This window comes from Microbacterium meiriae (assembly GCF_032364335.1).
Taxonomy (GTDB): domain Bacteria; phylum Actinomycetota; class Actinomycetes; order Actinomycetales; family Microbacteriaceae; genus Microbacterium; species Microbacterium meiriae.
Genome location: NZ_CP133984.1, coordinates 1 through 56288 on the forward strand (window position 1 = coordinate 1; position 56288 = coordinate 56288).

The 56288-nt window shown below is 69.5% G+C and carries 54 protein-coding genes and 3 tRNA genes; 30 read left to right on the forward strand and 27 right to left on the reverse strand.

Translation table 11 applies throughout. The annotated features are described in order from the left end of the window. From dnaA to RI211_RS00060, 12 genes are all read left to right on the forward strand, one after another. Positions 1-1392, forward strand: coding sequence for a chromosomal replication initiator protein DnaA (gene dnaA, locus RI211_RS00005; RefSeq protein WP_187662787.1), 1392 nt, complete (start codon positions 1-3; stop codon positions 1390-1392). Between the two features lie 485 nt (positions 1393-1877). Further along, positions 1878-3020, forward strand: coding sequence for a DNA polymerase III subunit beta (gene dnaN / locus RI211_RS00010; RefSeq protein ID WP_259954814.1), 1143 nt, complete (start codon positions 1878-1880; stop codon positions 3018-3020). Between the two features lie 49 nt (positions 3021-3069). Further along, positions 3070-4284 carry a DNA replication/repair protein RecF gene (gene recF, locus RI211_RS00015; protein WP_315636778.1) on the forward strand — a complete coding sequence of 405 codons (1215 nt, stop codon included), beginning with the start codon at positions 3070-3072 and terminating at the stop codon, positions 4282-4284. Continuing rightward, entirely contained in the window at positions 4277-4786 is a 510-nt protein-coding gene (locus RI211_RS00020) for a DciA family protein (RefSeq protein ID WP_187662790.1), read from the forward strand. The genes recF and RI211_RS00020 overlap by 8 nt, the downstream gene beginning before the upstream one ends. 118 nt (positions 4787-4904) lie before the next feature. Next, positions 4905-6986: a DNA topoisomerase (ATP-hydrolyzing) subunit B gene (gyrB, locus tag RI211_RS00025; RefSeq protein WP_187662791.1), complete on the forward strand. Its 2082-nt coding sequence runs from the start codon at positions 4905-4907 to the stop codon at positions 6984-6986. Positions 6987-7058: 72 nt separating this feature from the next. Next, the gene (gene gyrA, locus RI211_RS00030; protein ID WP_315636779.1) at positions 7059-9614 is read left to right on the forward strand and encodes a DNA gyrase subunit A; all 2556 of its coding nucleotides are present in this window, start codon (positions 7059-7061) and stop codon (positions 9612-9614) included. After that, positions 9611-10015: a DUF3566 domain-containing protein gene (locus RI211_RS00035; protein WP_025102877.1), complete on the forward strand. Its 405-nt coding sequence runs from the start codon at positions 9611-9613 to the stop codon at positions 10013-10015. Before gyrA ends, RI211_RS00035 begins: the two co-directional genes overlap by 4 nt. Before the next feature lie 163 nt (positions 10016-10178). Further along, a complete protein-coding gene (locus tag RI211_RS00040) occupies positions 10179-11552 on the forward strand; it encodes a sensor histidine kinase (protein ID WP_315636780.1) in 1374 nt (457 codons plus the stop codon). Continuing rightward, the gene (locus RI211_RS00045) at positions 11540-12229 is read left to right on the forward strand and encodes a LuxR C-terminal-related transcriptional regulator (RefSeq protein WP_187662794.1); all 690 of its coding nucleotides are present in this window, start codon (positions 11540-11542) and stop codon (positions 12227-12229) included. Before RI211_RS00040 ends, RI211_RS00045 begins: the two co-directional genes overlap by 13 nt. Beyond that, positions 12226-13131, forward strand: coding sequence for a DUF4097 family beta strand repeat-containing protein (locus tag RI211_RS00050; protein ID WP_315636781.1), 906 nt, complete (start codon positions 12226-12228; stop codon positions 13129-13131). Before RI211_RS00045 ends, RI211_RS00050 begins: the two co-directional genes overlap by 4 nt. An 86-nt stretch (positions 13132-13217) precedes the next feature. Continuing rightward, positions 13218-13291, forward strand: a tRNA-Ile gene (locus RI211_RS00055). A 26-nt stretch (positions 13292-13317) separates the two neighbouring features. Continuing rightward, a tRNA-Ala gene (locus tag RI211_RS00060) sits at positions 13318-13393 on the forward strand. A gap of 18 nt (positions 13394-13411) precedes the next feature. On the opposite strand, the gene RI211_RS00065 is transcribed toward RI211_RS00060, so the two are convergent. Both RI211_RS00065 and RI211_RS00070 read right to left on the reverse strand, forming a co-directional pair. Then, a complete protein-coding gene (locus tag RI211_RS00065; protein ID WP_315636782.1) occupies positions 13412-14533 on the reverse strand; it encodes a M24 family metallopeptidase in 1122 nt (373 codons plus the stop codon). A gap of 51 nt (positions 14534-14584) precedes the next feature. Continuing rightward, positions 14585-15031, reverse strand: a complete 447-nt coding sequence (locus tag RI211_RS00070; RefSeq protein WP_315636783.1) for a hypothetical protein — start codon at positions 15029-15031, stop codon at positions 14585-14587. 136 nt (positions 15032-15167) lie between these two features. Here RI211_RS00070 and RI211_RS00075 point away from each other — a divergent pair, with 136 nt between their 5' ends. Continuing rightward, positions 15168-15590: an NUDIX hydrolase gene (locus RI211_RS00075; protein ID WP_187662798.1), complete on the forward strand. Its 423-nt coding sequence runs from the start codon at positions 15168-15170 to the stop codon at positions 15588-15590. 11 nt (positions 15591-15601) lie between these two features. Here the strand turns inward: RI211_RS00075 and RI211_RS00080 are convergent, their stop codons facing one another. Both RI211_RS00080 and RI211_RS00085 read right to left on the reverse strand, forming a co-directional pair. Further along, positions 15602-16084, reverse strand: a complete 483-nt coding sequence (locus tag RI211_RS00080) for an aminoacyl-tRNA deacylase (protein ID WP_315636784.1) — start codon at positions 16082-16084, stop codon at positions 15602-15604. Continuing rightward, complete coding sequence (locus RI211_RS00085) at positions 16081-16578, reverse strand: hypothetical protein (protein WP_025102885.1); 498 nt, start codon at positions 16576-16578, stop codon at positions 16081-16083. Before RI211_RS00085 ends, RI211_RS00080 begins: the two co-directional genes overlap by 4 nt. 146 nt (positions 16579-16724) lie before the next feature. Between RI211_RS00085 and RI211_RS00090 the strand changes: the two genes are divergently transcribed. After that, on the forward strand, positions 16725-17282 hold the full coding sequence (locus RI211_RS00090) for a peptidylprolyl isomerase (protein ID WP_187662799.1): 558 nt from the start codon (positions 16725-16727) through the stop codon (positions 17280-17282). A 21-nt stretch (positions 17283-17303) separates the two neighbouring features. After that, entirely contained in the window at positions 17304-18197 is an 894-nt protein-coding gene (locus RI211_RS00095; RefSeq protein WP_315636785.1) for a rhomboid family intramembrane serine protease, read from the forward strand. 151 nt (positions 18198-18348) lie between these two features. Here RI211_RS00095 and RI211_RS00100 read toward each other — a convergent pair whose 3' ends face one another. Beyond that, complete coding sequence (locus RI211_RS00100) at positions 18349-18588, reverse strand: cell division protein CrgA (protein WP_025102888.1); 240 nt, start codon at positions 18586-18588, stop codon at positions 18349-18351. Positions 18589-18692: 104 nt separating this feature from the next. Here RI211_RS00100 and RI211_RS00105 point away from each other — a divergent pair, with 104 nt between their 5' ends. Genes RI211_RS00105 through RI211_RS00115 form a run of 3 tightly spaced genes read left to right on the forward strand, consistent with a single transcriptional unit; the run spans position 18693 to position 20297 of the window. Then, positions 18693-19487 carry a class E sortase gene (locus RI211_RS00105; RefSeq protein ID WP_187662801.1) on the forward strand — a complete coding sequence of 265 codons (795 nt, stop codon included), beginning with the start codon at positions 18693-18695 and terminating at the stop codon, positions 19485-19487. Positions 19488-19512: 25 nt separating this feature from the next. After that, complete coding sequence (locus RI211_RS00110) at positions 19513-19668, forward strand: DUF4175 domain-containing protein (RefSeq protein ID WP_136051341.1); 156 nt, start codon at positions 19513-19515, stop codon at positions 19666-19668. Continuing rightward, the gene (locus RI211_RS00115; RefSeq protein ID WP_259954805.1) at positions 19665-20297 is read left to right on the forward strand and encodes an anthranilate synthase component II; all 633 of its coding nucleotides are present in this window, start codon (positions 19665-19667) and stop codon (positions 20295-20297) included. Before RI211_RS00110 ends, RI211_RS00115 begins: the two co-directional genes overlap by 4 nt. 19 nt (positions 20298-20316) lie before the next feature. Here RI211_RS00115 and pknB read toward each other — a convergent pair whose 3' ends face one another. Genes pknB through RI211_RS00150 form a run of 7 tightly spaced genes read right to left on the reverse strand, consistent with a single transcriptional unit; the run spans position 20317 to position 29192 of the window. After that, positions 20317-22008, reverse strand: a complete 1692-nt coding sequence (gene pknB / locus RI211_RS00120; RefSeq protein WP_315636786.1) for a Stk1 family PASTA domain-containing Ser/Thr kinase — start codon at positions 22006-22008, stop codon at positions 20317-20319. Positions 22009-22053: 45 nt separating this feature from the next. Further along, positions 22054-23805 (reverse strand): serine/threonine-protein kinase, encoded by a 1752-nt coding sequence (locus RI211_RS00125; protein WP_259954803.1) that lies wholly within the window; start codon positions 23803-23805, stop codon positions 22054-22056. Continuing rightward, complete coding sequence (locus RI211_RS00130) at positions 23802-25256, reverse strand: peptidoglycan D,D-transpeptidase FtsI family protein (protein ID WP_268777826.1); 1455 nt, start codon at positions 25254-25256, stop codon at positions 23802-23804. The genes RI211_RS00125 and RI211_RS00130 overlap by 4 nt, the downstream gene beginning before the upstream one ends. Position 25257: 1 nt before the next feature. Next, positions 25258-26643, reverse strand: a complete 1386-nt coding sequence (locus tag RI211_RS00135; protein ID WP_187662805.1) for an FtsW/RodA/SpoVE family cell cycle protein — start codon at positions 26641-26643, stop codon at positions 25258-25260. After that, positions 26640-27944 carry a PP2C family protein-serine/threonine phosphatase gene (locus RI211_RS00140; RefSeq protein ID WP_060922719.1) on the reverse strand — a complete coding sequence of 435 codons (1305 nt, stop codon included), beginning with the start codon at positions 27942-27944 and terminating at the stop codon, positions 26640-26642. Before RI211_RS00140 ends, RI211_RS00135 begins: the two co-directional genes overlap by 4 nt. Positions 27945-27951: 7 nt before the next feature. Next, positions 27952-28470, reverse strand: a complete 519-nt coding sequence (locus RI211_RS00145) for an FHA domain-containing protein FhaB/FipA (protein WP_315636787.1) — start codon at positions 28468-28470, stop codon at positions 27952-27954. Further along, positions 28467-29192 carry an FHA domain-containing protein gene (locus tag RI211_RS00150; protein ID WP_315636788.1) on the reverse strand — a complete coding sequence of 242 codons (726 nt, stop codon included), beginning with the start codon at positions 29190-29192 and terminating at the stop codon, positions 28467-28469. Before RI211_RS00150 ends, RI211_RS00145 begins: the two co-directional genes overlap by 4 nt. Before the next feature lie 145 nt (positions 29193-29337). On the opposite strand from RI211_RS00150, the gene RI211_RS00155 reads away from it, so the two are divergent. The 4 genes from RI211_RS00155 to RI211_RS00170 all read left to right on the forward strand — a co-directional run bounded on the left by RI211_RS00155 (position 29338) and on the right by RI211_RS00170 (position 37363). Next, positions 29338-29420, forward strand: a tRNA-Leu gene (locus RI211_RS00155). Between the two features lie 87 nt (positions 29421-29507). Next, positions 29508-29975, forward strand: coding sequence for a hypothetical protein (locus RI211_RS00160; RefSeq protein WP_315636789.1), 468 nt, complete (start codon positions 29508-29510; stop codon positions 29973-29975). Positions 29976-30200: 225 nt separating this feature from the next. After that, positions 30201-36830 carry a CLIPPER-2 domain-containing protein gene (locus tag RI211_RS00165; RefSeq protein ID WP_315636842.1) on the forward strand — a complete coding sequence of 2210 codons (6630 nt, stop codon included), beginning with the start codon at positions 30201-30203 and terminating at the stop codon, positions 36828-36830. A gap of 65 nt (positions 36831-36895) precedes the next feature. Beyond that, positions 36896-37363, forward strand: coding sequence for a hypothetical protein (locus tag RI211_RS00170; protein WP_315636790.1), 468 nt, complete (start codon positions 36896-36898; stop codon positions 37361-37363). A gap of 130 nt (positions 37364-37493) precedes the next feature. Here RI211_RS00170 and RI211_RS00175 read toward each other — a convergent pair whose 3' ends face one another. From RI211_RS00175 to RI211_RS00195, 5 genes are all read right to left on the reverse strand, one after another. After that, entirely contained in the window at positions 37494-38630 is a 1137-nt protein-coding gene (locus tag RI211_RS00175; protein WP_315636791.1) for a calcium:cation antiporter, read from the reverse strand. A 121-nt stretch (positions 38631-38751) separates the two neighbouring features. After that, positions 38752-39555 (reverse strand): SDR family NAD(P)-dependent oxidoreductase, encoded by an 804-nt coding sequence (locus RI211_RS00180; RefSeq protein ID WP_315636792.1) that lies wholly within the window; start codon positions 39553-39555, stop codon positions 38752-38754. After that, positions 39552-40025, reverse strand: coding sequence for a MarR family winged helix-turn-helix transcriptional regulator (locus RI211_RS00185; RefSeq protein ID WP_315636793.1), 474 nt, complete (start codon positions 40023-40025; stop codon positions 39552-39554). The genes RI211_RS00180 and RI211_RS00185 overlap by 4 nt, the downstream gene beginning before the upstream one ends. Before the next feature lie 27 nt (positions 40026-40052). After that, on the reverse strand, positions 40053-40367 hold the full coding sequence (locus RI211_RS00190; RefSeq protein ID WP_187662818.1) for a hypothetical protein: 315 nt from the start codon (positions 40365-40367) through the stop codon (positions 40053-40055). Then, a complete protein-coding gene (locus RI211_RS00195) occupies positions 40364-40630 on the reverse strand; it encodes a hypothetical protein (protein WP_315636794.1) in 267 nt (88 codons plus the stop codon). Before RI211_RS00195 ends, RI211_RS00190 begins: the two co-directional genes overlap by 4 nt. A 360-nt stretch (positions 40631-40990) precedes the next feature. Between RI211_RS00195 and RI211_RS00200 the strand changes: the two genes are divergently transcribed. Both RI211_RS00200 and RI211_RS00205 read left to right on the forward strand, forming a co-directional pair. After that, positions 40991-41125: a hypothetical protein gene (locus tag RI211_RS00200; RefSeq protein ID WP_255218720.1), complete on the forward strand. Its 135-nt coding sequence runs from the start codon at positions 40991-40993 to the stop codon at positions 41123-41125. Between the two features lie 149 nt (positions 41126-41274). Then, positions 41275-41586 carry a hypothetical protein gene (locus RI211_RS00205; RefSeq protein WP_187662820.1) on the forward strand — a complete coding sequence of 104 codons (312 nt, stop codon included), beginning with the start codon at positions 41275-41277 and terminating at the stop codon, positions 41584-41586. 8 nt (positions 41587-41594) lie between these two features. Here RI211_RS00205 and RI211_RS00210 read toward each other — a convergent pair whose 3' ends face one another. The 4 genes from RI211_RS00210 to RI211_RS00225 form a co-directional block, all read right to left on the reverse strand. Continuing rightward, positions 41595-42572: an SRPBCC family protein gene (locus RI211_RS00210; protein ID WP_315636795.1), complete on the reverse strand. Its 978-nt coding sequence runs from the start codon at positions 42570-42572 to the stop codon at positions 41595-41597. Beyond that, on the reverse strand, positions 42569-42814 hold the full coding sequence (locus RI211_RS00215) for a hypothetical protein (RefSeq protein WP_187662822.1): 246 nt from the start codon (positions 42812-42814) through the stop codon (positions 42569-42571). Before RI211_RS00215 ends, RI211_RS00210 begins: the two co-directional genes overlap by 4 nt. A gap of 69 nt (positions 42815-42883) precedes the next feature. Continuing rightward, entirely contained in the window at positions 42884-44068 is a 1185-nt protein-coding gene (locus RI211_RS00220) for a zinc-dependent alcohol dehydrogenase (protein ID WP_315636843.1), read from the reverse strand. Between the two features lie 103 nt (positions 44069-44171). After that, positions 44172-45500 carry a cytochrome P450 gene (locus tag RI211_RS00225; RefSeq protein ID WP_315636796.1) on the reverse strand — a complete coding sequence of 443 codons (1329 nt, stop codon included), beginning with the start codon at positions 45498-45500 and terminating at the stop codon, positions 44172-44174. A gap of 149 nt (positions 45501-45649) precedes the next feature. On the opposite strand from RI211_RS00225, the gene RI211_RS00230 reads away from it, so the two are divergent. Further along, entirely contained in the window at positions 45650-46087 is a 438-nt protein-coding gene (locus RI211_RS00230; protein WP_259954156.1) for an SRPBCC family protein, read from the forward strand. Positions 46088-46102: 15 nt separating this feature from the next. Here the strand turns inward: RI211_RS00230 and RI211_RS00235 are convergent, their stop codons facing one another. Continuing rightward, positions 46103-46924 carry a shikimate 5-dehydrogenase gene (locus RI211_RS00235; protein ID WP_315636797.1) on the reverse strand — a complete coding sequence of 274 codons (822 nt, stop codon included), beginning with the start codon at positions 46922-46924 and terminating at the stop codon, positions 46103-46105. A 481-nt stretch (positions 46925-47405) separates the two neighbouring features. Between RI211_RS00235 and RI211_RS00240 the strand changes: the two genes are divergently transcribed. Next, on the forward strand, positions 47406-47612 hold the full coding sequence (locus RI211_RS00240) for a cold-shock protein (RefSeq protein ID WP_017203899.1): 207 nt from the start codon (positions 47406-47408) through the stop codon (positions 47610-47612). A 91-nt stretch (positions 47613-47703) separates the two neighbouring features. Here the strand turns inward: RI211_RS00240 and RI211_RS00245 are convergent, their stop codons facing one another. Beyond that, a complete protein-coding gene (locus tag RI211_RS00245) occupies positions 47704-48369 on the reverse strand; it encodes an HAD hydrolase-like protein (protein WP_187662826.1) in 666 nt (221 codons plus the stop codon). Between the two features lie 144 nt (positions 48370-48513). On the opposite strand from RI211_RS00245, the gene RI211_RS00250 reads away from it, so the two are divergent. Further along, positions 48514-48762 carry a response regulator gene (locus tag RI211_RS00250; RefSeq protein ID WP_315636798.1) on the forward strand — a complete coding sequence of 83 codons (249 nt, stop codon included), beginning with the start codon at positions 48514-48516 and terminating at the stop codon, positions 48760-48762. Positions 48763-48765: 3 nt separating this feature from the next. On the opposite strand, the gene nucS is transcribed toward RI211_RS00250, so the two are convergent. Beyond that, positions 48766-49461 (reverse strand): endonuclease NucS, encoded by a 696-nt coding sequence (nucS, locus tag RI211_RS00255; protein WP_060923428.1) that lies wholly within the window; start codon positions 49459-49461, stop codon positions 48766-48768. A gap of 35 nt (positions 49462-49496) precedes the next feature. Then, entirely contained in the window at positions 49497-50348 is an 852-nt protein-coding gene (locus RI211_RS00260) for a GAP family protein (RefSeq protein ID WP_315636799.1), read from the reverse strand. Between the two features lie 117 nt (positions 50349-50465). Between RI211_RS00260 and RI211_RS00265 the strand changes: the two genes are divergently transcribed. After that, a complete protein-coding gene (locus RI211_RS00265) occupies positions 50466-51662 on the forward strand; it encodes a sensor histidine kinase (protein WP_315636800.1) in 1197 nt (398 codons plus the stop codon). Beyond that, positions 51659-52303, forward strand: coding sequence for a response regulator (locus RI211_RS00270; protein WP_187662830.1), 645 nt, complete (start codon positions 51659-51661; stop codon positions 52301-52303). Before RI211_RS00265 ends, RI211_RS00270 begins: the two co-directional genes overlap by 4 nt. Positions 52304-52305: 2 nt before the next feature. On the opposite strand, the gene RI211_RS00275 is transcribed toward RI211_RS00270, so the two are convergent. Further along, a complete protein-coding gene (locus RI211_RS00275; RefSeq protein WP_259954142.1) occupies positions 52306-53544 on the reverse strand; it encodes an MFS transporter in 1239 nt (412 codons plus the stop codon). Between the two features lie 60 nt (positions 53545-53604). On the opposite strand from RI211_RS00275, the gene RI211_RS00280 reads away from it, so the two are divergent. Then, complete coding sequence (locus tag RI211_RS00280; RefSeq protein ID WP_315636801.1) at positions 53605-54666, forward strand: LacI family DNA-binding transcriptional regulator; 1062 nt, start codon at positions 53605-53607, stop codon at positions 54664-54666. A gap of 13 nt (positions 54667-54679) precedes the next feature. On the opposite strand, the gene RI211_RS00285 is transcribed toward RI211_RS00280, so the two are convergent. Then, a complete protein-coding gene (locus RI211_RS00285; protein WP_315636802.1) occupies positions 54680-56182 on the reverse strand; it encodes a hypothetical protein in 1503 nt (500 codons plus the stop codon). Positions 56183-56288 lie beyond the last annotated feature (106 nt).

Below are 56288 nucleotides of genomic sequence, written 5' to 3' on the forward strand. Positions count from 1 at the left end.
ATGTCCTCACCAGCCCAGCCCGAAGTCCCGATCTGGACCACGGTGCAGGAGCTGCTGGAAGCCGACGATCGGGTCACGCCGCAGCTCCAGGGCTTCCTGAGCCTCGCGGTGCCGGCCGGGGTGATGTCGGCGACCCTGTACCTCGAGGTGCCGAACGACCTCACCGCCGCGCAGATCAACAAGCGTCTCCGCCTGCCCATCATGGAGGCCCTCGCTCACGTCGGCGAAGAGGTCACGTCCTATCGGGTGGTCGTGAACCACGAACTCGCGGACCAGCCGACGGCCCCCATCGCGGTTGCCGACTTCGGTCGCCAGGAGCCGGTGCGCGCCGAGTCGCCGATGGAGCAGCCGACGGCGCTGCGCCACGAGTCCCGCCTCAACCCGAAGTACACCTTCGACAACTTCGTGATCGGCCAGTCCAACCGGTTCGCACACGCGGCCGCCGTGGCCGTGGCCGAGGCTCCGGCCAAGGCCTACAACCCGCTCTTCATCTACGGCGACTCCGGACTGGGCAAGACACACCTCCTCCACGCCATCGGTGACTACGCGCAGTCCCTCTACGCCGGGGTGAAGGTGCGGTACGTGTCGAGCGAGGAGTTCACGAACGACTTCATCAACTCCATCGCCAACAACCGCGGCGCCGCGTTCCAAGCGCGGTACCGCGACGTGGACATCCTCCTCATCGACGACATCCAGTTCCTCCAGGGACGGGCGGAGACGCAGGAGGCGTTCTTCCACACGTTCAACACGCTGCACGACCACAACAAGCAGGTCGTCATCACCAGCGATGTCGCACCGAAGCACCTGACCGGCTTCGAGGACCGCATGCGCAGCCGGTTCGAGTGGGGCCTCATCACCGACGTGCAGGCGCCCGACCTCGAGACCCGTATCGCCATCCTGCGGAAGAAGGCGCAGAGCGAGGCCCTCCACATCCCGGACGAGGTGCTGGAGTACATCGCCACGGTCGTGTCCTCGAATATCCGCGAGCTGGAGGGTGCACTCATCCGCGTCTCCGCGTTCGCGAGCCTGAACCGCTCTGCCCTCGACATCTCCCTGGCTCAGACCGTGCTGCGGGACATCATCGACACGGCCGAGGACAACATCATCTCGCCGACCGACATCATCACCGCGACCGCGCAGTACTTCAAGCTCACCGTCGACGACCTCTATGGCTCCAGCCGTTCGCAGCAGATCGCCACCGCACGGCAGATCGCCATGTACCTCTGCCGTGAGCGCACCAGCCTCTCCCTCCCGAAGATCGGTCAGCTCTTCGGCAACCGGGACCACACGACGGTCATGTACGCCTACAAGAAGATCAGCGAACTCATGAAGGAGCGTCGCTCGATCTACAACCAGGTGACCGAGATCACCACGCAGCTCGGTCGTCGCTGACGACCTGCACCCACGAGAGGGACGCCGCATCCGACACCGGACGGCGTCCCTCTCGGCGTTTCGGCGACATGCACCCGCCGGATAGATGCGTCTATGCACATGTGGATAACTTGTGGATGAACGTGGAACGCGCCGTCTCGAATGTGGGGCGATCGGGGAAACCTGTGGATAACCCCGGGACGGCGAAACGACGACCGACCCCTGTCCACCCGCGGATTCCTCAGGGTCTCCACAAGTGACACGTGTGTAGTTCCCTACTCGCGCCTGCTTTCCACCGACTTATCCACAGTATCCACAGGTGTTAACACCGTTAAGGAGTTAAGTCATTCAGGGTGCGATCCGATCACCAGACGGTGGGGAGAACCGGCGGCGGCATGACAAGTCCTCCGGCGTAGGGAACCGCAGGACTGTGGGGCTAGCATGGGATTCCCTGCAGTGGCAGGACCCGACGACGACCCGTCATGTTCGACGACAAGGGAGCACCCGTGAGGTTTCAGGTCAACCGCGATGTCTTCAGCGAGGCTGTGTCCTTCGTCGTCAAGCTGCTGCCCCAGCGCAATCCACAGCCGATCCTCGCCGGTGTCCTGATCGAGGCGGACGGCTCCGGACTCACCCTCTCGGCCTTCGACTACGAAGCATCCGCACGGACGACCATCGAGGCGACGGTCGAGACACCGGGCACGATCCTCGTCCACGGGCGGCTGCTCTCCGACATCGCGAGCCGCCTCCCGAACGCTCCCATCGAGATCGCCGTCGAGGATGACGGCGGAATCGCCGTGACCTGTGGCTCGGCTCGCTTCACCCTCGCGGCCATGCCGGTCGAGGAATACCCGTCCATTCCCGAGGTGTCCGGATCCTCCGGCGTCGTCCCGGCCGACGATTTCGGCACGGCGATCGCGCAGGTCGGCTTCGCCGCGTCCCGTGACGACGTGACTCCCGTGCTGACGGGTGTCCAGCTCGAGGTCACCGGACAGACGCTCAGCCTCGTCGCCACCGACCGCTATCGGGTCTCGCTCCGCGACGTGCCGTGGGACGGCGAGGCCGTCGAGGCCACCGCACTCGTTCCCGCCCGCACCCTCGTCGAGGTCGGCAAGACGTTCGGACACGCCGGCACGATCCAGATCGCCTTCTCGGGTGCCGGGGATCGCGAGATCATCGCGTTCACCGCCGGCAACAAGACCGTGACGTCGCTGCTCATCAAGGGCAACTTCCCCCCGGTCCGCCGCCTCTTCCCCGAGCAGACCGACCACTACGCTGTCGTCAACACCGCCGATCTCATCGAGGCCGTCCGCCGTGTCTCCCTCGTGCTCGACCGCGCGGCGCCACTGCGTTTCACGTTCTCGACCGACAGCGTCACGATGGACGCATCGGGCAGCGAGCACGCCCGCGCGTCCGAGTCGGTCGACGCGATCCTCTCCGGCGGCGACGAGGTGACGCTGGGTCTCAACCCGCAGTACCTCATCGAAGCCCTCGGTGCGGTCAAGAGCGAGTTCGTGCGGGTGACCTTCACCTCCAGCGACAACGCCAACAAGCTGAGCCCGGTCCTCATCACCAGTCAGACGTCGGTCGACCAGGCCGGTCTGGACTCGTTCAAGTACCTCCTCCAGCCCAACCTCCTGCTGCGCTGAGCACCCCCGGCCCCGAGGGAGTGTCCGACCCGGAAGGTAGGCTGGCTCCGTGATTGTGGAGCATCTCAGCCTGGTCGATTTCCGCAATTACGCGACCGCGGAACTCGCCTTGCACCGCGGGCCGAACGTCCTCGTCGGGCGGAACGGCCAGGGCAAGACGAACCTCGCGGAGGCGGTGGTGTTCCTCGCGACGCTGGGATCGCATCGGGTGTCCTCGGACGCGCCGATGGTGCGGGACGGGCAGGAGTTCGCCGTCATCCGGGCCCGGCTCGCGCACGGTGAGCGACGCGTGCTCGTCGAGGTGCAGCTCAATCGCCAGGGTTCGAACAAGGCGCGGATCAACGGCTCCCCGTCGAAGACGAACGAGCTCCCCCGCTACGCACATGTCGTGCTTTTCGCGCCGGAGGATCTCCAGATCGTGCGGGGCGACCCCTCGGCCCGCCGCCGGTTCGCCGACCAGCTCCTCATCCAGCGCACCCCGCGACTCGCCGCCGTGCTGGGTGACTACGACCGCGTGCTCAAGCAGCGCAACGCCCTGCTCAAGTCGGCGCGGGCGCGGGGCATCCGCGGTGAAGCGCTGAGCACCCTCGACGTCTGGGACGACAAGCTCGTCTCCCTCGGATCCGAGATCATCACGGCACGGCAGCGGCTGGCGTCCGATCTGCAGCAGCCCGTCGCCGATGCATACGCGGCGATCGCCGGCGCGGACCACCGTCCCCGGCTCGACTGGGCGCTGTCGGTCGCCGGCAGCGATCCCGAGGATGACGACGACCGCGATGACGCGGACGGTGCCGCTCCCGTCGACGACGTGCGCGGGGACGCCCGTCGCATCGCCGAGATGTTCCGCGCCTCCCTCGCGGCGAAACGCTCGAACGAACTCGACCGCGGCCTCACCCTCACCGGACCCCATCGGGACGACCTGGTGCTGCGGGTCCGGGACCTGCCGGTGAAGGGGTACGCCTCCCACGGCGAGTCCTGGTCGGTCGCACTCGCCCTGCGACTAGCGTCCGCCGAGCTGCTCCGCAGCGAGTCCCCGGCCGGCGACCCGGTACTGATCCTCGACGACGTCTTCGCGGAGCTGGACGCCGATCGGCGGCAGCGGCTCGCCGCGCTCACCGCGGGCTACGAGCAGGTGGTGGTCACGGCCGCGGTGGAGGAGGATATCCCCGACGTGCTCCATGCTCACGTCGTCCGCATCACGGCGGGGACCATCACCGATGAACGGGACCGGCTGCAGGGAGAGGACGGTGCGCCGAATGACTGACGTGGTCACCGACAGCGCGGCCTCGGCGGAGGCTCCCGAGACCGTCGCCACCTACCTGCGACTGCGGGGACTCAAGCCGAGCGCCAAGAACTGGAAGCGCAAAAGGCGGATCTCCGTCGACGACGACAACGCGCCGTTCACCCCCGGCCGCGATCCGGGAAGCCTCGGCGCCGTCCTCGACACGCTCAGCCGCGAATCCGGCTGGGAGACGACGCTCGCCCGGGAGGACCTCGTCCGCCAGTGGGCTGACCTCGCGGGGGCGGACACCGCGAAGCACTCGGAGCCGGTGTCTCTCGAGCGCGGACTGCTCACCGTCAAGTGCGATTCCACCGCGTGGGCGAAGAACCTCCAGTTCATGCGCGCGACGATCCTCACGGAGATCGGACGACGGTACCCGGAGGCGGGAGTGGAGAACCTCCGCTTCATCGGACCGGACGTCCCCTCGTGGAAATGGGGTCCCAGAGCCGTTCCAGGGCGGGGCCCGCGCGATACCTACGGGTAGGGCACCATGCAAGGGGTCCGAAACGCTCAGAGGGCCACACGCGGCCGTTGAGCGGCATTTCGACTCGAAACCCGGCTAGAATGGGAGTTCGAGATATCGATCTGGAGAATGCCCTCTGATGACGCCTGAATCCCCTGCTGACGAGACGGAACCGAACAACGACGCTTCGTCGGGCTCACAGGCCGGAGGATCGGCGGCACCCGCACCGAAGAAGCAGCAGCCCGGTGAGTACGGCGCCGACTCGATCCAGATCCTCGAAGGACTCGAAGCGGTCCGCAAGCGACCCGGCATGTACATCGGCTCGACCGGTCCCCGCGGACTGCACCACCTCGTCTACGAGATCGTCGACAACTCGGTGGATGAAGCGCTGGCCGGGTATGCCGACACGATCTTCGTCACCCTCCTCGCCGACGGCGGCGTACGCGTGGTCGACAACGGTCGCGGTATCCCAGTCGACCCGCACTCGTCGGACCCCTCGAAGTCGACCGTCGAGGTCGTGCTCACGATCCTGCACGCGGGCGGCAAGTTCGGTGGCGGCGCCTACGCCGTCTCCGGCGGTCTGCACGGCGTCGGATCCTCGGTGGTGAACGCCCTGTCGACCCGCTTCGACGTGGAGGTCAAGCAGAAGGGCTTCGTCTGGCGGCACAGCTTCGCCGACGGCGGCGTCCCGCAGCAGAAGCTCGAGAAGGGCGAGGCCACCGAGGAGACCGGGACCAGCATCACGTTCTGGCCGGACGCGGAGATCTTCCAGGAGACCGTCGAGTTCGACTACGACACGCTCCGCACCCGGTTCCAGCAGATGGCGTTCCTCAACAAGGGACTGCGCATCGAGCTCTCCGACGAGCGGCCGGAGTCGGCGTACGAGACCGAGGAAGACGGCCAGGCGGTCACGAAGCAGCCGGGCGACGTCTTCTTCTACGAGCGCGGTCTCGTCGACTACGTCGAGTACCTGAACAAGGTGCGCCACGCCGAGGTCGTCAACGAGGAGATCATCGCCTTCGAGTCCGAGGACACGGCGCGCAAGATCTCGCTCGAGGTCGCGATGCAGTGGACGACGTCGTACACGGAGAACGTGTTCACCTACGCCAACACCATCAACACGCACGAGGGTGGCACGCACGAGGAGGGCTTCCGGGCGGCGCTCACCACGCTCGTCAACCGCTATGCCCGTGCGAACAACCTCCTCAAGGAGAAGGACGACAACCTCTCCGGAGACGACGTGCGCGAGGGGCTGACCGCCGTCATCTCGATCAAGCTCGGCGAGCCCCAGTTCGAGGGTCAGACCAAGACGAAGCTCGGCAACACCGAGGCGAAGGCCTTCGTGCAGAAGGTCGTCGGCGATCAGCTCGGCGACTGGTTCGAGCGCAACCCGAACCAGGCGAAGAACGTCATCCGCAAGGCCATCGACGCGGCGACGGCACGCCTCGCCGCGCGCAAGGCACGCGAGACCGCGCGTCGCAAGAGCGTGTTCGAATCCGCAGCGATGCCCGACAAGCTCAAGGACTGCACGAGCAAGGACCCGTCGATCAGCGAGATCTTCCTCGTGGAGGGCGACTCGGCCGGCGGTTCGGCGGTGCAGGGTCGGGACCCGCACACGCAGGCGATCCTGGCGCTGCGCGGCAAGATCCTCAACGTCGAGCGCGCGCGTCTCGACAAGGCGCTCGGCAACAAGGAAGTCCAGGCGATGATCCAGGCCTTCGGCACGGGCATCGGCGAGGAGTTCGACATCGAGAAGGCGCGGTATCACAAGATCGTGCTGATGGCCGATGCCGACGTCGACGGTCAGCACATCACCACCCTGCTGCTCACCCTGCTGTTCCGCTACATGCGCGGACTCATCGAGGCCGGCTTCGTGTACCTCGCGATGCCGCCGCTCTACCGCCTCAAGTGGTCGAACGCAGCACACGAGTACGTGTTCAGCGACGCCGAGCGCGATGCGCTGCTGGCCTACGGCCTGGAGAACGGCAAGCGCATCCCCAAGGATGCGGGCATCCAGCGCTACAAGGGTCTCGGCGAGATGAACGCCAAGGAACTGTGGGAGACCACGATGGACCACACCACCCGGACGCTTCGTCAGGTGACCATCGAGGACGCCGCCGCCGCGGACGAGATCTTCAGCGTGCTGATGGGCGAGGACGTGGAATCGCGTCGGAGCTTCATCCAGCGCAACGCCAAGGACGTCCGGTTCCTCGACATCTGATCACCGCGGGGTCCCTGAGTCCGTCGAACGGGACCCGCTGCTCCGACCAGCTCAGCCCACCAGGAAAGACACATGACTGACGAAGAACGCCCCGACATCACCGAGGGTCACGAGCACGGCAAGATCGACCAGGTCGATCTGCAGTCGGAGATGCAGCGCAGCTATCTCGACTACGCCATGGCGGTCATCGTCGGCCGCGCCCTCCCCGACGTCCGCGATGGCCTCAAGCCGGTGCACCGCCGTGTCATCTACGGCATGTACGACGGTGGGTTCCGCCCTGACAAGTCGTTCTCCAAGTGCGCCCGCGTCGTCGGCGAGGTCATGGGTCAGTACCACCCGCACGGCGACTCGGCGATCTACGACGCCCTCGTCCGTCTGGTGCAGCCCTGGTCGCTCCGGTACCCGCTCGCCCTCGGCCAGGGGAACTTCGGCTCCCCGGGCAACATGGGTGCCGCAGCCCCGCGATACACCGAGACGAAGATGGCTCCGCTCGCGCTCGAGATGGTGCGCGACATCGAGGAAGACACCGTCGACTTCACCGACAACTACGACGGTCAGACGCAGGAACCCACGGTCCTGCCCGCCCGCTTCCCGAACCTGCTCGTCAACGGCTCGGTCGGCATCGCGGTCGGGATGGCGACCAACATCCCGCCGCACAATCTGCGCGAGGTGTCCGACGCGGCGCTCTGGGCTCTCGACAACCCCGGGGTCTCGCGCGATGAACTGCTCGAGGGTCTGATCCAGCGCATTCCGGGCCCGGACTTCCCGACCGGCGCGCAGATCCTCGGCACCAAGGGCATCCATGAGGCGTACCGCACGGGTCGCGGCTCGATCACGATGCGCGCAGTCGTCAACGTGGAGGAGATCCAGGGTCGCACCTGCCTCGTCATCACCGAGCTGCCCTACCAGGTCAACCCCGACAACGTGGCGGTGAAGATCGGCGACCTCGCCCGTGACGGCAAGATCACCGGCATCGCCGACATCCGTGACGAGTCGTCGGACCGCACCGGTCAGCGCCTGGTCGTGGTGCTCAAGCGCGATGCGGTCGCGAAGGTCGTGCTGAACAACCTGTACAAGCACACGCAGCTGCAGGAGAACTTCGGCGCGAACATGCTCGCGATCGTCGACGGTGTCCCCCGGACGCTCGCGATCGACGGCTTCATCTCGCACTGGATCGCTCACCAGATCGATGTGATCGTCCGGCGCACGGAGTTCCGCCTCCGCGAAGCCGAGAAGCGCATGCACATCCTGCGCGGCTACCTGAAGGCGCTCGACGCGCTCGACGAGGTCATCGCCCTGATCCGCCGTTCGCAGACCACCGCGGATGCGAACGAGGGACTGCAGAAGCTCCTCGACATCGACGAGATCCAGGCCGACGCGATCCTGCAGATGCAGCTGCGTCGACTCGCCGCTCTCGAGCGTCAGAAGATCATCGATCAGGCCAACGAGCTCGAGGCTCAGATCACCGACTACAAGGCGATCCTGGCCGACGAGGGCCGCCAGCGCTCGATCATCCGCGAGGAGTTGACGGGCATCGTCGAGCGGTTCGGCGACGAGCGGCGGACGCACATCCTGCACGGCTTCGACGGGGACGTGTCGATGGAAGACCTCATCGCCGAGGAGGAGATGGTCGTCACCGTCACGCGCGAGGGCTACATCAAGCGCACGCGCAGCGACAACTACCGCTCGCAGCACCGCGGCGGCAAGGGTGTCAAGGGCGCCCAGCTGCGCGCGGACGACATCGTCGAGCACTTCTTCGTGACGACGACGCATCACTGGCTGCTGTTCTTCACCGACAAGGGCCGGGTCTACCGCGCGAAGACGTACGAGGTGCCGGAAGCAGGGCGCGACGCGAAGGGCACCCATGTCGCGAACCTCCTCGCGCTGCAGCCGGACGAGAGCATCGCGCAGGTCCTCGACATCCGCGACTACGCGGTCGCGGACTACCTCGTCCTCGCCACGCGCGAGGGCCTGGTCAAGAAGACCCGTCTGGACAACTACGACACGAACCGCCAGGGCGGCGTGATCGCGATCCGTCTGAACGACGAGGACGAGCTGGTCAGCGCCCTCCTCGTCAACGCCGAGGACGACATCCTCCTCATCAGCCGCAAGGGCATGTCGGTGCGATTCCAGGCGACCGACGAGGCGTTGCGCCCCATGGGCCGTGCCACCGCCGGGGTGAAGGGCATGAAGTTCCGTGAGGGTGACAGCCTGCTGTCCGCCTCCGTCGCCGCACCCGGGAAGTACGTCTTCGTGGTCACCGATGGGGGCTACGCGAAGCGCACCGCCGTCGAGGAATACCGCGTCCAGGGGCGTGGCGGATACGGCATCAAGGTCGCCAAGTTGAACGACGATCGGGGCACTCTCGCGGGTGGTCTGATCGTGTCCGAGGACGACGAGGTCTTGGTGGTTCTGTCCAGCGGCAAGGTGGTACGCTCTGCCGTGGCCGAGGTCCCCGCCAAGGGTCGCGACACCATGGGAGTGGTGTTCGCCCGCACGACGGAGGCCGACCGCATCCTCGCCATCGCCCGGAACGGCGAGCGTGGTCTCACCGAAGAGGAGACCGAGCCGGATGCCGACGCCGAGGCCCCCCAGACGACTGAGACACCCGAGGATACAGACGCATGAGCACAGTGGCTGACAAGCTGGCGAAGAAGTCGACACGCAAGACCGGTGGCAAGCAGGTCCGGCTGCGGCTCGTCTACGTCGACTTCTGGTCCGCGGTGAAGCTCTCGTTCCTGGGCGCGGTCGCTCTGGCCGTCGTCACGATGGTGTCGTTCTTCCTGATCTTCCTCGTGCTGCAGGCGACCGGCATCATGTCCACCGCCGACGAGTTCGTGCGCAGCTTCACCGACGGCGCGATCCCGCTGTCCGAGCTCGTGGGGCTGCCGCAGGTCATGGCGTTCGCGGCCGTCGTCGCCATCCTCAACCTCATCGTGTTCACGGTGCTCGGCGCCGTCGTCGCGGGCATCTACAACCTGGCCGTGAAGGTCACGGGCGGGTTGCTCGTCGGCTTCATGTCGAACTGACCCGAAACCCCGTCTTTCCGCCGAAACCCCGGCTTGCGCACCGATGCAGGCCGGGGTTTCGGCGATAGGGCGGGGTCTCGGCGGGTGGGGGTAGGGAAAACCCGAACGGGAGTGTCCGGTTGACTCGGTGGGCGAGGTCCGGCGGCGGCCCTACCGTGGAAGCATGACCACACAGACTGCGACCCCGGGCACCGCGCCGGCGGTGAAGCCGCCGTTGCGCATCCCGCTCACGATCCTGCATCTCGCCGGTGTCGGGGTGATCGGGGGCGCCATCTTCGGCATGCTCGGCGGGCTCCTCGGCACCGGACTCGGCCTCCTCTTCGTCTTCGGCGTCGGCATCGTGGTGCTCGTGGGCCTCGTATATGCGCTCTTCGGCGTCGGCTGGTTCGAGATCGCCCGCGTCGCCGGCCTGTACCGGGTACCCAACGCCCCGCTGCGACTCCAGCCGCGGGACCGTCCCGGCTTTGGCGGCTGGCTCCGCGCGCTCGGGAGGCAGGCGATCGATGGGCGGATGTGGCGTGCGGTGGCGAACTTCGCCATCACCGCGGTCCTCGGCTTCGTGGTGCTCCGACTGTTCTGGGCACTCCTCTGGTCGATGATCATCGCCTTCGCACCGCTGACCTCGGCCGAGACCATCGTCGGCCCCTTCGGTGGCGGGCAGATCCCGGTGTCCTGGGCGCCCGTGATCGGCATCCTCGGCGCACTCGCCTCCGCCGCCGGGATCATCGGCCTCGCGCTCCTGGCCCGGACACTCGCGCTGGCGATCGTCGCCCGGGCTCGTGAGGTCGAGCTCACCGAGCGTGTCCGCGCATCCACCGCCCAGCGTGAGGGTGCCGTCCGTGCGGCCGATGTGGAACGGACGCGGATCGAGCGCGATCTGCACGACGGCGTCCAGCCGCGGCTCGTCTCCGTCGGGATGACGCTCGGGCTCGCCCAGCAGAAGATCGACACCGACCCCGACGCCGCGAAAGAGCTCATCTCCGAGGCCCACACGTCGACGAAGGCCGCCATCACCGAACTGCGGCAGCTCGCCCGCGGGATCCACGCCTCCGTGCTCGACGACCGCGGACTCGACGCCGCGTTGTCCGCGCTGGCCAGCCGCTCCCCCATCCCCGTGCAGTTGGACGTGCGGATGGACCCTTCGACAGGCTCAGGGACCCAGGGCGGTGGCTCAGGGACCCAGGGGTACGGCTCAGGGGCCCAGGGGTACGGCTCAGGGACCCAGGGTGGCGGCGCAGGGGCAAGCCGGCCCGGACGTGATGCGGAGGCGGCGGTGTACTTCTCCATCGCCGAATCGCTGACCAACGCGGCGAAGCACTCCCGAGCGAGCGAAGCGCGGGTCACCGTCCGGCTCCGCGAGGGAAACGTCCTCTGGGCGCGGGTCGAGGACAACGGCATGGGCGGCGCCCAGGTCATCCCGGGCGGGGGCCTCGACGGCATCGCGAACCGGATCCTCGCCGCGGGCGGGACCTTCCGTCTCGACAGTCCGCAGGGCGGCCCGACCAGCCTGGAGGTGAACGTGCCATGCGCATCCTGATCTGCGAGGATTCCGTCCTCCTGCGCGAGGGGCTCGTGCGTCTGCTCGAGGACGCCGGCCACGAGGTGGTCGCGGCCCTCACCGACACGACCGGTCTCCGCGAGGCCGTGACGTCGACGACGCCGGACCTCTGCATCCTCGATGTGCGGCTGCCGCCGACCTTCACGGACGAGGGCATCCGCGCGGCGCTCGATCTGCGGGCGGTGCATCCGTCGCTCGCCATCCTCGTGCTGTCCCAGTATGTGGAGGAGCGCTACGCGTCCGATCTCATCGCCGCGCAGGGCGGTCCGCTCGGCTACCTCCTGAAGGACCGGGTGGCGGATGTCGCGGAGTTCATCGATTCGGTGCAGCGGATCGCCGACGGCGCCACGGTGCTGGACCCGGAGGTCGTGGCCCAGCTCCTGACCCGCCGGAACCGCGACGATCGCATGATGCGGCTCACCGAGCGGGAGCGCACCGTGCTGGCGCTGCTCGCCGAGGGCAAGTCGAACCAGGCGATCGCTGCCCTCCTCTTCCTCTCGGGAGCGAGCGTCGAGAAGCACATCACCTCCATCTTCCAGAAGCTGGGCTTCGAACAGGACGAGGCGGGCAACCGCCGCGTGCTCGCCGCGCTGGCCCACCTCGAGAACACGGGCGGCACGACGCCGTCGAACGGCCAGACAGGAGTCTCACGATGACCACCGAGAACACCGGAGCACAGGGCGGGCACACCCCGATCACTCCCCCGCCGCCGTCCGCGGCTTCCCCCACGCCGTCGCCGAGCGCGCCCGGACCGCGGCGTTCATCCGGAGCGACCGCCGTCATGATCGTCACCGCCGTGGTCGGTGGGATCGCCCTGCTCGGAGCCGGAGGCACGGCGGCCGTCGCGGCGACCGGCACCCTTCTGTCCTCCAGCCGACCGGATTCGGTGCAGACGGTGGACGTCGACGGCGTCACCGCGATCGATCTCGACGCCGATGCGAGCATGGTCCGCATCGACTTCGGAGATGTGGACGCGGCGGAGCTCTCCGTGACCAACGGTCGAGGTTCGTGGACGTTCGAGCGCGAAGCGGACGAGCTCGTCGTCCGGAGCCCTCGGCCCGCCTTCGGCTGGTGGTTCGGCAACTGGTTCGGTGACGACGAGCGCGCCGTGCTCACCCTTCCGAAGGAGCTCAGCAGCTCGGACCTCGACGCGAGCCTCACGCTCGATGCCGGCGCTCTCGACGTCTCCGGCGAGTTCGGCGCCCTCGAGGTGCAGATCAACGCCGGATCCCTCGATGTCTCCGGAGCGGCCTCGGCCGTCGATGTGCAGATGAACGCGGGGCGGGCGGACGTCCTCCTCGACGGCGTCGACGAGGCGGATCTCGGCATCGCCGCGGGTGATCTGACGGTGGATCTGACCGGCGACGCGCCGACGACGACCACCATCGACGTGAGCGCCGGATCCCTGAACCTGACCCTTCCGGATGTGGAGTACCGGATCAGTCAGGACGTCAATGCGGGGTCGTTCGATGCCCGTGTCGACGAGTCGCCCAGCGCCCGTCGCACGATCGACGTGTCCGTGTCGGCCGGCAGTGTGAACGTCGACCCCGGACGATGAACCGGGCGAGGGTGGGGCTCCGGTGCGGGGTCCCCGCCCTCGATTCGGATTTTCGCCGAAACTCCGGTAAAGTTCTGGAGGTTGACGGGGCTATAGCTCAGGCGGTTAGAGCGCTTCACTGATAATGAAGAGGTCCCAGGTTCAAGTCCTGGTAGCCCCACCCTTTCAATTCAAGAATTCCCTCACGGGGCCTTAGCTCAGTTGGTAGAGCGCCTGCTTTGCAAGCAGGATGTCAGGAGTTCGAATCTCCTAGGCTCCACCATCCTCCCCCCGCCTCACCTCACCCGTCGGTTGCCGTGAGTCCGTGCGGTGCCGTGTTCAGGCGTTCGACTCCGTCCGCCGTCACGACCACGATGTCCTCGATGCGGGCGCCCCACTCTCCCGGGAAGTAGATGCCGGGCTCGATGCTGAAGGCCATGCCCTCTCGGATCACGAGGTCGTTGCCGGGGGCGATGTAGGGCTCCTCGTGCACCGAGACGCCGATCCCGTGACCCGTGCGGTGCAGGAACGCCTCCCCCAGCCCGGCCTCCGCGAGCACCGAACGGGCGGCCGCGTCGACCTCCGCCGCCGTGACTCCAGGGCGCACCGCATCCACCGCCGCCTGCTGCGCGCGGACGAGGGTGGCGATGCGGTCCGCAGCATCCGGATCAGGCGTTCCGACGACATAGGTCCTCGTGCTGTCCGAGTTGTAGCCGCTCGGCACGGCGCCGCCGATGTCGACGACCACCACGTCGCCCTCCTCGATGACCCGGTCGGAGACCTCGTGGTGCGGATCCGCGCCGTTGAGCCCAGAGCCGACGATGACGAACTCGACCGTCCGATGGCCTTCCTCGATGATCGCCGCGGCGATGTCGGCGGCGACCTCTCGCTCGGTGCGCCCCGCGCGCAACCAGGCGGGTACGCGGCGGTGCACGGCATCGATCGCCGCGCCGGCGCGACGCAGCTCGGCGATCTCCTCGTCATCCTTGATCATCCGGCCCTCCCGGAGGACGGGCGTGGCGAGTTCGAGCCGCGCCTGCAGCCGCTCCCCGATCGGCACGACGTGCAGCGCGGGAAGCGCATCCGAGACGCCGACGCGCGAGACGGAGCCCGTCGCCGCGGCCACGAGGGCGTACGGGTCCTCGCCGTCCACCCAGTCGGCGACCGTCAGTCCCAGCTCGCCGATGGCCGTACTGCGCACCTTGGCGAGCTCCATGCGTGGGACGACCACCGTAGCCGCGCCCCGGGGAGGAAGGACCAGCGCGGTCAGCCGCTCGATGGTGTCGCCCTCGACGCCGAGGAGGTACTGGAGGTCGGGGCCGGGGCCGACGACGATCGCGTCGAAACCGGCAGCATGCGCGAGGTCCTGCGCGCGCTCCAGGCGGCGGGCGTAGACGGCGGCGGAGAAGGGGAGGGTGCTCACAGCCACCACGCTAACGCGAGCGACACCGCTGCGTCAGGCCTTCACCGCGAATCAGCTGATCGCCTGGCGGATGCGAGCGGCGAGGAAGTCGAGATCCTTCTCCGTGAGCGCGGTCACCGCGTACGCGGTCGGCCACACGGTGCCGTCGTCGAGGTGGGAGATCGGCTCGAAACCGAATGTTCCGTAGCGGACCTTGAACTTGCTCGCCGGCTGGAAGAAGCACAGCACCTTGCCGTCACGGCCCCACGCCGGCATACCGTAGTACGTCCGGGGCACGAGCTCCGGCGCCACCTCGGACACCAGCGCGTGCAGCTTCTCGGCGAGCTGCCTGTCCTCGTCGGTGAGCTTCGCGACGGCTTCCTTGAGATCGGCCTCGCCGGCGGCGCGCAGTTCCTCGGGCGACTTCTTGGCTCGGGAGCGTCGGGTGCGCGCCTCCTTCGCGGCGGCCTGCATGGCCTCGCGCTCCTCGGTGGTGAAGTTCTTCTCGGTGTCGGCCATGATGGTCCTCTCGTGCGGCCTCGATGATGGTCCCAGCGTAGGGACGCCGACCGCTCCCGTGCTTCTCGATTCGTGATCGATCCGCCGGTCCCGTCACGCGGCGGGCGATGGCTCGATACCCGGATAGGGTGTCTCCATGGACCTGCGCGTCGCCGCATACGGGGTCGTCACCGATGAGGGTGGGCGCCTCCTCCTGGCGCGATGGACCGAGGGCCGGCGAGTGGCCTGGACCCTCCCCGGCGGTGGGCTGGAGCCGGGCGAGGCGCCCGAGGATGCCGTGCGCCGGGAGATCCGCGAGGAGACGGGCTACACGGTGAGGGTCGGGTCGCTGCTCGGTATCCATTCCCGTGTCATCCCCGCCGGGCGGCGCGTGCAGAAGTCGTCGGATCCGCTGCACACCCTGCGCATCGTCTACCGGGCGGAGGTATCCGGCGGGAAACTCCGCTGGGAGACGGAGGGATCCACCGATCGCGCGGAATGGTTCCCGCTCCCCGCGGTCGCGGGTTTGCAGCGTGTTCGCCTGGTCGACATCGCGTTGCGGATGGCCGGCATCCTCTAGGAGTCGAGCCGTCAGCGTTCGTCGGGAACCGAGATGTCGGCGACGGTGGCGTCGTACGCGGCGATGAGGTCGTCGGCGTCGACGAAGAGGCTGTAGCCGTGCGTGCCGGCGCCCATCGCCACCCGCTGACCGACGATCGATGCGTCGGCGTAGACCGGCCAGTCGGTGGTGCTGCCGATCGGCACGATGGTCCCGCGCTCGTAGCCGGTCGCCGCGAGGGCCAGCTCGGGCTCCGGGAGGCGCAGCTTGTTGACGCCCACGAGGGCGCGCAGCTTGGGCCAGGAGATGGATCGTCCGCCGGGGACGAGAGCGAACAGATACGTGTCGTCCGAGCGTTTCACCACGAGGGTCTTCACGATGCCCGACGGCGGGATGCCGAGGATCTCGGCGGCCTCGACGAGGCTAGGCGCCTGCGGCCGCTCGCGGATCTCGATGTCGAGTCCACGGGCGGCCGCCGCATCCCGCACCCGCGCGTGCGGGTCGGGAGTGGTCACGCGTCGGGAGCCGACAGCGGGTCGTCGGCCACCCACAGCTCATCGTCGGCCCGCAGCGCCTGCCAGGCGGCGTAGAGCACGCCGACCGCGGCTGCGGCACCCAGGACGATGGCGATGACGGATCCGAGACCAGGACCCTTCTTCTGCGAGACGGCCTTGCGCGCCTTGTACTCGACGCCGTGACGCTTGGCGTTCGCGACGTCCCAGGCGGTCAGTGCCGTACCCACGACACCGCCGACGATCGGGACGACCTTGTCGTCCACGACGTGCTTGCCGGCCTTCACCGAACGGTCGACGACCGGGGCGACGCGGCGGTTGTAGGTGTCCTGGACGACCGGGACGATCTGCTCGCGATTGAAGTTGCCGAGCTGGCGACCTGCCTCACGAGCGACGTCGGCAGCGTGGCCGACGAGCACCTGCTGGTCTTCCCACAGCTGGTTCGCGTCCTTCTGAAGACGACGAAGCTGCTTCTTCCGCTTGCGGCTGAGGCTCACGATGCTCTCCTGTCCATTGGAGTACGGGTTCCCCATCTTGCCACGAGAGGCTGGATGCGGCGAGGGAATCGCCCGCCCCTTGCATCATCGGCCCCTGCGTTGTACACGCCCGGCCCGCTCACCGGAAGCTCTGCGAGAATGAACGCATGGTTCACGCTTCCCACGTCGCAACTCTGCACACCAACCACGGTGACATCGTCATCAACCTCTTCGGCGACCACGCTCCGAAGACGGTCAAGAACTTCGTCGGCCTCGCCGACGGCTCCCAGGAGTGGACGCACCCCGCCACCGGCAAGCCCGGCGAGGGTCCTCTCTACAAGGACGTCGTCTTCCACCGCATCATCCCGAACTTCATGATCCAGGGCGGCGACCCGCTCGGTCAGGGCGTCGGCGGTCCGGGGTACAACTTCGACGACGAGATCAACAACGAGCTCAACTTCAACGAGCCCTACATCCTCGCGATGGCCAACGCGGGTCTTCGCCGCAACGCCATCACCGGCAAGGTCGAGGGCACGAACGGCTCGCAGTTCTTCATCACGACCGACCCGACGCCGTGGCTGCAGGGCAAGCACACGATCTTCGGCGAGGTCGCCGACGACGCCTCGCGCAAGGTCGTCGACGCGATCTCCGCCGTTCCGACCGCGGCGGGCGATCGCCCGATCGAGCCGGTCGTGCTGCAGTCGATCGACATCGTCGCCGCCTGACGACAGCGACGGCCGATCCAGATGACGACGCCCGAGTTCACGAACAACCGTGAGAACTTCTGCTACCGGCATCCGGATCGGCAGAGCTTCGTGCTCTGCCAGCGGTGCCTTCGGACGATCTGCCCGGAGTGCCAGACGCCTGCCCCGGTCGGCGTCATCTGCCCGGAGTGCATGAACGCGGAGCGCAAGAACCGCACCCCTGCGCAGAAGAAGGCCGCGCGTCGGTGGGGCGGCGGTGGGGCCGCCACCATGGGTGCCGTGCGCAGCGGCAAGCCCGTGGTCACGTACGCGCTGCTCGCGGTGACGTCGTTCATCGGCCTCGTGCAGCTCATCCCCGGGCTCAACGCCCCGATCATCCAGGCCCTCGGCTTCTACGCGCCGTTCCTGTACCCAAACCTCTCCCTCCTGCCGTTCGAGCCGTGGCGGTTGCTGACGGTGCTTTTCGTGCACGGCGGCTTCGTGCATCTCGCCCTGAACATGCTCGCGCTGTGGATGCTCGGACAGAATCTCGAACCGATGCTCGGTCGCGTCCGCTACCTCGCGCTGTATCTCATCAGCGGTCTCGGCGGTTCGGTCATGGTGGCCGTTCTCGCGCCGGAGACGTGGACGGTCGGCGCCTCGGGGGCGATCTTCGGACTCCTGGCGTCGCTCCTGATCATCGGACGGCACATCGGGGCGAACGTCACCGGCATCCTCGTCATCCTCGGCATCAACTTCGCCTTCGGATTCTTCGCGGGCGGCATCTCCTGGCAGGCGCACCTCGGCGGCGCGATCACGGGTGCTCTCGTGGCGCTGATCTACGTCCGCACGAAGCGCCGCGATCAGCGGACCTGGCAGATCGTGTCGCTCGCAGCCCTGGTGGTGCTGTTGATCGTCGTGGTCGCCGTGGTACCGCCGCTGATCCTTTTGGCCTGATCCCGAGTTGTTAACAGGGTTGTTAACCCCTGTGAATAACATCGGTGTAATTCTCCCCAGTGTGGGGATAACCTGTGGATAACTTCCGCTTCGCTCCACAGACGAAAACCCCCCGCCGAAGAGGCGAGGGGTTTTCTGTCGTTCTTCGCGGTCAGCGCCAGCGTGTCGTCATGAGGAATCCGATGAGGGCGATGCCCAGGCCGATGGCCAGATTCCAGTTGTCGAGCCCGGGGATGGGGAACTGCATGCCCGAGATGTAGAAGACGAGGATCCACGCGAGGCCGAGGAGCATGAAGCCGATCATCACCGGCTTGAACCAGACGGCGTTGGGAGCGGCGTCGCCTTCGGCGCGCTCGACGGCGGGTTCTTCGGTCTTGCGGTCACGTGCCATGCCGTCATTGTACCCGGGAGACCTCGGCGCCGACGAGCCGTCAGGGCGCGGATCGGCGATGCCCCAGCTCCTGCTGCACAGGTCGGACGGATATGATCACGCCCATGACTGCATCTGTCGCGCCTGGGGGGCGGCGCGAACGGCGGCAGCGACCACGGTCGCGAGCCACGTTCGCGAGCGTGCTCGGCGAACTGCTCCTGACCGCGGGCGTCGTCGTCCTCCTCTTCGTCGCCTGGCAGATGTGGATCGGCGACATCATCATCGCGGCCCAGAAGAACGAGGAAGGTGCCGCGATCTCGCAGCAGCTCGCCGCGGGGGAGGCACCGGAACTGCCGCCGCTGGTCGAGACGGACGACGGCGAGACCGTGTACGAGGCGCCCGTCCCCACGGCGCCGGCCGACGGGGAGTGGTTCGGTCAGATGCACATCCCCCGATTCGGGGCCGACTACAACTTCGGCATCTACGGGGGCACGAGTCGCGCGCGCACCCTCGACCAGAAGGGCATCGGCGTCTACACGCAGTCGAAGATGCCCGGAGAGGTGGGGAACTTCTCGCTCGCCGGCCACCGGACGACCTGGGGGAAGCCGTTCAACCAGCTCGACAAGCTGCACGTGGGCGACGCGATCGTGGTGGAGACGCCCGACGGCTGGTACACCTACCGGTTCCGCACCCTGGAGTATGTGAAGCCGACGCAGACCGACGTGCTCGCCGACGTGCCGCAGATGCCGGAGCAGCAGACCGGCGAGCAGTACATCACACTGACGGCGTGCTCGCCGCTGTACTCGCTCGCCGAGCGCATCGTCGCCTACGGGGTGTTCGAGAGCTTCCAGCCTCGGGCCGAGGGGCCTCCGTCCGCCCTCACCGACCCACCGCCCCCGCCGGCCGCGCCGTCCGTCTGACCCGCCACCAGGAGAGAGAAGACCCATGTACGCCGCACTCTGGCGCCTGCTGCCCGGCCCGTGGTGGCTGCGCGTCCTCATCCTGCTCGTGGTGATCGCCGCGGTGCTCTACGCGTTGTTCTGGTACGTGTTCCCGTGGGTCAGCCCGCTCATCGCGCCGGGCGAAGTCGACGTCGAATGACCAGGGTGCTCGTGGTCGACAACCACGACAGCTTCGTGCACACCCTCGTGGGCTACCTCCGGGAACTCGGCGCCGACACCACGCTGGTGGAGTCGGACGCGACCGACCCGGCCGGGATCGACGCGCTTCTCGGCGCGCATGACGCCCTCCTGCTCTCTCCGGGGCCGGGGGCGCCCGCCGATGCCGGCGTCTCGGTCGACGCGGCACGCATCGCGATGCGGCGGGGAGTGCCCACCCTCGGAGTATGTCTCGGGCACCAGGTCATCGGGGCCGCATTCGGCACGGCCGTCGGTTCCGCCCCCGAGGTCATGCACGGCATGGTCTCGGCCGTCCGGCACGACGGCTCCGAGCTGTTCGCGGGCCTGCCCTCACCCTTCGACGTCGGGCGCTACCACTCGCTCGCTCTCGCGGCGGGTGACCTTCCCGCCGACCTCACCGTGACCGCGACCGCCCCCGACGGCACCGTCATGGCGCTCGCGCACCGGACACTGCCGGTGCACGGGGTGCAGTTCCACCCGGAGAGCGTCCTCACCCCAGGGGGCTACCGGCTCCTCGCCAACTGGCTCCGGCTGTGCGGCGACGAGGAGGCCGTCACCCGCTCCGTCCGCCTCGACCCGCTCGCACGCTGACCCGCTGCGGAGTGTCGCGTCAGGATCCGGTGCAGTAGCGGAGTTCGACCGACGACCCGACCGGGACGTCGCCCGGCGCGACGGACATCGAGTGCACGGTCTCCGGATCCGTCGCCGGGCACTCCGGCGCCTCGGTCGGCACCGGGGTGAGCCCCAGGTCCTCGAGCGCCTGCGTGGCCGAGTCCATGGACCAGCCGACGACGTTGTTCAGGGTGACCTTCCCGCTGGCCACCTCGAGGTTCACGACGGTGCCGGGAGCGACCTCGGCATCCGCCTCCTCGCTCGCCGTCATGACGGTGTTGGCTGCGAGGCCCTTGTCGTTGCGCTGCGTCACGGTGCCGAGTTCGAGGCCGGCGGCCTTCAACGCCTTCGTCGCGGCATCGAGGGACATCCCCTCGAGCTTCGGCACGACCACTGTCTCTTCGCCGGAGGACACGTACAGGGTGACGGTCGAACCCTGCTCCACGGAGACGCCGCCCTCGGGGTCGGTGCGGATCACGTTGCCCTCGGCGATCGACGGGCTCGACTCGATGACGATCTTGGAGGAGAGATCCAGCTCAGCGAGATCGTCCTGTGCGCGCTCGGAGGCGACGTTCGTCAGGTCGGGGACGACTCGCGAGGTGCTGGGCACGTCGGCGGGACGCATGCTGATGGTCCAGACCCAGAACAGCACCGAGGCCAGGAGCACCGCCAGCAGGGCGACTCCCGCCCAGATCCAGGCGACGGGCGGTCCCGACTGCGTGCGGGCCATCGTGGTGTCGGTGCTGAGCTGACGCAGCGACCGCGCCGTCTCCTGCGCCTGGCGGGGGCTCGGGCCGTAGAGCTCGCTGGTCAGCGCGCCGATCTGCTTGCGGGTGGGTGCGGCGCCCGTCACCGCGGCATCCAGAGCGGCGCGGAAGTGCGCGGCATCCGGATACCGCTGGTACGGGTCCTTGGCGAGGGCACGCAGCACGATCGGGTCGAGGGCGGCGGGCGACTCCTCGTTGACCTCGGAGGGCGGGACCGGCGTCTCGCTGACGTGCTGGTAGGCCACGGCGACCGGCGACTCGCCACGGAACGGCTGTCGCCCCGTCAGCAGTTCGTAGAGCACGACCCCGGTGGAGTAGAGGTCGGCACGGGCGTCGACAGGTTCGCCCTTGGCCTGCTCGGGGGAGAAGTACGCGGCGGTGCCGATGATCTGAGTGGTCTCGGCGACCGTCGAGGACGAGTCGGACACCGCGCGCGCGATGCCGAAGTCCATGACCTTCACCTGGCCCTTGTCGGTGACCATGACGTTGCCGGGCTTGATGTCGCGGTGCACGACGCCCGCGCGATGCGAGTAGTCCAGCGCTTCGAGGATGCCGTCGACGTAGCGCACCGCGTCCTCGACGGGAACCGGACCGTCGGCGATGATCTTCTTGAGCAGGGTGCCCTTGACCAGCTCCATCACGATGTACGGCGGCTCGTCCGAGGAACTGTCGACCGTCGACGGATCGCCGGCGTCGTACACACGGACGATCGACGGGTGCGACATGCGCGACGCCGACTGCGCCTCCAGGCGGAACCGCGTGCGGAAACTGGTGTCGCGGGCGAGATCGGGATCGAGGATCTTGATCGCGATCTCGCGGCCGAGGGTCAGGTCGTACCCGCGGTACACCTTCGCCATCCCGCCGTGTCCGATGAGCTCGTCGACGCGGTACCGGCCCGCGATGACTTGTGGCTCTGTGGACACGGATGACCCCCCTGGAAACGACTGCGGCTGGACTGGATACTCAGGCTACCCTTGGGCGCCGTCGCCGCCGTCACCCTCGCCGTCCTCCGGTGCCACGATCGTGACGGAGAGCGGGGGAGAGGCGTTCGACGTGCGCTGGTCGCCACCGGAGCACAGACCCTGATACGTCGCGATGAGCTGCTTCCCGACGGCGTCGCCGACCGTCACCTGCGCGTTGCGCTCCGTCGGCTGGAAGTTCGGCCCGCCCGAAGCGAAGGTGCCGTTCTGCAGTGACACGACGTAGCCGGACAGCGTCGTGCCACTGGGGCAGGTGAAACCGGTGCCCCAGGAGATCGTCACGGTGCTGCCCGCGACCGGGTCGCCGGTGATCGTCGGCTGGTCGGTCGGCGTCGGCAGCGGCGTGCGGCCGGCGTAGACCGTGAGCGCGATCGGGGTCGTCGTGGCGACGTTCCCCTCCGGCTGCACCCGGTAGACCTTGCCGACGTCGCCGTCGCTCGGGGCGGGGTCGCCCTCACCGCAGGCGATGTCGGAGAACCCGGCCTCCTTGAGCGTCGCGGTCGCGGTGCCGCAGTCCATGCCGTTGAGACCGAGTGCGGTCACGTCGACCCGGGTCTCGTCGGGCGTGGGCTCCTGCGAGGGCGTCTGCGTCTGGGTCTGCGTGGGGGTGCGGCTCGCGGACCCGGTGGGGTCGGGGTCGGCATCCTTGCCCTGGTTGCCGAACAGCGCCCACAGCGTGCCGGCGACGACGATGAGCAGCAGGACCAGCAGCGCGATGAGCGGCCAGGTCCACGCGCTCTTCTTCTTCTTTTTCTTCTCCTGCTCCTCCGCTGCGGCCTCATCGGTGGGCAGCTGGGCGGTGGTGGGCAGGATGCGCGTCGTGCCGTCGTCACCGGTCGCAGTGAGCATGCGCGTGGCGTCGTCGTCCCCGGCGATGCCACCCGTCGCGATGGCGGGCACGGCGATGGCGGCGGAGTTCAGGTCTCCGCGGCGGAGGGCCTGGGCCGCACGGGCGACCGTGGCCGAGGAGGACGGGCGGTCCGCCGGCTTCTTCGCGATCATCGCCATGACGAGGTTCTGCACCGGGATCGGGACCGTCGGCGGCAGCGGCGGCGGCTGCTCGTTGATCTGCGCCATGGCGATCGCCACCTGCGACTCGCCGGTGAAGGGGCGCTTGCCGGCAAGGCACTCGTACGCGACGATGCCGAGCGAGTACGTGTCGGTCGCAGGGGAGGCGGGGTGACCAGACGCCTGCTCCGGCGACAGGTACTGCACTGTGCCCATGACCTGACCGGTCGCGGTGAGCGGCACCTGGTCGGCGATCCGGGCGATGCCGAAGTCGGTGATCTTCACACGGCCGTCGGGCGTGATGAGGAGGTTCCCGGGCTTGATGTCGCGGTGCACGAGACCGGCGGCGTGCGCGGCCTGAAGAGCCGAAGCGGTCTGCGCGACGATGTCGAGCGTCTTGTCGGCACTCAGTGCGCCGTCCCGCTCCAGGATCGTCGACAGGGCCTCACCCGGCACGAGCTCCATGACGAGGTACGCGCTGCCGTTCTCCTCGCCGTAGTCGAACACGCTGGCGATGCCCTCGTGGTTGACGAGCGCGGCGTGACGCGCTTCCGCGCGGAACCGCTCGAGGAACCCGGGGTCCCCCATGTACTCGTCCTTGAGGATCTTGATGGCGACGGTGCGTCCGATGACGTGATCCGTCGCCTCCCACACCTCGCCCATGCCGCCGATCGCAATCCGCGACTGCAGCTCGTAGCGACCACCGAACGACACACCCTGCGTCGGCCTCATCTGCCCAGCACCGCCTCTATGACCTTCTTCGCAATAGGAGCGGCGATGGTGTCCCCGCTTCCTGATTGACCCTGTCCGCCGCCGTTCTCGACGACGACCGCTACCGCGACCGCGGGGTCGTCCGCGGGGGCGAACCCCGTGAACCACAGCGTGTGCGGCCTGTTTCCGTTCTCCGCCGTTCCGGTCTTACCGGCCACGTCGACCCCGTCTATTCTTGCACCCTGCGCCGCGCCGTTTGAGACGCTCGCGACCATGGCGGAGGTCACCTCGTCGGCGACGTCCGGCTCCATCGCGCGCCCGAACTCGGTGCTGTCGAACGACCGGATCACCGAGAGGTCGTTGCCGATCACGGCGTCGACCATCTGCGGGTTCATCACGACGCCGTCGTTGGCGATGCCGGCGGAGACCATGGCGATCTGCAGCGGCGTCGCGGTGACCTGTCCCTGCCCGAATCCGGTGAGGGCGGTCTGCGCGTCGTCGAGTCCCTGGGGGTAGCTCGAGGGGGTCGAGGTGAGCGGGATGTCGAAGCTGCGGTTGAACCCGAACTTCTCCGCCATCTCCCGGATCGTGTCATCGCCGAGCTCGACCGCGAGCTCGGCCATGGGGATGTTGCAGCTGAGACGGATCGCCTCGGCGATCGTGACCGTCGCGCCGGAGCCGCAGGTGCCGCCCCACGCGTTGGAGACGCGACTGTTCGAGCCCGGCAGCGTGTACGAGGCGGGGTTGGGGAGGGTCGACTCCGGCGTCCACTCTCCGCTGGCGTAGGCGGCCGCCGCCACGACGATCTTGAAGGTCGACCCCGGGGGATTGAGGTCGCCGGCGATCGCCCGGTTCGACAGTGGTTTGCCGGGGTCGGCCACGAGCTGGTCGTAGGTCGCGTTGGCGGCGTTCGCGTCGTGGGTCGCCATGCTGTTCGTGTCGAAGCCGGGGGTGGACGCCAGCGCGAGGATGCGTCCGGTCTTCGGGTCCATCGCCACGACGGCGCCCTGCAGGCCGTCCAGTGCCTCGGTGGCGGCGCGCTGCGCAGCCGTATTCAACGACAGCTCGACGCTGAACCCGCGCTGGGGCTGACCGGAGAGGATCCGCTCGATCTCCGCGAAGAACGCATTCGAGCCGGTGCCCGAGAGATCGGCGTTCATCGCCTCCTCGATGCCGGTGCTGGAGCCGAGCGCGGGGTTGAAGTAGCCGGTGACGGGCTCCCACATCTCGGCGTCGGTGTAGACGCGCTGGAACCGGTACGTGTCGTCGCTGGGGACCGAGTTGGCGATCGCGGTGCCGTCGACGATGATCGCGCCGCGCTGGATCTCGTAGCTGTCCAACCGGGTGCGCTTGTTGTGCGGGTTCTGCGACAGCCCGTCCGTCTCGACGACCTGGATCCAGCTCGTCGCGGCGAACAGCGCGATGAACATGAACAGCATGACGATGCTGAGTCTGCGGAGTTCTCGTGTCATGTCAGCCGATCACCACCCGGGGCTGACGGCGGACGCCGTCGGAGATGCGGAGGAGGAGTGCCACGATGAGCCAGTTCGCAACGAGCGACGAGCCGCCGGCGGCGAGGAACGGGGTGGTCAGACCGGTCAGCGGGATGACCCGGGTGACACCGCCGACCATGATGAACACCTGCAGCGCGATGGTGAACGACAGGCCCGTGGCGAGCAGCTTGCCGAAATCGTCCTGACCGGCGAGACCGATGCGGACGCCGCGGCTGACGAACACCATGTAGAGGCAGAGGATCGCGAAGAGCCCGATGAGGCCGAGCTCCTCGCCCAGGCTCGTGATGATGTAGTCGCTGTGGGCGAGCGGCGTGATCTCCGGGCGGCCCTGCCCCCAGCCGGTGCCGATGAGGCCGCCGCGGGCGAGCCCGAACAAGCCCTGCATGGGCTGGTATCCGGCGCCGTCGGGGTCGACCTTCGAGGAGTCGAACAGGAAGAGCCAGTTGACGAAGCGGCCCTGCACGTAGCTGAGGATCTGGGAGGCGACGGCGACGCCGGCGACCACGAGGCCGAGACCGATGAGCACCCAGCTCGTCTTGCCTGTCGCGACGTAGAGCATGGCAACGAACATGCCGAAGATGAGCGTTCCGGTACCGAGGTCGCGCTGGACGACGATGATGCCGAGCGAGACGAGCCAGACGACGAGCACGGGTCCGAGCTCGCGCATGCGCGGCCAGGTGATCCCGAGCACTCGCTTGCCCACGGACGTGAGGCTCTCCCGCGTGCGCACCAGGTAGCCGGCGAAGAAGATCGCGAGACAGATCTTGGCGAGCTCTCCGGGCTGGAAGGCGAACATGCCGCCGAGCGACACCCACACCTGTGCGTTCGCGTCGGGGATCCGCAGACCGGGGACGAACGGCAGGAGCAGGAGGAGGATTCCGGCGAGTCCGAAGATGTAGGTGTATCGGAACAGGATCCGGTAGTTGCGCAGCAGGATGACCACCGTGATCGCCCCGGCCAGGGAGATGGCGGTCCAGGCGAGCTGTTTGGTCGAGTAGGCGTTCCACCCGGTGTTCGCGAAGGCGATGTCGATCCGGTAGATCATCGCGACGCCGAGTCCGGTGAGCAGCGTCGCGATGGGGACGACGAAGGGATCGGCGTCGGCGGCGACGAAGCGGAGCACGATGTGCAGCGCGAACGCCAGAGCTGCCAGGCCGCCGCCGATCGCCAGGATCATCGGGTCGATGGTGCCGAGGGCGCCGAGCTGGACGAGGGTGAGGGCGGCGCCGCTGATCGCACAGGCGAAGAGGAGCAGCCAGAACTCGCGGTTGCGCTGCGTCTGCGGCATGCGCAGCCGGCGCAGCGCCTTGATGACCGTGGTGTCGGCCTGGACGTCGGTGCTCACCCGGCACCTCCCGACGGTGTGGCGCTCGGGGAGGGGAGCGGTGTGGGCAGCGGGGTCTGCTCGATGATGTTCGCCTCGGCGCCCGTGCGGAGACGGTCGACGATGGCCATCGCGTCGGAGAGCGAGCGTGCGCTGATCGTGCGCTCGACCGAGGCCCGCTGATACGGGGGCAGGTCGGCGAGGAGGATCTCGGTGTCCTCCACCGGCGTCGACAGCGTGATCGGACCGATGTTCTGCTGCACACCTTGGAAGATCACGACACTGTCCTCATCGGCGCCGATGAAGTAGCGCGTCTGCGTCCAGCTGTAGGCGGCGAACGCGGCGAAGCCCAGCATCGCGAGGACGACGAGGGTGCCAGCGATCCAGCCCAGCCGGCGGCGCTTGGCGCGACGGCGGTCCTCCTCGATCAGCTCCTCGAGGTACTCGGGTGCCGGCTCGAAGTGACTCGGCTCGTTCGCGGCCTGGCGGACCGGATGCAGCCAGTTGCTCCGCGGGGCCCGCACCGGCGGCACGTAGACACCCGACGGGTTCGATGCCGCGCCGACGATCGTGGCGGTGCCGGAGTGGACGGGGTGCTGACCGCCGACGTCGACGATCACGATCGTGACATTGTCCGGGGCGCCGCCGTCGAGGGCCTGCTTGAGGAGGTTGTCCGCCGTGCGGCCGGGGGCGAGCCCGAGCTGCATGGCCTTGAGGATGCGGGCCTCGTCCACGACACCGGAGAGGCCGTCGGAGCAGAGCAGCCAGCGGTCGCCGGGCTGCGCGTGCATGACGAACATGTCCAGCTCGGGGTCGGCGTCCATGTCGCTGAGCACGCGCATGAGCACGGAGCGCCGCGGGTGGTACCTGGCCTCTTCCGGCGTGATGCGGCCGGAGTCGACCAGGCGCTGCACGAAGGTGTGGTCGGCCGTGATCTGCGTCAGCGCGTCGTCGCGGTAGAGGTAGATGCGGGAGTCGCCGATGTGACCGATGACGGCATACTCGTCCACCATGATGATGGCGCTGAGCGTGGTGCCGAGCCCGGCGAGCTCCGGACGATCCTTGGCGGCGCGGATGAGGTCGCCCGCGGCGGTCGTGGCGGCGGCCTGGAGGGCGGCCTGCGCATCCTCCGTGGAGGAGTACGGCTGGTCCAGCGGCTCCATGCGCTGGATCGCGATGCTGGAGGCGACGTCGCCGCCCGCGTGCCCGCCCATGCCGTCGGCGACGACGAACAGGTTCGCCCCGGAGTACCCGGAGTCCTGGTTGTTGGAGCGGACCTTCCCGGTGTGGGAGATCGCGGCGCTCGAGCCTTCGAAGACCATGCCGGCGTCAGGCCCTCAACTCGAACGTCGTCGCGCCGACCTTGACCGGGGTGCCGAGGCTCAGGGAGACCGGGCCGCCCGTCACCCGCTGGCCGGCCACGAACGTGCCGTTCGTCGAGTCGAGGTCCTGGATCGCCCAGGTGTCGCCGCGGAGCAGGAGTCGGGCGTGGTGACTGGAGGTGTAGTCATCGCGGATCACCAGGGCGGATTCGCTGGAGCGTCCGATCGTCATCGCGTCGGAGCCCAGGGGCAGTTCGAGACCCGCCTTCGGCCCGGACGTGATCACGAGACGCTTCGCCGTGGCCACGGTGGCGGGGCCGGTCGACGGTCGCGCGGACGAGGGGCGGGGCGGGGCGGCCGGTGCCGGGGCGGCAGCAGCGGGTGCTCCCGCGGTCGCCTCGGCGGGGAGCTTGCGTGCGCGTACGCCGAACAGGTCGGCGCGCAGCGAGTAGACGACCCCGAACACGAAGAACCACATCAGCACGAGGAAGCCGATGCGGAGCAGGAGCAGGACCAGTTCGCTCATCCGAGGGCTCCGAACACGCGGGTCGCGTCATCGTCGGGGCGAGACGACCGCGACGGGGTGGCGACGGGGACGATGCGGAACACGAGGTCGGTGCGACCGATCGTGATCGTGGTGTCGGAGGGGAGGGCGGCTTCGCGGAGCTTCTGCCCGTCGACCTTCGTGCCGTTGGTGGATCCCATGTCGCGGAGCATGGCGCGCTCGCCGTCCCAGAGGATCTCGGCGTGACGACGGCTCGATCCCGCGTCGGCGATGGTGATGTCGGCGTCCGAGCCACGGCCGATCACGGTGCGGGCGCGCGTGAGGGTGTGCCGGCGCCCGTCGACGTCGACCACGGCCTGCCAGCTCACGCGTCCTTCGACGGTGCCCGAGGTGACGCGCACGGTGCCGGTGGCGACCTTGTCGTCCGCGTCGAGCGTGAGGGACAGGGGGCCGGCGAAGCTGTAGCCCTGTGACTTCGCGTGCTTCGTGAGGAGGGCGTGCAGCTCGTCCGTCAGCGCACCGCCGAGCCCGCGCATGCGCTCCGCGTCGTCGGGGCTCAGACGCACGACGTAGTTGTTGGGCGCGATGATGCGGTCACGGCTCACCACGGCCGCAGTGGTATCCGCCTCGCGTCGCAGCGCCGAAGCGATCTCCACGGGCTGGATGCCGCTGCGGAAGGTCTTCGCGAACGCGCTGTTCACTGCGCGCTCGAGACCCTTCTCAAAGCTGTCAAGTAGTCCCACTGGGCTCCTCTGGCATGCCGACCGGTAGGGACATCGTAGCCAGGTGACCTGGGGGAACGCCGCCGACGCCCCTCCCGGGGGTGTGCAACGAGGCCGAAAACGCGTGATATCCTCGGGAAGTTGAGTTCTTCGGAACGAGACGCTCGCGCGAGTGGCGGAATGGTAGACGCGCTGGCTTCAGGTGCCAGTGTCCTTATGGACGTGGGGGTTCAAGTCCCCCCTCGCGCACAGCGGGTGAATTCATGAAAGAGTCGGTCAGAGTCTGACCGACTCTTTCGTTTTCCCCCGCGAACGTCGACAGAACGGTCTCAGCGCATGAGCCCTTGGATGCACACCGCCGGACTGATCGTCGTCCGGATCGTCCTTCCCGTCGCACTCGTCCTCGTGGGGCTGCTGCTTCTCTGGTACGGCGTCGGCATCGCGGACAGCGATCCGGGAATCGCCTGGGTGATGATGGCGGTCGGGGGAGCGGGCGCCTTGTTGTCCCTCTTTCTGCTCTGGCGACTCAACAACGCCCGCGGGCGCGAGGATTTCCGGTGGTACGTCGTGCCCGAGAACGACGAAGAGGACGAGGACGCCGCCCCGCTGGAGCTGCTCTCGGACGAGGACAGGGAGCGCCTCACCCGCGAGTTGGCCGAGGTGAACCGCCGGTGGCGGGAGGCGCTGGAGGCCGGTTTCCTCTCCGGCGGCTCGCTCGCCGCCCACGAGATCCGTGCGGAACTCGAGGAACGCGCGACGGCTCTGCGCCAGCGACTCGAGGCGCCCTCCACCCGCGAGGATTGACTCGCGTCCTCATCCTGTAGGGACGAAAGTCACCCTGGAGATCCATGATCCTCCGCCTTACTCTCGGCGGTATCCCAGTTCGGCGGGTGGGCGGTCTGGGCACGGAACAGGGGAGTGTTCATGCAGTTCTCTCTGCATACGAATTCCGAGCGTGAACAGAAGAACAGGGACCGGAGAACGCGGCGGCGTCTGTTGTCGCCCGGGCGGCCGTGGGCGGTGGCGACGATGCTCGCGCTCGTGCTCGGATCGCTGGTCGCGCCGGTGCTGCCGGCGACGGCAGCGCCCGGTGACCCGGCGCAGCTGTACCTCGGCGTCTCGTACGAAGGTCCGATCGTCGGCTCCGACAAGGACCTCACGGCACCCACGGAGTGCCCGGCGAACTCGGTCCTCACCGCGGTGCAGACGGAGAACCGGACGGCGGATGCCCCGGGCGCGACCGGCAACTCGATCCTCACGCGCTTCAGTCTGCAGTGCTCCACGATCACCGTGAGCAACGCGGGGGTCATCACCGCGACGGTGAACCCCACCTGGATCACCGGACCGGTCTACGACCAGAGTCGCGGCAACGTGCAGACGGCGACGTGTCCGGCGAACACCTTCGTGCACCGGATCACGGGTACGACCTTCGTCGGCGATAATGGCGCCCGCTGGCCCTCCTCGGTGCAGATCACGTGTCGTCCGATGACCTTCACGGCGACCGGCGAGCTGCGGGTCAACCTCGCGGCGACCCCCACCGTCCTCACCGCAGGCCAGAACTTCAACACCAACGGCGGTCTTGACACGCCGACACCCCGATGTGGCCCCGCCGGAACGACCGGAACGAGCGACATCGTCGTGCGCGGTTACCGGGCGCAGAGCGGTGGCGAGGGCATCGACGGCTTCAACCCCTCCTGTACGACCATCCCCGACGACTTCGGCGATGCGCCGGCCAGCTACGGATCGGTCTCCCAGGAGCTCAATGCGGCGACGTATCTGGGGTGGTCGGCCGATGCCGAAGGCGCCATGCAGTACAGCGCGAACGCCACGGGCGACAACGTGGTCGGCGGTACGGCCCCGAACCAGACCATCAACGACGAGACGGGGGTGGCGTCGTTCGGGCCGATCATGGCGAGCGTGACCAACACGTACTCGGTGTCGGTCCTGGCGTCGAACAAGGTGCCAGGCGTGCCGGCGACCCTGGTCGGCTGGATCGACTTCAACCGCAACGGCGTGTTCGACGCGAACGAGGGTGCCACCGCGGCGGTGCCCGCAGGGACGGCGGACGGCTCGTCGGTGACGCTGAACTGGTCCGGCATCGCCTCCCAGACGGTGGGCGGGCAGACGTTCGCGCGGTTCCGCATCCAGAGCGGGACGGGGCTGACGACGGCGACCCCGACGGGGACCGGCGGCCCGGGTGAGGTGGAGGACTATGCCCTCGCGATCACGGCTCCGGCGCCGTCTCTGGCGTTGACGAAGACGGTCACGCCGACGACCGCCAGCGCGGCGGGGGACACGGTCACGTACTCGTTCGCGGTCTCCAACACCGGCAACGTCGCCGTCTCGGGACTCGGCATCCGCGAGTCCGCGTTCAGCGGGACGGGAACCCTCGGGGCGGCGAACTGCGCGGCGACGACACTCGCCGTGGGGCAGAACACGACCTGTACGGCGGCGTACACGCTGACCCAGGCGGACATCGATGCCGGAACGGTGACGAACACCGCGCTCGCGACCGGTACCTCCGAGGCCAACACGGGTGTGGAGAGCAACCCGAGCACCGCGACGGTCACCACGACCCGTACCCCGGCGCTCACGGTCGTGAAGTCGGCCACCCCATCCGGCCCCGACGAGTTCACGGTCGGACAGGTGATCGACTACTCGTTCATCGTGACCAACACGGGCAACGTGACCGTCTCGAACATCGCGGTGAACGAGACCGCGTTCACCGGTTCCGGCACCCTCTCGGCCGCGGTGTGCCCGACGGCACCGCTCGCCCCGGGCGCGCAGGCCACCTGTACCGCGAGCTACACCTTGACCCAGGCGGACGTGAACGGGGGATCGGTCAGCAACACCGCGACCGCCACCGGCGTGCCGCCGGGGTCGCTGACGCCTCCGGTGTCTCCGCCGTCGACGGTGCGCGTGCCGGTGGACCCGGCTCCGGCGATCTCGCTGGAGAAGAGCTCCGAGACGACCGCGATCACGGCCGCCGGGCAGACGATCGACTACTCCTTCCTCGTCACCAACACCGGGAACGTGACCCTGACCGACGTGGGCATCGATGAGGAGGCCTTCTCGGGCACCGGGGCGCTGGACGTGAGCTGCCCGGCCGGCGCCGGATCCCTCGCCCCGGGGGCCGAAGTCACCTGCACCGCGAGCTACACGGTGACGGCTGCGGACTACAACACCTCGGCGCTCACGAACACGGCCACCGCCACGGGCACGCCGCCGACCGGCACGGCACCGGTGTCCTCGCCGTCCACCGTCGAGATCCCCGTCACCGCCGCCCCGGCGCTCACGGTGGCGAAGTCGGCGGACCGCACGGAGATCACCGCAGCCGGACAGACGATCACCTACTCGTTCCTCATCACGAACACGGGGAACGTGACGATCGCCGACGTCGGAGTGACGGAGACGTCGTTCACCGGAACGGGAACCGCCCCCGTCATCACCTGTCCCGCGGCCGCCGCCTCCCTGGCCCCGGGCGCGCAGGTGACGTGTACCGCGCCCTACGTGGTGACGCAGGCCGACATCGATGCCGGCGGCGTGACGAACACCGCGACCGTGACGGGCGAGCCCCCCACGGGCGAGCCGCCGGTGTCGCCGCCGTCGACCGTGGTGGTCCCTGCGGACGAGACGCCCGCGATCACCCTCGTCAAGACCGCCGATCCGACGTCGATCACCGCCGCCGGGGCGACCGTCGACTACGCGTTCGTCGTGACCAACACCGGCAACGTGACCCTGACGGGCATCTCCGTGACCGAGACCGCCTTCTCCGGCACGGGCACGGCGCCGACGATCAGCTGCCCCGCAGCCGCGGCGACGCTCGCCCCGGCGGCCCAGGTCACCTGCACGGCGTCCTACACCGCGACTCAGGTCGACGTCGACGCCGGCCAGGTCACGAACACGGCCACGGCGACGGGCACGCCGCCCCGCGACCTCGAGCCTCCGGTCTCCACCCCCTCCACCGCGATCGTCACCGTGCCGAGCAGCCCCGCCCTCACGGTCGCGAAGTCGGCCGACCGGACGGAGATCACGGCCGCGGGCCAGACCATCACCTACTCCTTCCTCGTCACCAACACCGGCAACGTGACCATCGCGGACGTGACCGTCGACGAGGTGTCGTTCACCGGGACCGGCGCGGCTCCGGTCGTCACCTGCCCCGCAGCGGCCGCGTCCCTCGCGCCCGGGGCCCAGGTCACCTGCACCGCGACCTACGAGGTGACCCAGGCCGACATCGATGCGGGTGGCGTGACGAACACCGCCACCGTGACGGGCGACCCGCCCGGAACCCTCGAGCCGCCGGTGTCGCCGCCGTCGGAGGTCGAGGTGCCGTCGATCGAGACGCCCGGCATCACCGTGGTGAAGTCGGCCGATCCCTCCACCGCCGCCGGCTACACGGTCGGCACGGAGATCACCTACACGTTCGTCGTGACGAATACGGGCAACGTGACCCTCACCGACGTGACGGTGCAGGACACGGCCTTCACGGGCTCGGGCGAGCTGTCGGCGATCACCTGTCCGGCGGGGGCCGCGGCGCTCGCGCCGGGAACCCAGATCGCCTGCACCGCCACGTACACGCTGACGCAGACCGACGTCGACTCGGGGCAGCTGTCGAACACGGCGACGGCGACCGGAACGCCGCCTTCCGGCACGCCGCCGGTGTCGCCGCCGTCGACGGTGGAGATCCCGGGTGACCCGGCGCCGGCGCTGACCGTGGCGAAGACCGCGGATCGAACCGAGATCACGGCGGCGGGGCAGACGATCACCTATTCCTTCCTGGTGACCAACACCGGTAACGTCACGGTGCGCGACGTGACCGTGGACGAGGGCACCTTCACGGGCACAGGGACGGCTCCGGTCGTGACCTGTCCGGCGGGTGCGGCCACCATGGCACCCGGGGCGCAGGTCACGTGCACCGCCGAGTACGTCGTCACGCAGGCGGACATCGACGCGGGCGGGGTGACGAACACCGCGACCGTGACGGGTACTCCGCCGTCGGGGGAGCCGCCGGTGTCGCCGCCGTCCGAGGTCGAGGTGCCGTCGGAGCCGTCGCCGGGCCTGACGGTGTCGAAGACGGCGGACCGGACCGAGATCACGGCCGCCGGCCAGACGATCACCTATTCGTTCCTCGTGGTGAACACCGGCAACGTGACGCTGACGGACGTCGAGGTGACGGAGGCCTCGTTCACCGGCACCGGGACCCCGCCGGTCATCGAGTGCCCGGCCGCGGTGGCGTCGCTCGCCCCCGGGGACGAGGTGACCTGCACGGCGGAGTACGTCGTCACGCAGGCCGACGTGGATGCGGGTGGTGTGACGAACACTGCGACGACGACCGGTACTCCGCCGTCGGGGGAGCCGCCGGTGTCGCCGCCGTCCGAGGTCGAGGTGCCGTCGGAGCCGTCGCCGGGCCTGTCGGTGGTGAAGTCGTCCGACCGGACCACGATCACCGCGGCCGGCCAGACGATCACCTACTCCTTCCTGGTGACCAACACGGGCAACGTGACGATCGCCGACGTGACGGTCGAGGAGACGGGCTTCACCGGCACCGGCACGGCTCCGGTCGTGACGTGTCCGGCGGGGGCCGCGTCGCTCGCGCCGGGAGACCAGGTCACCTGCACCGCGCCGTATGTGGTCACGCAGGCCGACCTCGACGGCGGCGGGGTGACGAACACCGCGACCGTGACCGGCACGCCGCCCTCGGGTGAGCCCCCGGTGTCACCGCCCTCGACCGTGCTGGTCCCCGGCGACCCGGCACCCGCGCTGACCGTGGCGAAGACGGCGGACCACACGGAGATCACCGCGGCGGGCCAGACGATCACCTATTCGTTCCTCGTCACCAACACCGGCAACGTCACGCTCACGGAGGTGGGCGTGGACGAGGTCTCGTTCACCGGTACCGGCACCGCGCCGGTGGTGACCTGCCCCGCGGGAGCAGAATCGCTCGCCCCGGGGGCGGAGGTGACGTGCACCGCACCGTACGTCGTGACGCAGGCCGACATCGATGCGGGCGGCGTGACCAACACGGCCACCGGTACGGGAACGCCGCCGTCCGGGGAGCCGCCGGTGTCGCCGCCGTCGACGGTCAGGGTGCCGTCAGACGGGTCGCCGGCCCTCACGGTCGCCAAGACGGCGGACCTCACCGAGATCTCGGCCGCAGGGCAGACGATCACGTACTCGTTCCTCATCACCAACACGGGCAATCTGACGATGACGGACGTCGGTGTCGAGGAGGTGTCGTTCTCGGGGACGGGAACCGCGCCGGTGGTCACGTGTCCTGCCGAGGCGGCATCGCTGGCCCCGGGAGCGACGGTGACCTGCACCGCGCCGTACGTGGTCACCCAGGCCGATGTGGACGCCGGGCGACTGACGAACACGGCTGTCGCGACGGGGGAGCCCCCGACGGGACCGCCGACCAGCGAGCCGCCGGTCACGCCGCCGTCGACGGTCGAGGTCCCCGGCGACCGGAACCCGGCGATCACGGTCGTGAAGTCGGCCACCCCGAATGCTCCGGACTCCTATGTGGTGGGCCAGGAGGTCACGTACTCGTTCGTCGTGACCAACAGCGGCAACGTCACGCTGACGGATGTCGTGGTGAACGAGGGGGTGTTCTCGGGGACGGGGACGCTGTCGGCGATCGACTGCCCGGCAGGCACCGCATCGATGGCCCCCGGGGCGCAGCTCGTCTGCACCGCGTCGTACGTGCTGACGCAGGCGGACATCGACGCCGGTCAGGTGACGAACTCCGCCACGGCGACCGGCGTCCCGCCCGGGGATCTGCAGCCTCCCGTGTCGCCGCCGTCGGAGACGCGCGTCCCGGCGCTTCCCGCCCCCGGCCTGAACATCGTGAAGTCCGCGACCCCGGCCGTGATGACCACCGTGGGGGAGACTCTGGAGTACTCCTTCGTGGTCACCAACACGGGCAACGTGACGCTGGCGGACGTGGCCGTCGACGACACCGACTTCTCCGGGGAGGGCGAGCTGTCGGCGGTCACATGCCCGGATGAAGCGGCCCGCATCATCCCGGGGCAGACGGTGACCTGCACGGCGACGTACACGACCACTCAGGCCGACGTGGACGCCGGACGGCTGACGAACACCGCGACGGCCACGGCGACACCGCCCACGGGCACGCCGCCGGTGTCACCGCCGTCGACCGTGGAGGTGCCGTTCGACGGGACCAACTCCCTCGCGATCGAGAAGCGGGCGACGACCGTCGACGTCAACGCCAACCGGATCATCGACCTCGGCGATCGCGTGGAGTGGACGATCATCGTCACCAACACCGGGGCACAGACGGTTTCCGACATCGCCGTGTCAGACCCGACGGCCGGTGCGGTCACCTGCCCGGCGACGAGCCTCGCCTCCGGGGAGCAGATGACATGCACAGTGCCCCCGCACACCATCGACGCCGCGGACGTGCGTCGCGGCGAGGTGCGAAACGTCGCGACGGTGACCGGGAACACGCCGGACGGGCCCATCGATCCGCCGACCTCGCAGACGATCACCCGAGTGGTCCCCACCCCGCCGACCGGTCTCGCGGTCACGGGCGGCACGCTCGCCGCCGGCGGCCTGCTGTTCGGCGGAGTGACGGTCCTCGCCGGCCTAGGGCTCGGCCTCACGCGGCTGCGACGGCGAGAGGAAGAGCAGGAACAGCGCTGACCGAGCGGTCGTCCGTGGCGGGTGCGATCACCCGCCACGGACGGCGCCGGTCGAAGGAGGATTTCATGATGTCGGCACGCCACCGCAGGATCGCGCGTCTCACGGCGCCGCTCCTGATCGTCGGGTTCCTGCTGAGCGCCTGCACTCCCGCCGAGGAGGAGCCGGCCCCGACCCCGACGGCTGCGGACGGGGCGCCGCAGATCCCCGGTGAAGACAAAGGCGTCGTCGGAGCGACGAGCGTGCCGGAGGACGTGCCGGACGCCCCGGAAGTGCGCGCCGGGACCCAGATCACGACGTGCACCACCGAGGACGACGGCGGGACGGCGACAGGGGTGGTCGGCAACCCCACGGACGAGGATGCGACCTATGTCGTGACCGTGTTCTTCACCACCGACGCGGCCACGGTCGTAGGGTCCGGTCAGGCGACGGTGGAGGTCCCTGCGGGCGAGGAAGCCGACTGGTCCCTCACCGCGGACTTCGTGCCGCCGAGCGACCTCCGCTGCGCGCTGCGCGGGGCCGGCGCCGCGTCCTGAACCGACCGCCGTCGACGGGCGCCGCTACGGCGCGGGGACGTATCGCGCGAGCGGGTCGAAGGGAGGCTGCGAGGAGAGGTCCCTCTTCATCCCGAAGCCCGTCCACGCCGAGCTGACCCGCTGAGGCGGCTCAACCGAAGAGGATGAGCACGTAGACGGCGAAGGTCGCCAGGTGCGCGGCCCCGTGCATCGCGGTGACCCGCTTCGCCGCGAACGTCGTCACCGACAGCAGCAGGGTGACGGCGAGCATGAGGAGGTTGGCCGGCGACTCGGCGAGCACCACCTCCTGCCCGGTGAGCATGCCGATCAGGAGGACCGCCGGAATGGTCAGGCCGACCGTCGACACGAGCGCCCCGTGGCAGAGATTGTTCACGCGCTGGGCCTCGCCGTTCAGGGCCGCGCGGATCGAGGTGATCGACTCCGGGAGGAACACGATGCCGGCGATCAGCAGCCCCGCCAGGGCGACGGGAGCGCCGAGCCGGCCGAGACCGTCGTCGAGCAGGGCCGCCATGTCGTGCGAGAGCAGCACGATGGGGACGACGGTGACGACGAGGAGGACGAGGCGGGCCAGCACCTCGACGCGGTGGGCTGCGAGCACCGCGCGGATGGGGGTCCGCGGTGCCGCGTTCGCCGCCGTGTGGGTCGTCCGCCGGCGCTCGTCCACCTCGGTGAAGTCATCGGCCTGCGCACCCATCTGCCGGAACAGGAAGAACGCGTACAGGACGAGTGTGAGCACGATGATCGGGATCTCCTGGCCGACCGTGTACGCACCGCCGTGGCCGATGAGCCCCGGAAGTCCGAACGCCAGAGCGACGAGGACCACGAGCATCGACAGGTACGCGGATGTGCCGGTGCGGTTGTGCGCCATGCCCCGATGGCGGAGTCCGCCGAGGAGGAGGGCCAGGCCGATGACGAGGTTGAGGATGATCATGGAGACGGCCATGACCGAGTCGCGCGCGATGGTGGCGTGCTCGCCCGGCCCGAGCATGACCGCCGAGATGAGGATCACCTCGATGAGCACGATCGACAGGGTCAGCACCAGGGAGCCATAGGGATCGCCCAGCCGGTGGGCGAGGGCCTCGGCCTGCTTCACGACGCCGAACGCGCACACGAGGATCACGGCGACGATCGCGAGGAGGGCGACGAGCAGGAGTGGTCCCGGCACGGGAGGCGCGAGCAACGGGTGCAGGGCGAGCAGAGCGACGACGGCGCCCCACCCCAGGGCCACACGCAGCACGTCGGTGCGGGTGATGAACGACCGGATCATGACGGACTCCTTCATGAGTCAGTCGTCGTGTGCGGGTACTGCTCCCTCGTCCGCTGCTCCGGGTGCCGGAGACACCTCAGGATACCCGCGCTCCCGGAACAGCGGCTGAGCAGTGCAGGTCTCAGCTCTGGAGGGCGTCGTTCCAGGACCAGATGTCGTCGCCGCGCAGGACGGCGTCGGCTCCGCCGTCGCAGTAGATCGTCTGACCCGCCATGTGGGTGTTGACCGGGCTGGTCAGCCAGACGAGGAGCTCGGCGATGGAGGACGCCGGCTGGTGGTAGTTCAGGGGCATCGGCACGGCGGCGTCCACCATGGCCAGACCCTCGGGCGAGTCGAGCAGGCCCGCGGTCATTGCCGTGATGACGGTGCCGGGGGCGACGGCGTTCAGCGGGATGCCCGTTCCCGCCCACGCCGGGGTGATGCTCTCGCGACGGACCCACCGCGACAGGGCGCGCTTGCTGGACGAGTAGTTGAGGAACCCGGCCTCGGGCGTCGCGGCCAGGCGGTCGCCGATCTCGATCGCGCGCGCCTCGTCGCCGGCGAGGGCCACGTCGACGAGCTCGGGCGACACCGGCTGCAGCGAGGCCATCGACGACACCACGGCGGCGCGCGGCGCATCGGCCAGGCTCAGCGTGGGCTGCAGCGCGGCCAGGAACTCGGTCACGCCGAAGAAGTTGATGGACATCGTCTTCGAGATCGGCGCCGAGATGCCGGCGCAGGCGATGACGGCGTCGATCCCGTCGTCGGCCGCCTCGACCACGGCGCTCGCCGCGGCCAGACGCCCCTCGTGGGTGGACAGATCTCCGTCGACCTCGACGCCGGCGAGGTCGACGCCGATGACGGTGTGGCCCTGAGAGCGGAGCAGCTCGGCGGTGGCGGCGCCGATGCCGGATGCGGATCCGGTGACGACATAGGTGCGGGTCATGGGGTTTCCTCCTTGATGGACACGACCGGCGGCGTGCCGGACAGTGCGGTGACGAAGCGGCCGAGCTGGCGGCGGAATCCGTCGATCTCGTCCGGTGACCAGCCTGCGACCGCATCGCCGACCATGCGATGGCCGGCCTCGACCAGGCGCGCATAGGCCGTCCGGCCCGCGTCCGTCAGGCGCACCTCGACCGTGCGTCCCGAGCGCACGGGGTCGACGACGCCCTGCGTCGCCATGCGGGCGACGAGCTTCGACGTGGTCGGCCGCGACAGTGTCGCGTGTGCGGCCAGGTCGCCGAAGCCCATCGCGCCTCCGTTCATCCCGAGCAGGTAGAGCGCGCGGATGGCGGACGGATCGAGGGCGACGTCGACGGCCTCGGCGACCTGGCGTTGCAGATCGCTCTCACTCCATTCCGACACCACGCGGACGAGGGCCAGGTGGATGTCGGCGACGTCTTCGCCGGTGGTCATGTGTCCAGGGTACGCCTCAAAGTTGCCTCAGGCAACAGTTGTGATGTATCCCGCGCTCGCGGTGTCCTCCGCGAGGGTGAAGAAATGCCGATCGCCTGCCCGCCGCGCACGCCGCCACCGGCGCTGCTGCCCGTCGGCATAATCGAGCACGATCCACGCGGGCGGAGGTGTGCCCTGCGGACCGAGGACGAATGAGCACGCCCCGAGGCCGGGGGAGGCGAGTTCGGCGACGAAGCGGTCGTCGCCGGGTGCGAAGGGTGCGGTCTCGTGGAGCTCTGCCGGCTGCAGGCGGAGGACGGTGTCGGAGTGCTCCCGGACGTCGGAGCGGAGTCGACGCCTCATGCGACACCGCCTCGGCGTGCCGCCCACTCGCGGGTGTCGCGGACGCCCTGCGCATCGAGGTAGGCGCGGATCACGTCCGCGGTCAGGCGGATCTGCGCCTCCGTGCCCATCGCCGCCTGCATGACGCCGATCGCGGGCGCGGGCTTCCCGTCCACCCGCTCGAGCGCCTCCCAGACGATGTCCTCGCGGCCGCCGCGACCCAAGGAGTGCGGCATCGAGGTGAACCCCGTGCGGCGATGGTCGGTGGATCGTGTCTCTGGCATGGGGATTCCTCTCTCGGGGCGGATGGGCAGGCTCGCGCCGAGGGGCGTGTGTCCCTCGCGCTGCGCACGTCGGACCGCGGGGGTGCTCTCCCCGACTCCGGCGCACGGGCTGCGGCGGCGCGCCTCCGCAGGCGGCCCTCTGAGTGGCGTGCGGAGCGGTCTGCCTGACCGGTTGCTGTCCTCCGACCGTACCACGTTATTTTGAGTCATTCAAAAGAAGTGAGAGACGATCACGGTTCCGTACAGGGTTGCAGAGCGATTCGCTCAGGCGTTTTTCTCCCGTTCAGCGGGAAATTTGACTTCCCTGTGCTTCCGGGTATGGTCGGGGGTTACGCCAGCCAGTCACAAAGGGGAAGCGCCATGTCAGGAAAGTCCACACCGGGTCGCGCTGGAAAGAAGGCGCCGCAGCTCTCTCTCAAGGAGAAGCGGGCGGCGAAGCGCGCGAAGAACGCCCCGGACGAGTTCCTCAAGCCTCGCAAGGGCGCGAAGAGCTGAGGACTCCGGCCCGGCGGGTGCGGCGCTCGATCGTGGCACCCGCCGGTACCCGGGCGATGGGCTACCGGGGTGCCGCCGCTGTGTCAACGGGCCTGTCCTGAGCGCCGATCCGACGCACGCTGGAGTCTCCGTCACGAGAGGAGCGCGTCATGTCGAACCCGGAAGCCTTCATGTACCCGGATGAGCCGCTGCAGCCGGAGGAGCCTCTGCGACCCGAGGAGGAGGACGTCGTCGAGTCCGATGAGGAGCCTTCGAGAGAAGGCATCGCGGCACACCTCGCCGAGCGCGGAGGCGACGATCCGGACGCGCTTCAGGATGTGCCGGCCGGCGGGGCCGGAGCCGACGCCGGCGCGGGGAACGCGGCCCGCGTGGACCCTGCGTCGAAGAACCCGCCGGAGCCCGCCTACGAGTCGACCCACAGCAAGGAGCCCGGCGTCGGTCCGCGGCATGAAGAGGGCTGAGCGACCGATCAGCGGAAGACCCGACTGATTCCGCTCTCGACCTGCACGAGTTGGATGAACACCAGCCCGCGCAGGAGGGGCGCGAGGGGCGACCGCAGCGCTCGTCGGATCGGTCCGCGTGGCCTGGTCTCCCATGTCAGCGTCGTCCGCAGCTGTGTGCCGCCCGCCGCCGGTTCGAGCGCGAGGGCGAGGAGGCGCGGGTTCGCGTTCGGGGCGTCGGGATGCTCGAAGCGCCAGGCCACGTGTGTGGGATCCTCCGGCGCCGAACGGGTCACCCGGAGGCGATGGAATGCCGGCTTGCGCCGGAGTGGCCGTCCGTCGGGGGCCGTCGTGGGGGCGAACGCCTCCCAGGGACCGTCCTCGGGTCCCGGGAGGATGGTGGCGACGCTCTGATCCCAGTCCGGGAGACGGTCGGCGGTCGAGAGCAGTGTCCAGACATCCGTCATGGCGGCCGGGATGAACATCGAGCGTGACCCGGAGATCCCGGAGATCTCCCGCCGTCGCTGCAGCGGGCGGGCTGCGGCTTCGACCTCATCCAGTTGCACCGTGATGTCGTCCGCCGTCACGGCGAGCCGGTCGAGGATGGCGGTGATCAGGCCGCTGGGCTCCTCGAGAAGGGCGCGGAGCACGGCGGCCGAGTCGCCCTGTCGGCCGCCCCCTGTGGCGGCGCGGAGCACCGCGAGGGCGCGGTCCGTCCAGTCGTAGCCCTCGGTCTCGTGGAAGACGATGCGACCGGGGCCGATCGAAGGGGCGTCCACGCCCACGGCCTGGAGCTGTCCGGCGTGCTGCGCCTCGACCGCCGTCCGGGTGGCGTCGAGATCGACGCCCACGCGCCGCAGGACCTGTCCGCCGGTGTCGGCATCGAGCGTGAGCGCGAGCAGCAGGTGATCGATGTCGGCATCGCGGACACCCAGGCGTGACGCCTCCTCCATCGCCGCGAGCGAGAGGGTGTGCATGGTCGCAGCGGCCTGCGTGAACCGGCTCATGCGTTCCTCCGCGGTACCGGGATCGTCGGATCGATGCGACGGCTGTGCTTCTTGTGCACGGCCTGCCGCGTGACCCCGAGGGCGTCGGCGACGGCCTGCCAGCTCATCCCGGCGCGGAGCGCGGCCTCCACCTGGCGCAGTTCGAGAGCGTCGGCGAGCGTCCGCAACGAGGCCACTGCGCGCAGCCCCGCACGGGGATCGGTCGTGTCCGCGGCGGCGCGGGCGATGTCGAGGGACTCCATGATGTCAACCTAGGTTGCTGGCAGCGATGCTGTCAACCCGGGTTGCTTCTGGAGCCCCTCGACGATCCGTCAGGCGGCGGAGGGGTGCAGCACGACCTTGATGCAGCCGTCCTTCTTCTCCTGGAACGTCCGGTACAGGTCCGGGGCGTCCTCCAGGGCCGCGTGGTGCGTCGTCAGATCCATCACGCCGAGCGGGTCGGACGGGTCCTCCACGAGCGGGAGGATGTCGTCGATCCAGTTCTTCACGTTGCACTGTCCCATGCGCATGCTGATCTGCTTGTCGAACAACGTCTTCATCGGCAGGATGTCGGCGTCGCCGGCGTACACACCGCTCAGCGAGACCGTGCCCCCACGACGGACGGCGTCGATCGAGGCGTACACGGCGGCGAGACGATCGATCCCGGCCTTGTCGAGCATCTGCCGTGCCGCGGGATCGGGCAGCAGTCCGACCGCCTTCTGCAGGAACTCCACGCCGCTGTTGCCGTGCGCCTCCAGGCCCACCGCATCCACGACCCCGTCGGCACCACGACCCTCGGTGGCATCGCGGATCTCCTCGACGGCCGTGTCCGTGAGGTCGAGCGTCTCGATGCCGTGCCGTTCCGCCATCGCGCGCCGCTCCGCCACCGGCTCGACCGCGATGACGCGGTGGCCGCGGTGCCGGGCGATCCGGCTGACGAACTGCCCGACGGGGCCGAGTCCCATCACCGCGAGGGTCCCGCCCTCGGGAAGCTGCGCGTACTCCACGCCCTGCCATGCGGTCGGCAGGATGTCGCTGAGGAAGAGGTAGCGCTCATCGGGCAGGTCCGGCCCGACCGGGATGTGGTTGTAGTCGGCCAGCGGCACGCGGAGGTACTCGGCCTGCCCGCCGGGGACCTGGCCGTAGAGCTTGGTGTAGCCGAAGAGCGCCGCGCCGCTGCCGTACTTGCGCACCTGGGTCGTCTCGCACTGGGACTGCAGCCCGCGGAGGCAGAAGAAGCACACCCCGCACGAGATGTTGAACGGGATCACGACGCGGTCGCCGGGCTTCAGCTTCGTGACGTTCGCGCCGACCTCCACCACGACGCCCATGGGCTCGTGCCCGAGGATGTCCCCGCGGTCGAGGAACGGGCCCAGCAGTTCGTAGAGGTGCAGGTCGGATCCGCAGATGGCCGACGAGGTGATCCGGACGATGGCGTCCGCCGGCTGCTGGATGACCGGGTCGGCGACCTCCTCCACCGTCACGTTCCGCTTGCCCTGCCAGGTGAGTGCCTTCATCATGTCCTCCACGTCTCGATATCCGTCGTCCCTCCACGCTCTCGGGCGAGCGGCAGCATGGCCACCCGGTTGACAGGTCGTGGACGACGTGCGATCCCAGGACTCAGTGGAACGGGCAGCCGCGCCCGGAACCGGCGGCACGCACCCGCCCACCCGAGGAGGGCTTGGTGGGAAGGCGGCGGCGGTTCACGTCGAGTCCCTCGTCGAGCACCGTCAGCTCCGGGTCGCTCAGCACCGCGACGGCGGCGGAGAGGCCGGCGATGACGAGCCTCTCCCCAGGGCAGCGGTGTCCGGTGGCGACGTCGCCCCCGCCCTGCGGGACGAAGGTCACGAGGTCCTCGTAGTCGTCCACGTCGGTGAAGCGCTCGGGGGCGAAGCGCTCGGGGTGGGACCACGACCGCCCATCCGTGTTCGTGCCGAGGATGTCGAGCACGACCCGGCCACCCTCCGGGACGGTCACGCCCTCGATCTCGACCTCGGTGGTGGTGCGACCAGGCAGCATCGGCACGAACAGCCCCGTCCGCCGCACCTCCTGCGCGAACATCGTCGCCAGGGTCCCCCCGACCAGGGCCCCGCGCTCGGAGGTCTCGGCGGCGATCCGAGTGCGCCATTCGGGGTGATCGTGCAACTGCTTCGCGGCGAAAGCCACGAACCGCGCGGCGGCGATCATCGGGCGGATGCTGTTCTGCAGCTCGACGCCCGCCACCTGCGCGGGCAGGAGCTCTCCGGTCTCGTCGCGGTGCGCGGCCCACAGGGCGAGCGCGGTCCCGTCGGGGGCCGACAGATCGCCGGCGCGGACGGCTTCGATGAGACGTCGCGCATGGCGGTCGGAGAAGATGCGGTTCGCGAAGGCCTCGACATAGGCGGGGGAGTAGGGAGCACCGAATCCGTCGACGATCTGCGCGAGTCGGGCTGCCCATCGGGTGTGCGCCGCGGCCGTGCCGGGCAAGCCCGCCCAGCGCATCATGGCGCGACCGAATGCACCGACGGCGGCGTCGTACGCGGTCCGGGTGCCGCCGGCGCGCCAGTCCTCGAGCTCCGCCGCCCACTCCCGTTCGAGGAAGGGCGTGAGCCGCTCGACCTGGGCATCCTCGTACGCGGCCTCCACGAAGGTGGCTTTGCGGTGGCGGTGCGCCGCGCCGTCGAGCGCGTGCACCGAGCCGTGCCCGAAGAGCGGTTCGCGGATGACCCCCGGCATAGCGCCGGCGCGGGCGATGCGGCTCTCGTCGTAGAACAGCTCCACCCCCTCGGCTCCGCGGACGAAGGCGGCGGGGTGCCCGAGGAGGCGCATCGGGGCGGAGCGGGCGCCGGGGCGGGCTCGGCGCCAGATGCGCTCGCCGAAGTCGTAGCCCCGGGTGAGCAGCGACGGCGAGTCCTCGTGAAGGACCGCGTCGAGGCCGTCGGACAGTCGGGAAGTCAGTCGCTGAAGCATGATCCGACCCTGTCACGTGGCCGCGAGGGGGCCCAAGGGGGAGGCGACTTCGGATCGATTGTGCTAGCCGGGCTGTCGGTGCCGCCGATGTCAAGCACCTGTCCGACCGACGCTCGGAGCACCCAGGATGGGCAGGGAACGGAGGAACTATGGCCACCAACACCCGCGACCTGACATGCAGCACTCATGACGTGTTCCGCGTGCTGGCGAACGGCTGGCTCTACCCCGCGTGGGTGGTCGGCGCGTCCCGCATGCGTGACGTGGACGACTCCTGGCCGGCGGCCGGGGCCCAGCTGCACCATTCGGTCGGCACGTGGCCCGCGCTCCTCGACGACACGACGGAGCTGGTCGAGTGGCACCCTCCGCACCGCGCCGTGATGCGGGCACGCGGCTGGCCGGTCGGCGAGGCGCAGGTGACGATCCGCGCGCGGTCGACTCCGACCGGATGCCAGGTGCGCATCGATGAGGAGCCGGTGAAGGGCCCGGCGACGATGGTGCCCCGGTTCCTGACGACGCCGATGCTCCGCTGGCGGAACGCCGAGACGCTGCACCGCCTCGGCTACCTGGCCGAGGGTCGCGCGTCCTGACCCGGGCTCATCGCCTCACGCTCCCGCCCGCATGAACTCCTCGGCGGCGCGCACCTGCTCTGCGGACGGACGGATCCCGGTGTAGAGGACGAACTGCTCGAGCGCCTGTCGCGTCGCGACCTCGGCGCCCGTGATCACCGTCTTGCCCGCGGCCCGACCGGCGGCGATGAGCGGGGTCTCGGCGGGCAGGGCGACGACGTCGAACACGACCCCAGCGGCGTCCACCGTGGACTCGGGGAAGGCGAGTGCGTCCGCCTCCGCACCCCCGGCCATGCCGATCGGGGTGACGTTCACGATCACGTCGGCGGTGGTGTCTCCGACCTCCGCGCGCCAGGCGAAACCGTACAGCTCGGCGAGGGCACGGCCCGCGGATGCGTTCCGGGCGACGATCGTCACGTCCGTGAAGCCGGCATCGCGGAACGCGGCCGCCGTCGCCTTCGCCATGCCACCCGAGCCGCGCAGGAGCACGGACGACCCCGGATCGAGGTCGTTCTCCGCGATCAACTGCGCGATCGCCGAGTAGTCGGTGTTGTGGGCCGTGAGCACGCCGTCATCGTTCACGATCGTGTTGACGGAATCGATGGCCTGCGCCGAGGGGTCCATGCGGTCGACGAGGGCGATGACGTCCTCTTTGTAGGGCATCGAGATCGCGCACCCGCGGATGCCGAGGCCGCGCACCCCCGCGATGGCCTGCCTCAGATCGGTCGGAGCGAAGGCCTTGTAGATCCAGTTCAGACCGAGGGCTTCGTACAGATGGTTGTGGAAGCGCGTGCCGTTGTTGCTCGGCCGTGCCGACAGCGAGATGCAGAGCGTCATGTCCTTGTTCAGCATGGTCACCGATTCAGGCTACCCCTGCGTCTGTCAAGGTCCATGGCGGGAGATCGCGTACTCCCCTAGGGTGAAAGTGCATGCAAGGGGATCGATCGTCTACGCCTCTCCCCAGGAGGCGGAGGCCCTCCCCACGGGCCGGACGATCCGTGCATGCGATTGGGCCCTCTCGAGTAGTTCAGTCCCCAATGAACTCCTCGAGAGGGCCGCTCTCCGGCCGGTCGCCACGAAGATTTTTCAGATTTGTCCCCCAAAAGGGGGACAAGAAGCGCGTGGAGGGGTTAGGCTGTTTCTGACGCACCCTCCGGTCGTCTTCGGCCCTCATCGCTCCCCCCGCGGTGAGGGCCACACCATTTTCCGGGCGCGTCCGCTCATGCAACATTTGGATTACCTTCTCGCAACGACTATTCCGCTGGGGGTCCCCTCCACTAGCGTTAGCGATGTCGGTGCACCCCTGCGTCGGCTTCTACATCAGCAGAACAGGCAGTACATGAGCACCCAGGGCACGGTCAAGTGGTTCAACTCGGAGAAGGGCTTCGGCTTCATCTCCCCCGACGACGGAGGCGCTGACGTCTTCGCGCACTACTCCGCCATCCAGTCATCCGGCTACCGCTCTCTCGAAGAGAACCAGCGGGTCGAGTTCGATGTGGCGCAGGGCCCCAAGGGCCTGCAGGCAGAGAACATCCGCCCCGTCTGAGGCGGAAGCAACACCGGGAACTCCCCGTCGGAATCACGCGCAGGCGCTGACCCGGCGGGGAGTTTCGTCTTCCCTGGCGGCCTCGGGCGGGTCAGGGCAGGAGGAGTGCGCGCAACTCGTCGACGGTCGCGACGCGGAACGCCGCGTCGTCGCCCTCATGCGGGTCGCTGAATCCCCAGCCCACGAAGATCACGGGCACGCCGTTGGCGAGACCGCCCTCGACGTCATGGTGCCGGTCGCCGACGAGGACCGGGCGGGAGGTGTCGGCGCCGAGTTCGCGCAGCCGTCGCAGCGCCTCGGCGACGATGTCGGTCTTGGAGGCGAGGGTGGCCTCGTCCGGCGTGGCGCCCACGGTCGTGAGGAACGACGGCCGGAGTCCGAAGTGATCGACCAGGGCGTCGACCTGGTTCTCGGGCTTCGAGCTCGCCGTCGCCTGGGGGACACCCGCCGCGTGCAGGTCGTGGATCAGCTCGGCGACGCCCGGATACGTCTGCACGTCGGTCGTGTACCCGTCGGCCTTGCCGAGGGTGCGGTAGAACGCCACGGCCTCGGCCGACTGCTCCGGCGTCATCCCCGCCTGGTCCTGGAAGGACTGGAACATGGGAGGACCGATCCAGTGCACGAGCTCTTCCCGCGTCGGCGCCGGGTGGCCGAAGTGCGTCAGGGCGATGTTCAGGCGACGCAGGATCCCGACCGAGGCGTCGACGATGGTCCCGTCGACGTCCCAGAGCACACACGAGTAAGGCGAAGAGGGCATGCCTCCAGCCTAGGGTCCCGCGAACGGGTGCCCGCCCGTCCTGCACAGGTGTGCACGAAACGGATTTATCCACCGAACACGTGAACACCCTTCACGTCGACCTAGAGTCGTGACAGCGGCGGGATCACGGGTGAGAATGGGGGCATGTACGTGTCGGTGGAAGTCATCACGATGCTGGCGACGGCCGCGACGACTCTCGTCGCGATCATCAGCGGGTTCGGCTGGATGATCGGTCGGATGGACGCGCGGTTCGCCGCGATGGAGACGAAGGTCGACGCGAGGTTCGCGATCCAGGACGCGAAGTTCGACCGGATCGAGCACGAGCTCACCGAGGTGAAGATCGCGATCGCGCGGCTCGAGGGTCCGCAGCCGCGCCTGGTCTCGACGCGCTGAGGATCAGAAGAGGCGGGGGATGCCCGACTCGATGCCCTTCATGTCGTCGTAGTCGAGCACGAGGCAGCGGATTCCGCGATCCTCGGCGAGGACGCGGGCCTGCGGCTTGATCTCCTGGGCGGCGAACACGCCCTGCACCGGAGCGAGGTGGGGGTCGCGACCCAGGAGCTCGAGGTAGCGGGTGAGCTGCTCGACGCCGTCGATGTCGCCGCGGCGCTTGACCTCGACCGCGATCGCCACGCCGTCGGCGTCGCGCACCAGCAGGTCGACCGGGCCGATGGCCGTGGGGTACTCGCGACGCACCAGGGTGGCACCCTCGGCGACGCGGTCCACCTGCTCCGCGAGCAGGCGCTGCAGGTCGGCCTCGACGCCGTCCTTCTGCAGCCCGGGGTCGATCCCGAGCTCGTGGCTGGAGTCGTGGATGACTTCGTAGATCTGCACGCGGAGGGCATCGCCGGTCTTCTTGTGGGTCACCCGCCACACCTCGACGACGCCGGCGCCGGCCTCCTCCTCGCCCGGTTCCTCGGTCGCGAGCACGCACGGCGGGCTCATCCAGTTCAGCGGCTTGTAGCTGCCGCCGTCGGAGTGCACGAGCAGACTCCCGTCACCCTTGTGCACGAGCAGGCGGGTGGCGAGCGGAAGATGGGCGTTGAGCCGACCGGTGTAGTCGACCGAGCAGCGGGCGATGACGAGACGCACCCGACGAGCCTACTTCGTCGTCGCCGTGGTCGCTGTCAGAAGATCGCGCCGAAGAGCCCGAGCTCGGTGGCGGCCGACCGGGCGATGAGGAAGCCGATGATGCCGATGATCCAGGCGGTGTTCTCCGCGCCCGTCCGCTCCATCCAGGAGGCGAAGCGCTCCAGCGGCCGCTGCACGAGCGGGGCCGCCACCAGTCGCAGCACGAGGAGCACGACGGCCGGCGCGATCATGAGCGCACAGTATCCGGCCAGGGACAGGATCCGCAGCGAGGTGTCGACGCCGGCGTCCGCCAGCATCGTCATCGCCACGATGTAGGGGAGCATCGTCGCGACCTCCACGAGGCCGGCGGCGATGGCGACGGCCATGACCGCGAACCCGCGCGTCTTCGGGTCGAGCAGCCGTTCCCGCCAGCGGGTGATCCGTCCGGGCCGGGGCGCGGCCGTCGCGGTGGCGGCGGACGGAGCGGGAGGTTGCATCTGCGCGCCCGATGCCGACACGGGGTCTCTGCCCGGCATGCCGGGATCCGGCGTCGCGACGGCGGCCATGGGCGCCCCGCCCGGCGCTGCTTCGGCGGGCTTCGTCGGCATCACGAACGCCGTGACGAGGAGGGCGGCGCCGACGACGAGGCGGGTGATCATTCCCGCCGGGGAGCCCAGGAAGTCGGAGGCGACGTCGACGAGGTTCACCAGCCCCCACAGGAAGAGGAGTCCGACCACGAGATAGAACACGGCGATCGTCGCGAGATAGAGGAGGATCCGCCCGGCGCGCACACGCCCGGGGTGCAGCAGCAGGAAGACCGGGATGAGCAGTGTCCCGACGCTCAGACCGTCGATGAGCGCGAGCACGGCGAGGGAGAGGGGCAGCGGCAGCCCACCGAAGAGTTCCATGCCTTTACGATCCCGACCCCTGGGCGAACGCGGATCGGGCGAAAGTCGGGGGTCGTTCAGACCCCCCTCATCCTTTGGTCGGATGCGACGGAGTGCGGGCCGTGGTTGCATGAGGGCATGCACGATCCGGCCGACGGAGGGCCCGCCGCCTGGTACCGGCGGCACCGATGGTGGGTGGACCCCGTCGGCATGGCCGTCCTCGCGACGATCATGGCTGCTCTCGGGTTCCACGGGATCTGGGGGCCCTTCTCGCTGCTGCCCGAGGACGTCTCGCCGTGGTGGGCGCTGGTGCTCGCCATCCCCGCCTGCGCTCTGGCCCTCGGCAAGCGTCGGCACCCGTGGACCGTGCTGGCCCTCGTCACCGTGCTCTTCGTCACCGACCTTGTCACCGTCGGCGGCGTCGGGACGCTGGTGGTGCTGCTGGACGTGATGTGGACCGCGGCCTTCCTCGCCGGCCCGCGTGGGCGCCGCGTGCTGCTGGTGCTGCTGGGCACGGCGACCATCGCGCTCTTCCTCGCCGCCCTGCTCATCTCGGGGGCAGAACCACCGGTCGCGCTGCTATTCGGCGTGCAGTTCGGAGCGATCTTCGGCACCGACTACTGGTGGGCGGTGGCGGTGTCGCAGGCGCACGAGCTGGCCGAGCTGCACCGTCAGCGGGCGGAAGACGCCGCGGCGACCGCCGCCAGAGACCGGGTGCAGGCGGTGCAGCGCGAGCGGGAGACCATGGCCACGGAGTTGCACGACGTGGTGGCGGGGCACGTGATGGCGATGGCCATCCGGGCCGAGGCGGCGCTCGCTGCTCCGCCGGACCGGTCGGACGACCGTGCCGCGCTGCAGGCCGTGCGGGATGCCGGGCTGGACGCGCACGGAGCCCTGCGCACGATGATCGGGGTGCTGCGCCGCGGCGACGGCGCGCTCGCTCCGACGCCGGGGTGGGCCGACCTCGACCGCCTCGCCGCCGAGGCCCGGCGCTCGGGGCTGGACGTGCGGCTCGCCGTCGACGATCCGGGCGCGCTCGGCGGGGGCGGGGAGCAGGCGGTGGTGCGGGTGGTGCGCGAGGCGCTGGGAAACTGCGTTCGCCATGCCAACGGCGCGGTGGTCGAGGTCACGATCGGTCCGGCCGACGGGGCGGCCAGCGTCGCGGTGCGGTCGCGAGGCGGGGCGCCGACCGCGACCGCCGGGCAGGGCGGCGACGGGTGGGGGCTGCAGATGCTGCGGGAGCGCATCACCGCCCTGGGCGGGACGTTCCGGGCCGGACCGGAGCCCGACGGCTGGCTGGTCGAGGCACGACTGCCAGTGGAGGTGCGGGCATGACCGCGCCGACCGTGCTGCTCGCCGACGACCACGGCGCGATCAGGGCGGGCCTGCGCATCATGCTGGAGACGCACGACATCGCCGTGGTGGGCGAGGCGGCCGACGGGGAGGTCGCGGTCCGCAACGCGGCGGCGCTCCGGCCGGACGTGGTCCTCATGGACCTGCGCATGCCGGGACGTGACGGGGTCTCGGCCACCCGCGAGATCGTGGAGCGCGGACTGGGAGATGTCCTCGTGCTGACGAGCTTCGACGAGGATGAGCTCGTGCTCGCGGCGATCCGCGCCGGGGCCGTCGGCTTCCTCCTGAAGACCGTCGACGCGCCGACCCTCGTCCAGGCCGTGCGTGCTGTCGCTGCCGGAGAGGGGGCGCTGGACCCGCGGGTCACCCGGCGTGCGCTCGCCGCGGTGGCGGCGTCCGCCTCGGAGCCGCCGCCGATGACGACGTTCGTGCTCCCGGAACTGACGCCGCGGGAGCGGGACGTCCTCGACGGGATCCTGCAGGGGTGGTCGAACGCCCAGCTCGCCGCGCGCCTGAAGATCTCGGTGCCGACCGTGAAGACCCACGTGTCGAACGTGCTCACCAAGCTCGGGGCGCGTAGCCGGTCACACGCGGCCGCGTTGGTGCGCGGTGTCGAGGACTGAGGTCAGCGCTCGGTGGTTGGAACCGCTGGAGCCTTCTCCTCCGTGCGGAGCGGCCGGGCGGCGCCGGAGAACAGGCCCGAGAGCACCACGAGCGCGACGAGGATGAAGAGCGTGTTGAGCAGCCCGATGTGCTCGCTGATGACGCCGAGCACGGGAGGGCCGCCGAGGAACGCCACGTAGCCGATCGTCGCCGCCGCACTCACCCGTGCGGCGGCCTTGGCCGGGTCGTCCGCCGCCGCCGACATGCCGAGGGGGAAGCCGAGCGACGCGCCGATGCCCCACAGGGCTGCGCCGACGAGGACCAGCGGCAGTGTGGGCGCGAGGATGAACAGCAGGATTCCGGTGGCGGCCGTCGCGGCCAGGATGCGCAGCACCAGCACCCGGCCGAACCGGTCGACCAGCGGTCCGCCGAAGAGGCGCACCACCGTCATCCCGACGGAGAACACCGCCAGGGCGACGGCCCCCGTGCCCTCCGCGAACCCGTGCCCCTGCTCGGTGCCCAGGGCGATCCAGTCGTTGGCCCCGCCCTCCGCGAAGGACATGCCGAGCATGACGGTTCCCAGCAGGTAGGTGCGGGGTTCGCGCCAGGCCTCGAGGGCGGTGTGCATCCGCTGACGGAACGGGGGCTTCTCGTGGTCCTCGGGGTCGAGCGCGGCCTCGCGCACCGGCACCTGGAAGAAGCAGACGACGGCGATCGCGGCGATGAGGACGCCCATCGAGACGGCGTGCGTGCCGACGTCGACCTTGAGCGCCGCGGCGAGGGCGCCGATACCGGCGCCGAGCACGGTGCCGAAGCTGAAGAACGCGTGGAAGACCGGCAGGATGGTGCGGCCCATCTGCTGTTCGATGGCGGTGGCCTCGACGTTCATCATCACGTCGACGCAGCCGTTGCCGAAACCGAAGAGCACCATGCCGATGAGCACGACAGGCACCGACCCGAAGACGGTGGCGCCGAGGCCGACGAGCGCGATGCCGGTCGCGAACGTGAGCATCGCCAGGAGCATGCCGCGTCGCGCGCCGGTCCGCGCCATCACCGCGGGGCTGGTGGAGATGCCGAGGATGGACGCGACGCCCATGCCGAGCAGGATGAGGCCGACCTGCGCGTTGTCGAGGTCGAGCGCCTCCTTGATCCCCGGCACGCGGGAGGCCCAGGTCGCGATCGAGAGGCCGCTGGCGAGGAAGATGGCGAAGATCGCGGTGCGCCAGCGCACGAACTGCGAGCGGGTGAGGGCGGTGTCCATGGCGGACAGCCTATCGAATCGATTCGACCTTCGGTGACGGAACCGGGCTATCCTCGGAGTATGACCAGGGAGACGCCGCGACGGCCCACGATCGCCGATGTGGCTCGCGAGGCGGGGGTCGCCACCTCGACCGCGTCCGTCGTCTTCAGCGGCAAGGCCAAGGTCGCACCCGCCACCCGGGACCGGGTGCTCGCCGCCGCGACCGACCTCGGCTACGCCGGCCCCGATCCCCGCGCCGCCTCCCTCCGGCGCGGGCGCAGCGGCATCGTGGCGGTGGTCCTGGAGGGACATCTGCGCGCGGCGTTCCTCGATCCGGTCACGACCGCGATGATGGACGGCCTCACCGACGGCCTGGCCGACCTCAGCGCCGGGATCCTCCTCATGCGCGACGAGCCGGGCGAGGACGGCTCTGCCATCGCGAGCGCTCCCGTCGACGCCGTGGTGCTCATCGGATGCTCCGGGCGCACCCGCGCGTCCCTGGAGATCGTGCTCGGACGCGGTCTCCCGGTCGTCGTCATCGAGGGCGATGCGGGGCTCGATGTGCCGCGCATCACGCTGGACAACGTCGCCGCCTCCGCGGACATCGCCCGTCACGTGCGCGACCTCGGTCATCAGGACGTCGCGCTCGTCACCCTCTCGCTGGACGCGGAGCGCGAGCGCACCCTCATCACGCCGGAGCGGTTGGCGAACGCGACCGTCGACGTGACGGTCGACCGTCTCGCCGGGATGCGTGAGATCTTCCCCGACGCCCCGGCGATCTCGGCCTCCGGAAGCCTCATCGACGAGGGCATCCTCGTCGGGCGGATGCTGCTGGCCGATCCCGCCACCCGGCCGACCGCCGTGCTCGCGCAGAGTGACCTGCTCGCCGTCGGTGTGATCCGCGCCGCGGAGGAGCTCGGACTCCGTGTCCCCGAAGACCTCTCGGTCGCCGGGTTCGACGGGATCCCGCTCGACGGCCTCGGCGATCTCACCCTCACCACGAGCGTGCAGCCCGCGGTGGAGAAGGGCAGGGCCGCCGGGGAGCAGGTCGCCCGGATGCTGCGCGGGGAGCCGGGCGTGACCCAGGACCTGCACTGCGTGTTCCGTGCCGGCACGACGACCGCACCGCCCCCCTCGCGCTGACAGCGCGCACCGGTCACGAACGCGCGGGCCCGAGGGGAAGCGTCGCCGGCGCGTAGTCGAGGATGCGGTACCGCCCGCACTCGACGAGGGCGGTGGGCTCCGCGGTGGTCGGCAGGTTCCACGGCACGGTCTGCGTGTCCTCGACGAGGAACGACACCGCACCCACGGCGAAGTCCCGACGGTCGACGAGCCAGGCGTAGCCGTGCAGCTCGTGGTCGACCTGCACGAGCCGGGCGGGATCCGACGCGTGCAGCTTGGGCAGTCGGACCGTCCAGAACTGTCCCGCACCGGTGCGCCCCGACGCGTCCACCCAGTCGGTCACGCAGGCGAGATCGCGGTCGGGCGCGCTCGCCGCCTGCACGATGCGCGGCACGGCCGCCGCGCTGCCGACGAGGAGGGCGATGGCGACGACGGTGGGGACGACGCGAGTCACCGCGGCTCGCGGCATCCGGACGCGCGGGAGTGCGACGAGGGCGAGGATCGGGGCGAACACGAGCGGCTGCAGGTACCGGGCCGCGTGGGTTCCCGCCGCGATGCCGCCGACGATCACGAAGAGCGGGAGGACCCAGGCTGCCATCGCCACGAGGCGGATGCCGCTGTCCGACGCGTGCGCCGTCCGCACGATCGCGAGCACCGTCAGCGTCAGGATGACGACCGCGGCCAGCACGCCGCCGGGGGTGGACAGGCGCTCGATCGCGAGTCCCGCGTAGTACTCGACGGCGTGGGCCCACTCCGAGGGCTGCACGTAGCCCGCGCCGGAGTTCGCGATCCATGCCGAGAACGGAATGCGACCGAGGAAGCCCAGAGCGCTGCCCCCGACCAGGGCCCCGATCAAGGCCGGCGCGTGACGCCGGACTGGGGGCGCAGCGAGGGAGACAGCGCCGAGGATCAGGGAGAGCGGCACCGTGGCCCATGCGGCGAACAGCGGATTGCTCATGGTCGCGACCGCCGCGACCGCACCGAGGGCGATCACTGGCGTCACGCCTCCAGAGGTGTCGTCGAGGACGCGCCGACACAGAGCCACGGCGAGGAGCACGCCCACGACCGTGGCCGAGTAGTACGTGGTCGTCAGCATCAGCGACGCGAGCTCGAGCGCGTCGCGCGACGTCGACGACTCGGTGAGGATGAGGAGACAGAACGTCGCGAGGGCCGCGACCGACCAGGCGACCGGTGCCCGACCCTCGACGCGCCGACCGGCGGCGAGGCGGATCGCCCCGTAGAGCGCGAGCACGTTCACCACCGCGTTGGCCGCCAGCACGCCGTCCACGTCGAAGGGCAGCACGGCGTCGAGGGCCGTGAACACCGCGATCTCAGGAAGGAAGAGCACACTGGACATCGCCCAGTCGCCCCCGCCGCCGTCCAGGATCGATCGGGCGACCAGAGCCACGATCAGCGAGTCCCCGTCGTCGAACATCAGCGTCGACCGGGGTGACGACGCCAGGTATCCGACGACGATCAGCGCGAGTCCCAGCGCGGCCACCCACCCCGCCAGCTCCCGCCCCCGGACCCGCCGCATGCGACCACTCTGACACGCGATCTCGAAGCTCGCGGAGCCGACAGGCGCCTCGGCCCGGTAAACTGGACGGACACCGCCCGCCTGAGCCGTACGGCCGACGAGCCCC

Excerpts from the sequence above, each read along its gene's own strand:
- RI211_RS00205 (WP_187662820.1), top strand. The coding sequence starts at position 41,275 with ATGTCGAACCCGGAAGCCTTCATGTACCCGGATGAGCCGCTGCAGCCG.
- RI211_RS00130 (WP_268777826.1), bottom strand. The coding sequence starts at position 25,256 with ATGACACGAGAACTCCGCAGACTCAGCATCGTCATGCTGTTCATGTTC.
- RI211_RS00270 (WP_187662830.1), top strand. The coding sequence starts at position 51,659 with ATGACCGCGCCGACCGTGCTGCTCGCCGACGACCACGGCGCGATCAGG.
- RI211_RS00200 (WP_255218720.1), top strand. The coding sequence starts at position 40,991 with ATGTCAGGAAAGTCCACACCGGGTCGCGCTGGAAAGAAGGCGCCGCAG.
- RI211_RS00280 (WP_315636801.1), top strand. The coding sequence starts at position 53,605 with ATGACCAGGGAGACGCCGCGACGGCCCACGATCGCCGATGTGGCTCGC.
- RI211_RS00165 (WP_315636842.1), top strand. The coding sequence starts at position 30,201 with ATGCTCGCGCTCGTGCTCGGATCGCTGGTCGCGCCGGTGCTGCCGGCG.
- RI211_RS00175 (WP_315636791.1), bottom strand. The coding sequence starts at position 38,630 with ATGATCCGGTCGTTCATCACCCGCACCGACGTGCTGCGTGTGGCCCTG.
- RI211_RS00110 (WP_136051341.1), top strand. The coding sequence starts at position 19,513 with ATGTACGCCGCACTCTGGCGCCTGCTGCCCGGCCCGTGGTGGCTGCGC.
- RI211_RS00105 (WP_187662801.1), top strand. The coding sequence starts at position 18,693 with ATGACTGCATCTGTCGCGCCTGGGGGGCGGCGCGAACGGCGGCAGCGA.
- RI211_RS00020 (WP_187662790.1), top strand. The coding sequence starts at position 4,277 with ATGACTGACGTGGTCACCGACAGCGCGGCCTCGGCGGAGGCTCCCGAG.
- RI211_RS00140 (WP_060922719.1), bottom strand. The coding sequence starts at position 27,944 with ATGGTCTTCGAAGGCTCGAGCGCCGCGATCTCCCACACCGGGAAGGTC.
- RI211_RS00090 (WP_187662799.1), top strand. The coding sequence starts at position 16,725 with ATGGTTCACGCTTCCCACGTCGCAACTCTGCACACCAACCACGGTGAC.
- RI211_RS00195 (WP_315636794.1), bottom strand. The coding sequence starts at position 40,630 with ATGCCAGAGACACGATCCACCGACCATCGCCGCACGGGGTTCACCTCG.
- RI211_RS00125 (WP_259954803.1), bottom strand. The coding sequence starts at position 23,805 with ATGAGGCCGACGCAGGGTGTGTCGTTCGGTGGTCGCTACGAGCTGCAG.
- RI211_RS00215 (WP_187662822.1), bottom strand. The coding sequence starts at position 42,814 with ATGGAGTCCCTCGACATCGCCCGCGCCGCCGCGGACACGACCGATCCC.
- RI211_RS00250 (WP_315636798.1), top strand. The coding sequence starts at position 48,514 with ATGTACGTGTCGGTGGAAGTCATCACGATGCTGGCGACGGCCGCGACG.
- RI211_RS00070 (WP_315636783.1), bottom strand. The coding sequence starts at position 15,031 with ATGGCCGACACCGAGAAGAACTTCACCACCGAGGAGCGCGAGGCCATG.
- RI211_RS00265 (WP_315636800.1), top strand. The coding sequence starts at position 50,466 with ATGCACGATCCGGCCGACGGAGGGCCCGCCGCCTGGTACCGGCGGCAC.
- gyrA (WP_315636779.1), top strand. The coding sequence starts at position 7,059 with ATGACTGACGAAGAACGCCCCGACATCACCGAGGGTCACGAGCACGGC.
- RI211_RS00035 (WP_025102877.1), top strand. The coding sequence starts at position 9,611 with ATGAGCACAGTGGCTGACAAGCTGGCGAAGAAGTCGACACGCAAGACC.
- RI211_RS00185 (WP_315636793.1), bottom strand. The coding sequence starts at position 40,025 with ATGACCACCGGCGAAGACGTCGCCGACATCCACCTGGCCCTCGTCCGC.
- RI211_RS00245 (WP_187662826.1), bottom strand. The coding sequence starts at position 48,369 with ATGCCCTCTTCGCCTTACTCGTGTGTGCTCTGGGACGTCGACGGGACC.
- RI211_RS00040 (WP_315636780.1), top strand. The coding sequence starts at position 10,179 with ATGACCACACAGACTGCGACCCCGGGCACCGCGCCGGCGGTGAAGCCG.
- RI211_RS00260 (WP_315636799.1), bottom strand. The coding sequence starts at position 50,348 with ATGGAACTCTTCGGTGGGCTGCCGCTGCCCCTCTCCCTCGCCGTGCTC.
- RI211_RS00160 (WP_315636789.1), top strand. The coding sequence starts at position 29,508 with ATGAGCCCTTGGATGCACACCGCCGGACTGATCGTCGTCCGGATCGTC.
- RI211_RS00050 (WP_315636781.1), top strand. The coding sequence starts at position 12,226 with ATGACCACCGAGAACACCGGAGCACAGGGCGGGCACACCCCGATCACT.
- RI211_RS00240 (WP_017203899.1), top strand. The coding sequence starts at position 47,406 with ATGAGCACCCAGGGCACGGTCAAGTGGTTCAACTCGGAGAAGGGCTTC.
- RI211_RS00220 (WP_315636843.1), bottom strand. The coding sequence starts at position 44,068 with ATGAAGGCACTCACCTGGCAGGGCAAGCGGAACGTGACGGTGGAGGAG.
- dnaA (WP_187662787.1), top strand. The coding sequence starts at position 1 with ATGTCCTCACCAGCCCAGCCCGAAGTCCCGATCTGGACCACGGTGCAG.
- RI211_RS00275 (WP_259954142.1), bottom strand. The coding sequence starts at position 53,544 with ATGGACACCGCCCTCACCCGCTCGCAGTTCGTGCGCTGGCGCACCGCG.
- RI211_RS00170 (WP_315636790.1), top strand. The coding sequence starts at position 36,896 with ATGATGTCGGCACGCCACCGCAGGATCGCGCGTCTCACGGCGCCGCTC.
- RI211_RS00045 (WP_187662794.1), top strand. The coding sequence starts at position 11,540 with ATGCGCATCCTGATCTGCGAGGATTCCGTCCTCCTGCGCGAGGGGCTC.
- RI211_RS00285 (WP_315636802.1), bottom strand. The coding sequence starts at position 56,182 with ATGCGGCGGGTCCGGGGGCGGGAGCTGGCGGGGTGGGTGGCCGCGCTG.
- RI211_RS00115 (WP_259954805.1), top strand. The coding sequence starts at position 19,665 with ATGACCAGGGTGCTCGTGGTCGACAACCACGACAGCTTCGTGCACACC.
- RI211_RS00100 (WP_025102888.1), bottom strand. The coding sequence starts at position 18,588 with ATGGCACGTGACCGCAAGACCGAAGAACCCGCCGTCGAGCGCGCCGAA.
- RI211_RS00095 (WP_315636785.1), top strand. The coding sequence starts at position 17,304 with ATGACGACGCCCGAGTTCACGAACAACCGTGAGAACTTCTGCTACCGG.
- RI211_RS00145 (WP_315636787.1), bottom strand. The coding sequence starts at position 28,470 with ATGAGCGAACTGGTCCTGCTCCTGCTCCGCATCGGCTTCCTCGTGCTG.
- gyrB (WP_187662791.1), top strand. The coding sequence starts at position 4,905 with ATGACGCCTGAATCCCCTGCTGACGAGACGGAACCGAACAACGACGCT.
- RI211_RS00190 (WP_187662818.1), bottom strand. The coding sequence starts at position 40,367 with ATGAGGCGTCGACTCCGCTCCGACGTCCGGGAGCACTCCGACACCGTC.
- RI211_RS00180 (WP_315636792.1), bottom strand. The coding sequence starts at position 39,555 with ATGACCCGCACCTATGTCGTCACCGGATCCGCATCCGGCATCGGCGCC.
- RI211_RS00210 (WP_315636795.1), bottom strand. The coding sequence starts at position 42,572 with ATGAGCCGGTTCACGCAGGCCGCTGCGACCATGCACACCCTCTCGCTC.
- RI211_RS00075 (WP_187662798.1), top strand. The coding sequence starts at position 15,168 with ATGGACCTGCGCGTCGCCGCATACGGGGTCGTCACCGATGAGGGTGGG.
- RI211_RS00225 (WP_315636796.1), bottom strand. The coding sequence starts at position 45,500 with ATGCTTCAGCGACTGACTTCCCGACTGTCCGACGGCCTCGACGCGGTC.
- RI211_RS00230 (WP_259954156.1), top strand. The coding sequence starts at position 45,650 with ATGGCCACCAACACCCGCGACCTGACATGCAGCACTCATGACGTGTTC.